Source organism: Bacillus sp. 179-C3.3 HS, assembly GCF_047229225.1.
Classification (GTDB): Bacteria; Bacillota; Bacilli; order Bacillales; family Bacillaceae; genus Bacillus.
The window spans coordinates 1-52,780 of the sequence record NZ_JBFEFT010000026.1; the positions used below are offsets into that span (position 1 = coordinate 1).

At 40.0% G+C, this 52,780-nt stretch carries 65 protein-coding genes and 1 riboswitch; of the genes, 18 read left to right on the forward strand and 47 right to left on the reverse strand.

What is annotated here, in order from left to right; all coding sequences use genetic code 11:
- Positions 1–1,285, forward strand: a 1,285-nt coding sequence (locus AB1K80_RS14555; RefSeq protein ID WP_412857469.1) for a sodium:solute symporter family protein, incomplete at its 5' end; no start/stop codon positions are given.
- A gap of 40 nt (positions 1,286–1,325) precedes the next feature.
- Here the strand turns inward: AB1K80_RS14555 and AB1K80_RS14560 are convergent.
- Positions 1,326–2,711, reverse strand: coding sequence for a S41 family peptidase (locus AB1K80_RS14560; RefSeq protein WP_412857471.1), 1,386 nt, complete (start codon positions 2,709–2,711; stop codon positions 1,326–1,328).
- 149 nt (positions 2,712–2,860) lie between these two features.
- Here AB1K80_RS14560 and AB1K80_RS14565 point away from each other — a divergent pair, with 149 nt between their 5' ends.
- Together AB1K80_RS14565 and AB1K80_RS14570 are read left to right on the forward strand one after the other, a co-directional pair.
- Positions 2,861–3,559, forward strand: a complete 699-nt coding sequence (locus AB1K80_RS14565; RefSeq protein ID WP_412857473.1) for a class I SAM-dependent methyltransferase — start codon at positions 2,861–2,863, stop codon at positions 3,557–3,559.
- A 92-nt stretch (positions 3,560–3,651) separates the two neighbouring features.
- Positions 3,652–3,903, forward strand: coding sequence for a hypothetical protein (locus tag AB1K80_RS14570; protein WP_412857475.1), 252 nt, complete (start codon positions 3,652–3,654; stop codon positions 3,901–3,903).
- Between the two features lie 38 nt (positions 3,904–3,941).
- Here the strand turns inward: AB1K80_RS14570 and AB1K80_RS14575 are convergent, their stop codons facing one another.
- From AB1K80_RS14575 to AB1K80_RS14595, 5 genes are all read right to left on the reverse strand, one after another.
- Positions 3,942–4,763 carry a D-alanyl-D-alanine carboxypeptidase family protein gene (locus AB1K80_RS14575; RefSeq protein WP_412857477.1) on the reverse strand — a complete coding sequence of 274 codons (822 nt, stop codon included), beginning with the start codon at positions 4,761–4,763 and terminating at the stop codon, positions 3,942–3,944.
- Between the two features lie 69 nt (positions 4,764–4,832).
- Positions 4,833–5,528: a purine-nucleoside phosphorylase gene (deoD, locus tag AB1K80_RS14580; RefSeq protein WP_412857479.1), complete on the reverse strand. Its 696-nt coding sequence runs from the start codon at positions 5,526–5,528 to the stop codon at positions 4,833–4,835.
- Positions 5,529–5,645: 117 nt separating this feature from the next.
- On the reverse strand, positions 5,646–5,960 hold the full coding sequence (locus AB1K80_RS14585; protein WP_412857481.1) for a YodL domain-containing protein: 315 nt from the start codon (positions 5,958–5,960) through the stop codon (positions 5,646–5,648).
- A gap of 54 nt (positions 5,961–6,014) precedes the next feature.
- Positions 6,015–6,614, reverse strand: coding sequence for a phosphatase PAP2 family protein (locus AB1K80_RS14590; RefSeq protein ID WP_412857551.1), 600 nt, complete (start codon positions 6,612–6,614; stop codon positions 6,015–6,017).
- Positions 6,615–6,676: 62 nt separating this feature from the next.
- The gene (locus AB1K80_RS14595) at positions 6,677–6,844 is read right to left on the reverse strand and encodes a YozD family protein (protein WP_412857483.1); all 168 of its coding nucleotides are present in this window, start codon (positions 6,842–6,844) and stop codon (positions 6,677–6,679) included.
- A gap of 119 nt (positions 6,845–6,963) precedes the next feature.
- On the opposite strand from AB1K80_RS14595, the gene AB1K80_RS14600 reads away from it, so the two are divergent.
- Positions 6,964–7,098 (forward strand): hypothetical protein, encoded by a 135-nt coding sequence (locus tag AB1K80_RS14600; protein ID WP_412857485.1) that lies wholly within the window; start codon positions 6,964–6,966, stop codon positions 7,096–7,098.
- Here the strand turns inward: AB1K80_RS14600 and AB1K80_RS14605 are convergent.
- From AB1K80_RS14605 to cgeC, 7 genes are all read right to left on the reverse strand, one after another.
- Positions 7,095–7,781 carry a hypothetical protein gene (locus tag AB1K80_RS14605; RefSeq protein ID WP_412857487.1) on the reverse strand — a complete coding sequence of 229 codons (687 nt, stop codon included), beginning with the start codon at positions 7,779–7,781 and terminating at the stop codon, positions 7,095–7,097. The genes AB1K80_RS14600 and AB1K80_RS14605 overlap by 4 nt on opposite strands.
- A gap of 144 nt (positions 7,782–7,925) precedes the next feature.
- A complete protein-coding gene (locus tag AB1K80_RS14610) occupies positions 7,926–8,150 on the reverse strand; it encodes a YozE family protein (RefSeq protein WP_412857489.1) in 225 nt (74 codons plus the stop codon).
- Between the two features lie 79 nt (positions 8,151–8,229).
- Positions 8,230–8,511, reverse strand: a complete 282-nt coding sequence (locus tag AB1K80_RS14615; protein WP_412857491.1) for a YokU family protein — start codon at positions 8,509–8,511, stop codon at positions 8,230–8,232.
- A 2-nt stretch (positions 8,512–8,513) separates the two neighbouring features.
- Positions 8,514–9,914 (reverse strand): lysine 2,3-aminomutase, encoded by a 1,401-nt coding sequence (ablA, locus tag AB1K80_RS14620; protein WP_412857493.1) that lies wholly within the window; start codon positions 9,912–9,914, stop codon positions 8,514–8,516.
- Positions 9,915–10,020: 106 nt separating this feature from the next.
- Complete coding sequence (locus AB1K80_RS14625) at positions 10,021–11,409, reverse strand: sigma-54 interaction domain-containing protein (RefSeq protein WP_412857494.1); 1,389 nt, start codon at positions 11,407–11,409, stop codon at positions 10,021–10,023.
- 144 nt (positions 11,410–11,553) lie between these two features.
- On the reverse strand, positions 11,554–12,843 hold the full coding sequence (locus tag AB1K80_RS14630; protein ID WP_412857553.1) for a glycosyltransferase family A protein: 1,290 nt from the start codon (positions 12,841–12,843) through the stop codon (positions 11,554–11,556).
- Positions 12,844–12,867: 24 nt separating this feature from the next.
- A complete protein-coding gene (gene cgeC / locus AB1K80_RS14635) occupies positions 12,868–13,188 on the reverse strand; it encodes a spore maturation protein CgeC (RefSeq protein ID WP_412857495.1) in 321 nt (106 codons plus the stop codon).
- 205 nt (positions 13,189–13,393) lie between these two features.
- On the opposite strand from cgeC, the gene AB1K80_RS14640 reads away from it, so the two are divergent.
- Both AB1K80_RS14640 and AB1K80_RS14645 read left to right on the forward strand, forming a co-directional pair.
- Positions 13,394–13,795 carry a hypothetical protein gene (locus AB1K80_RS14640; protein ID WP_412857496.1) on the forward strand — a complete coding sequence of 134 codons (402 nt, stop codon included), beginning with the start codon at positions 13,394–13,396 and terminating at the stop codon, positions 13,793–13,795.
- A gap of 15 nt (positions 13,796–13,810) precedes the next feature.
- Positions 13,811–14,776: a DUF3880 domain-containing protein gene (locus tag AB1K80_RS14645; RefSeq protein ID WP_412857498.1), complete on the forward strand. Its 966-nt coding sequence runs from the start codon at positions 13,811–13,813 to the stop codon at positions 14,774–14,776.
- 17 nt (positions 14,777–14,793) lie between these two features.
- Here AB1K80_RS14645 and AB1K80_RS14650 read toward each other — a convergent pair whose 3' ends face one another.
- Complete coding sequence (locus AB1K80_RS14650) at positions 14,794–15,516, reverse strand: cytidylyltransferase domain-containing protein (protein ID WP_412857499.1); 723 nt, start codon at positions 15,514–15,516, stop codon at positions 14,794–14,796.
- A gap of 243 nt (positions 15,517–15,759) precedes the next feature.
- Here AB1K80_RS14650 and AB1K80_RS14655 point away from each other — a divergent pair, with 243 nt between their 5' ends.
- Positions 15,760–16,788: an SDR family NAD(P)-dependent oxidoreductase gene (locus tag AB1K80_RS14655; RefSeq protein WP_412857500.1), complete on the forward strand. Its 1,029-nt coding sequence runs from the start codon at positions 15,760–15,762 to the stop codon at positions 16,786–16,788.
- Between the two features lie 47 nt (positions 16,789–16,835).
- Here AB1K80_RS14655 and msrB read toward each other — a convergent pair whose 3' ends face one another.
- Both msrB and msrA read right to left on the reverse strand, forming a co-directional pair.
- Positions 16,836–17,267: a peptide-methionine (R)-S-oxide reductase MsrB gene (msrB, locus tag AB1K80_RS14660; protein ID WP_412857502.1), complete on the reverse strand. Its 432-nt coding sequence runs from the start codon at positions 17,265–17,267 to the stop codon at positions 16,836–16,838.
- Positions 17,267–17,800, reverse strand: coding sequence for a peptide-methionine (S)-S-oxide reductase MsrA (msrA, locus tag AB1K80_RS14665; protein ID WP_412857503.1), 534 nt, complete (start codon positions 17,798–17,800; stop codon positions 17,267–17,269). The genes msrB and msrA overlap by 1 nt, the downstream gene beginning before the upstream one ends.
- 140 nt (positions 17,801–17,940) lie before the next feature.
- Here msrA and AB1K80_RS14670 point away from each other — a divergent pair, with 140 nt between their 5' ends.
- From AB1K80_RS14670 to AB1K80_RS14680, 3 genes are all read left to right on the forward strand, one after another.
- Positions 17,941–18,378 (forward strand): MarR family transcriptional regulator, encoded by a 438-nt coding sequence (locus AB1K80_RS14670; RefSeq protein WP_412857504.1) that lies wholly within the window; start codon positions 17,941–17,943, stop codon positions 18,376–18,378.
- Between the two features lie 48 nt (positions 18,379–18,426).
- Positions 18,427–18,687, forward strand: a complete 261-nt coding sequence (locus AB1K80_RS14675; protein WP_412857506.1) for a DNA alkylation repair protein — start codon at positions 18,427–18,429, stop codon at positions 18,685–18,687.
- Positions 18,688–18,803: 116 nt separating this feature from the next.
- On the forward strand, positions 18,804–19,466 hold the full coding sequence (locus AB1K80_RS14680) for a DUF4397 domain-containing protein (protein ID WP_412857507.1): 663 nt from the start codon (positions 18,804–18,806) through the stop codon (positions 19,464–19,466).
- Positions 19,467–19,494: 28 nt separating this feature from the next.
- Here AB1K80_RS14680 and ypmT read toward each other — a convergent pair whose 3' ends face one another.
- From ypmT to ilvA, 7 genes are all read right to left on the reverse strand, one after another.
- A complete protein-coding gene (gene ypmT, locus AB1K80_RS14685; RefSeq protein WP_412857508.1) occupies positions 19,495–19,692 on the reverse strand; it encodes a protein YpmT in 198 nt (65 codons plus the stop codon).
- Between the two features lie 24 nt (positions 19,693–19,716).
- Positions 19,717–20,283, reverse strand: a complete 567-nt coding sequence (locus AB1K80_RS14690; RefSeq protein WP_412857509.1) for a YpmS family protein — start codon at positions 20,281–20,283, stop codon at positions 19,717–19,719.
- 11 nt (positions 20,284–20,294) lie between these two features.
- Positions 20,295–21,044 carry an SGNH/GDSL hydrolase family protein gene (locus AB1K80_RS14695; RefSeq protein WP_412857510.1) on the reverse strand — a complete coding sequence of 250 codons (750 nt, stop codon included), beginning with the start codon at positions 21,042–21,044 and terminating at the stop codon, positions 20,295–20,297.
- A gap of 69 nt (positions 21,045–21,113) precedes the next feature.
- Positions 21,114–21,704: an SCO family protein gene (locus AB1K80_RS14700; protein WP_412857511.1), complete on the reverse strand. Its 591-nt coding sequence runs from the start codon at positions 21,702–21,704 to the stop codon at positions 21,114–21,116.
- 23 nt (positions 21,705–21,727) lie between these two features.
- Positions 21,728–22,570, reverse strand: coding sequence for a DegV family protein (locus AB1K80_RS14705; protein ID WP_412857512.1), 843 nt, complete (start codon positions 22,568–22,570; stop codon positions 21,728–21,730).
- 188 nt (positions 22,571–22,758) lie between these two features.
- Positions 22,759–23,010 carry a DUF2535 family protein gene (locus AB1K80_RS14710; RefSeq protein ID WP_412857513.1) on the reverse strand — a complete coding sequence of 84 codons (252 nt, stop codon included), beginning with the start codon at positions 23,008–23,010 and terminating at the stop codon, positions 22,759–22,761.
- A gap of 38 nt (positions 23,011–23,048) precedes the next feature.
- Positions 23,049–24,317 (reverse strand): threonine ammonia-lyase IlvA, encoded by a 1,269-nt coding sequence (gene ilvA / locus AB1K80_RS14715; RefSeq protein WP_412857514.1) that lies wholly within the window; start codon positions 24,315–24,317, stop codon positions 23,049–23,051.
- 183 nt (positions 24,318–24,500) lie between these two features.
- Between ilvA and AB1K80_RS14720 the strand changes: the two genes are divergently transcribed.
- On the forward strand, positions 24,501–25,463 hold the full coding sequence (locus tag AB1K80_RS14720; protein ID WP_412857515.1) for a sigma 54-interacting transcriptional regulator: 963 nt from the start codon (positions 24,501–24,503) through the stop codon (positions 25,461–25,463).
- A gap of 12 nt (positions 25,464–25,475) precedes the next feature.
- A complete protein-coding gene (trhA, locus tag AB1K80_RS14725; RefSeq protein WP_412857516.1) occupies positions 25,476–26,114 on the forward strand; it encodes a PAQR family membrane homeostasis protein TrhA in 639 nt (212 codons plus the stop codon).
- A 34-nt stretch (positions 26,115–26,148) separates the two neighbouring features.
- Here the strand turns inward: trhA and AB1K80_RS14730 are convergent, their stop codons facing one another.
- The 12 genes from AB1K80_RS14730 to AB1K80_RS14785 form a co-directional block, all read right to left on the reverse strand.
- On the reverse strand, positions 26,149–26,772 hold the full coding sequence (locus AB1K80_RS14730) for a lysophospholipid acyltransferase family protein (RefSeq protein ID WP_412857517.1): 624 nt from the start codon (positions 26,770–26,772) through the stop codon (positions 26,149–26,151).
- A 19-nt stretch (positions 26,773–26,791) separates the two neighbouring features.
- A complete protein-coding gene (gene folA / locus AB1K80_RS14735) occupies positions 26,792–27,280 on the reverse strand; it encodes a type 3 dihydrofolate reductase (RefSeq protein WP_412857519.1) in 489 nt (162 codons plus the stop codon).
- Complete coding sequence (locus AB1K80_RS14740) at positions 27,277–28,071, reverse strand: thymidylate synthase (RefSeq protein ID WP_412857520.1); 795 nt, start codon at positions 28,069–28,071, stop codon at positions 27,277–27,279. Before AB1K80_RS14740 ends, folA begins: the two co-directional genes overlap by 4 nt.
- 130 nt (positions 28,072–28,201) lie before the next feature.
- Positions 28,202–28,729: a phosphatidylglycerophosphatase A gene (locus AB1K80_RS14745; protein WP_412857522.1), complete on the reverse strand. Its 528-nt coding sequence runs from the start codon at positions 28,727–28,729 to the stop codon at positions 28,202–28,204.
- 18 nt (positions 28,730–28,747) lie between these two features.
- Positions 28,748–29,365 (reverse strand): YpjP family protein, encoded by a 618-nt coding sequence (locus AB1K80_RS14750; protein WP_412857524.1) that lies wholly within the window; start codon positions 29,363–29,365, stop codon positions 28,748–28,750.
- A gap of 232 nt (positions 29,366–29,597) precedes the next feature.
- Positions 29,598–30,395, reverse strand: coding sequence for a class I SAM-dependent methyltransferase (locus AB1K80_RS14755; protein ID WP_412857525.1), 798 nt, complete (start codon positions 30,393–30,395; stop codon positions 29,598–29,600).
- Positions 30,396–30,455: 60 nt separating this feature from the next.
- On the reverse strand, positions 30,456–30,890 hold the full coding sequence (locus AB1K80_RS14760) for a BrxA/BrxB family bacilliredoxin (protein ID WP_412857526.1): 435 nt from the start codon (positions 30,888–30,890) through the stop codon (positions 30,456–30,458).
- An 81-nt stretch (positions 30,891–30,971) separates the two neighbouring features.
- Positions 30,972–32,648, reverse strand: a complete 1,677-nt coding sequence (gene ilvD / locus AB1K80_RS14765) for a dihydroxy-acid dehydratase (protein ID WP_412857527.1) — start codon at positions 32,646–32,648, stop codon at positions 30,972–30,974.
- Positions 32,649–32,961: 313 nt separating this feature from the next.
- Positions 32,962–34,098 (reverse strand): conserved virulence factor C family protein, encoded by a 1,137-nt coding sequence (locus tag AB1K80_RS14770; RefSeq protein ID WP_412857529.1) that lies wholly within the window; start codon positions 34,096–34,098, stop codon positions 32,962–32,964.
- A gap of 29 nt (positions 34,099–34,127) precedes the next feature.
- The gene (locus tag AB1K80_RS14775; protein WP_412857530.1) at positions 34,128–34,772 is read right to left on the reverse strand and encodes an HD domain-containing protein; all 645 of its coding nucleotides are present in this window, start codon (positions 34,770–34,772) and stop codon (positions 34,128–34,130) included.
- Positions 34,753–35,235 carry a glutathione peroxidase gene (locus AB1K80_RS14780; RefSeq protein WP_412857532.1) on the reverse strand — a complete coding sequence of 161 codons (483 nt, stop codon included), beginning with the start codon at positions 35,233–35,235 and terminating at the stop codon, positions 34,753–34,755. The genes AB1K80_RS14775 and AB1K80_RS14780 overlap by 20 nt, the downstream gene beginning before the upstream one ends.
- Before the next feature lie 72 nt (positions 35,236–35,307).
- Positions 35,308–36,990, reverse strand: coding sequence for a formate--tetrahydrofolate ligase (locus AB1K80_RS14785; RefSeq protein WP_412857533.1), 1,683 nt, complete (start codon positions 36,988–36,990; stop codon positions 35,308–35,310).
- 138 nt (positions 36,991–37,128) lie between these two features.
- Here AB1K80_RS14785 and metA point away from each other — a divergent pair, with 138 nt between their 5' ends.
- Both metA and AB1K80_RS14795 read left to right on the forward strand, forming a co-directional pair.
- Complete coding sequence (gene metA / locus AB1K80_RS14790) at positions 37,129–38,037, forward strand: homoserine O-acetyltransferase MetA (RefSeq protein ID WP_412857534.1); 909 nt, start codon at positions 37,129–37,131, stop codon at positions 38,035–38,037.
- A 219-nt stretch (positions 38,038–38,256) separates the two neighbouring features.
- A complete protein-coding gene (locus AB1K80_RS14795) occupies positions 38,257–39,402 on the forward strand; it encodes a diglucosyl diacylglycerol synthase (RefSeq protein WP_412857535.1) in 1,146 nt (381 codons plus the stop codon).
- Positions 39,403–39,443: 41 nt separating this feature from the next.
- On the opposite strand, the gene AB1K80_RS14800 is transcribed toward AB1K80_RS14795, so the two are convergent.
- A complete protein-coding gene (locus tag AB1K80_RS14800) occupies positions 39,444–40,145 on the reverse strand; it encodes an AIM24 family protein (protein ID WP_412857536.1) in 702 nt (233 codons plus the stop codon).
- A 267-nt stretch (positions 40,146–40,412) separates the two neighbouring features.
- On the opposite strand from AB1K80_RS14800, the gene cspD reads away from it, so the two are divergent.
- Positions 40,413–40,613 (forward strand): cold-shock protein CspD, encoded by a 201-nt coding sequence (gene cspD / locus AB1K80_RS14805; RefSeq protein WP_003215784.1) that lies wholly within the window; start codon positions 40,413–40,415, stop codon positions 40,611–40,613.
- 51 nt (positions 40,614–40,664) lie between these two features.
- Here cspD and AB1K80_RS14810 read toward each other — a convergent pair whose 3' ends face one another.
- The 3 genes from AB1K80_RS14810 to AB1K80_RS14820 form a co-directional block, all read right to left on the reverse strand.
- The gene (locus AB1K80_RS14810; RefSeq protein ID WP_008346368.1) at positions 40,665–40,847 is read right to left on the reverse strand and encodes a hypothetical protein; all 183 of its coding nucleotides are present in this window, start codon (positions 40,845–40,847) and stop codon (positions 40,665–40,667) included.
- A gap of 170 nt (positions 40,848–41,017) precedes the next feature.
- A complete protein-coding gene (locus tag AB1K80_RS14815; protein ID WP_412857537.1) occupies positions 41,018–41,200 on the reverse strand; it encodes a zinc-finger domain-containing protein in 183 nt (60 codons plus the stop codon).
- A gap of 1 nt (position 41,201) precedes the next feature.
- Complete coding sequence (locus AB1K80_RS14820; RefSeq protein ID WP_412857538.1) at positions 41,202–41,873, reverse strand: reverse transcriptase-like protein; 672 nt, start codon at positions 41,871–41,873, stop codon at positions 41,202–41,204.
- A gap of 94 nt (positions 41,874–41,967) precedes the next feature.
- On the opposite strand from AB1K80_RS14820, the gene AB1K80_RS14825 reads away from it, so the two are divergent.
- From AB1K80_RS14825 to AB1K80_RS14835, 3 genes are read left to right on the forward strand one after another with little or no spacing between them, the layout of a single operon-like run.
- Positions 41,968–42,657 (forward strand): queuosine precursor transporter, encoded by a 690-nt coding sequence (locus AB1K80_RS14825; RefSeq protein ID WP_412857540.1) that lies wholly within the window; start codon positions 41,968–41,970, stop codon positions 42,655–42,657.
- A 1-nt stretch (position 42,658) separates the two neighbouring features.
- The gene (locus AB1K80_RS14830; RefSeq protein ID WP_412857541.1) at positions 42,659–43,054 is read left to right on the forward strand and encodes a reverse transcriptase-like protein; all 396 of its coding nucleotides are present in this window, start codon (positions 42,659–42,661) and stop codon (positions 43,052–43,054) included.
- Positions 43,055–43,097: 43 nt separating this feature from the next.
- Positions 43,098–43,223, forward strand: coding sequence for a small, acid-soluble spore protein L (locus tag AB1K80_RS14835; RefSeq protein ID WP_412857543.1), 126 nt, complete (start codon positions 43,098–43,100; stop codon positions 43,221–43,223).
- 56 nt (positions 43,224–43,279) lie between these two features.
- Here AB1K80_RS14835 and AB1K80_RS14840 read toward each other — a convergent pair whose 3' ends face one another.
- From AB1K80_RS14840 to xpt, 8 genes are all read right to left on the reverse strand, one after another.
- A complete protein-coding gene (locus AB1K80_RS14840; RefSeq protein ID WP_412857544.1) occupies positions 43,280–44,167 on the reverse strand; it encodes a 5'-3' exonuclease in 888 nt (295 codons plus the stop codon).
- A gap of 267 nt (positions 44,168–44,434) precedes the next feature.
- A complete protein-coding gene (locus AB1K80_RS14845; protein ID WP_412857545.1) occupies positions 44,435–44,698 on the reverse strand; it encodes a YpbS family protein in 264 nt (87 codons plus the stop codon).
- Positions 44,699–44,738: 40 nt separating this feature from the next.
- A complete protein-coding gene (locus tag AB1K80_RS14850) occupies positions 44,739–48,332 on the reverse strand; it encodes a dynamin family protein (protein WP_412857546.1) in 3,594 nt (1,197 codons plus the stop codon).
- A gap of 131 nt (positions 48,333–48,463) precedes the next feature.
- A complete protein-coding gene (fbpC, locus tag AB1K80_RS14855; RefSeq protein WP_412857547.1) occupies positions 48,464–48,574 on the reverse strand; it encodes a Fur-regulated basic protein FbpC in 111 nt (36 codons plus the stop codon).
- A gap of 61 nt (positions 48,575–48,635) precedes the next feature.
- On the reverse strand, positions 48,636–49,145 hold the full coding sequence (locus AB1K80_RS14860; protein WP_412857554.1) for an isoprenylcysteine carboxyl methyltransferase family protein: 510 nt from the start codon (positions 49,143–49,145) through the stop codon (positions 48,636–48,638).
- Positions 49,145–50,242 carry a type III polyketide synthase gene (locus AB1K80_RS14865; RefSeq protein ID WP_412857549.1) on the reverse strand — a complete coding sequence of 366 codons (1,098 nt, stop codon included), beginning with the start codon at positions 50,240–50,242 and terminating at the stop codon, positions 49,145–49,147. The genes AB1K80_RS14860 and AB1K80_RS14865 overlap by 1 nt, the downstream gene beginning before the upstream one ends.
- A gap of 232 nt (positions 50,243–50,474) precedes the next feature.
- Positions 50,475–51,788: a xanthine permease PbuX gene (pbuX, locus tag AB1K80_RS14870; protein ID WP_412857550.1), complete on the reverse strand. Its 1,314-nt coding sequence runs from the start codon at positions 51,786–51,788 to the stop codon at positions 50,475–50,477.
- Entirely contained in the window at positions 51,785–52,369 is a 585-nt protein-coding gene (xpt, locus tag AB1K80_RS14875; RefSeq protein ID WP_412857555.1) for a xanthine phosphoribosyltransferase, read from the reverse strand. Before xpt ends, pbuX begins: the two co-directional genes overlap by 4 nt.
- A gap of 119 nt (positions 52,370–52,488) precedes the next feature.
- Positions 52,489–52,588: riboswitch (purine riboswitch) on the reverse strand.
- Positions 52,589–52,780 lie beyond the last annotated feature (192 nt).

Here is a 52,780-nt window from a genome sequence, read left to right on the forward strand (position 1 = left end):
AACGAGCACAGCTTACACAGCTGGAAGTATCGCGTTTTTCGCTATCCCCTATTCGGTTCTTGCTTACTTTATTGCGTATTTTTTCTTACCGAAATTATGGACAGTGGCGAAAAATCATAAGTTGACGACACTTGCTGATTATGCGCGTGAACGATTTGACAGTAAGCTATTATCTAGCTTGATTGCCATTGTTGGTGTACTTATGCTGATTCCTTATATTTGCCTTCAGCTAAGCGGAATTCAGGATACGTTAACTGTCGCTGGTACCAACTATATTAACGTGAATGCAGTTGTTATTATTTCATTTATTCTTGTTGCACTATATACGTTTTTTAGTGGTATCAAAGGACCTACATATACAGCCATTATCAAAGATATTCTCGTTTGGGTGATCATGCTCTTTATGGTCGTTTCACTGCCGATGATACACTTCAACGGCTGGACCCCAATGATGGATACATTAGTCAAAGAAGCGCCACAGCTTTTAACGATCCCTGAGAGCGGTCCTAAAGGCATCATGTGGTTTATGACGGCATCAGCTGTTTCCGCACTCGCTTTATTTATGTGGGCACATGCTGCTACTGGTGTCTTTACAGCCAAAAGCGCAGATGCGATCCGCAAAAACAGTATGTTTTTGCCCCTTTACAATATTATCTTAATTTTGGTCATTTTCCTTGGGCTGATTGCCTTTTTAGTTTTACCAGAAGACACAAATCCAAGATTTGCCCTTCTGCATTTAATTCAAACATCATATGGTGGCGTGATGCAGGGACTTGCCTATTCTACAATCGCACTTGCTTCACTCATTCCGTGTTCGATTATGGCCATTGGTGCGTCGAATTTATTTGCGAATAATTTATATCGTGATTTGATCCATCCCAATGTGTCACCTAAACGATTAACGCTCATTACACGTTTGATGGTATTTATCGTCATTGGCCTTGCTCTGTTATTTGGGATGCTGTTCCCAACTGCACTTGTCACACTTCAGTTGATTGGTGTTTCAGGTATGGTACAGATCTTCCCAGCCATTGTAATCAGCTTATTTTGGAAAAAACAATCGAGAGAGGCAACCATTGCAGGGCTCATCGTAGGAATTAGCGTGACCTTTGCCGCGAACATCTCACAAGTCACGTTCGGTTTATATGAAGGTTTTCTCGGATTATTAGCCAACGTAGTGGTCATCTTGATTTTGAATCCGTTCTTCCAAAAGAAGATCACTTCAAATTCTGTCACACATGACCTTTTTCAACGAGACAACGAAACGATTGTAAAAGAAGCGTAAACACAAGAAAAGCAGTCCCCTTCTCAGGGACTGCTTTTCTCTATTTCATGTCTTGTTTTAAGACATCAATGGCTTTTTGCATTTGTGTATCATTTTTCTTTAGCTTTTCTTGTAACTTTGTCATTAGAACCGTTGTGGTATCCCCTGTAAGAATACCATCTGCCTTCAGATCATGATCGATTTGGAAGCTTTTCACAACGGTTTGGAATGCTTGATCATATTCTCCATTTGCTTTTGCTTCATAGCCAAGGGCTTCGAACATCTTTTGCGCCGCTTTGACTTCATCTCCATTATCATTCAATTGATACGTCTTTTTCGCACTTAAATATGGCAATTTCGCATAACTCGGAAGAGATGCTTTCACCTGTGGCTCAATCCCTTTTTTATGAATCCAAGAACCATTTGGCGTTAGCCACTTTGCAATCGTTAATTTGACGCTGGAGCCATCATTATAGCTTTGGGCATTTTGTACAGTTCCTTTACCGAACGTTTTTTCACCAACAATTTGAATCCCTGATGATTGATGAAGTGCGGCTGCCATAATTTCAGCGGCACTGGCTGATCCACCATTGACGAGGACAACTGCTGGTTGATGGAATTTTCGTTCTTTTTCCGCTTTGTACACTTGTTTCTTGCCTTTTTCCTCAACTTGCATAATGACTTTTCCTTTATCAATAAAGGCATTACTCATTTCTATCGCTTCTGTCATAATGCCGCCTGGGTTATCCCTAAGGTCAATCACAAACCCTTTTGCCCCTTTTTTCTCTAGATCACTCATCGCTTTATCTAGCTCTTGGGATGTTGTTTCAGCAAAAGATGTAATTTGGATCTCTCCTATTTTATCTTTTGTCAGCTTCGCATAAACGGTTTCGAGTGGGATGGTGTCTCTTGTGATGGTGACATCAACATTTCCGACCCCTTGCCGATTCAGATGCAGTTTCACATCGGTACCTTTTTTCCCTCTAATGAGAGATACTGCTTTGTTGACTGACATTCCTTTTGTGCTTTTCCCGTCAACCTCTAAAATACGATCATGAGGTTTCAACCCGGCTTTCTCAGCTGGTGCACCTTTTATCGGGGCAACAATTAAGATTTGTCCATCTTTTTCTTCTACTTGCGCGCCAATTCCTTCAAATGATGAGGAAATGGAATTGTTAAACCCTTCTGCTTCCTCTTGATCCATATATGTGGAGTATGGATCATCAAGTGATGCAATCATTCCTTGAATCGCACCATCTACGAGTTTTTGATCATCCGTTTTTTCGTAATACTCGTTCTTTACTTTCGTATAGGCAGCCATGAGTTTGCTAAACTTCTCATCTCCTGTGACGCTGACAGTACTCTGCTTGATGATGACAAACGTAATCGCTGAGGAAAGAGCAGCCGTCACAAGAATGGCTATTGCGAATTTGAATTGTTTTTTCAAAAAAACACCACCTTTATCTTTCATTATTATCAAGGACGATTCTCCATCCGTCAACCAAATGATCAAACTTCTCAATTGAAAAGATAAGCCATTTGGCGCGATCATGCATAATCTTTAGAGAGAAACACGATATGGAAAGAAGGGATTTCATGAATGATTATGTAGAAATGCTCGCCTATTTTGGTGTATCAGGTGCACATCCTGGTGGAATGGAGTTAACAAAAGCCATGATTGAACATGTCAAGCTATCTCCTGATGAACGTATACTAGATGTCGGCTGTGGCACTGGGCAAACAGCTGCCTATTTGGGGAATTTAGGCTTTCAAGTAGACGCGATTGATACACACCCTTTGATGGTTGAAAAGGCAAACCTTCGATTTAAAAAAGAAGAACTTCCATTGACCGCTTTGAGGGCATCCGTTGAAAATCTTCCATTTGCAGATGCTACGTTCTCTCTGCTCATGAGTGAATCTGTCCTAAGCTTCACCCATTTATCAGCCGCTCTATCTGAAATCAAACGGGTTCTCATTCCCGGAAGTAAAGTCCTAGCCAATGAAGCGGTGTTAAAGGCGCCAATCCCAGCAGATCACCTCAATGTCATTAAATCGTTTTATGGGTTTCACTCTCTCTTTTCTGTAGAAGAATGGAAGGAGCAGTTAACAACGGCCGGCTTCCATCACATTCGTATTCTCTCATTTGACGAGCATATGGTACAAGATGAGCCGACAGAAATGGTCTTATCTGAGCAAATCCCCCCTTACCTTTACGATACGCTGCAAACACACTACGATCTCATTCAAGCCAACCGAGAACATCTTAGTCACATTTTATTTGAATGTACTGTGTAAAATGAGCGAATCCCCTACATGTTATGTCCAAACTCTATGATCCCTCTCGCATAAGATAAGAGTGTAAAGAGTATGTCATAAGGAGGGAAAACATGGAGCGCTACTATCAACTTTGTCATCAGCATATAGGGAAAGTAGCTAGAATCACTGATCGCAGTGGCAGGGTGCATGTCGGACGTATTGAGCGCGTGACAAACCGCAAAGTATATATCCGTCCCGTTGGCGGGTCTCGCAGAGGATTTGGGTTTGGGTATTACGGTGGATACTATGGATGGGGCCCGGCGTATGGAATCGGCCTTGGGTTTATTACCGGCTTCGCTCTAGGAGGATTACTCTTTTTCTAAAATGAAAGAAGGCCCCCAATTCACTGGGAGGCCTTTTTTTATATTTTCTTCACTTTGTTCATATATTCTTCCAACGTTAAGTCGTGATCATGCATTGCTTTTGCTGCTTCTTTCCCAACATAGCGTAAATGCCACGGTTCATATGAATATTTCGTTATATCTTCTTTTCCTTTCGGATAACGGATGATAAAACCATATTTATAGGCATTTTTTGCAACCCATTTGCCATCAGGGGTTTCACCGAATTTTTCAGAGATTTCATAACCAGCACTTTTGGATGAAATGTCCATCGCAAGTCCTGTTTGGTGTTCACTTTCCCCTGGTAACGCGACGACTTCTTGGGCTTTTTCTTTGCCTTTTAATTGGACCTCACTATCAAAAATGACTTGTTGGCGGTCATAAGAGCGATAGCCAGACACGGCAGCAAGCTCGAAGTTTTCCTTTTTTGCCTGTTTAAATAACTTCTCAAGGGCTTTTGCTGCTTCTTTCCGAATATAACGCTTTTCAATATCCTCTGAAAACGAGAATTCTACCTTTGGCACCACAAGGTCAGAAGGTTTATAAGTTCCTGGCAATGCATATTCTTTGTTGACAAGTGCTAGCACATTTTCGGGATTTTGAATCGTTTTCAGCCCACTAACAACCTTAATGTCATTGAAATATTCACTCTTTAACGTCAGCTCTTGATTCGATGAATCTGCCGTTTCGTTTGAGTTTTGCTGGGATGATGAGTTGTCTGTCTTGTTTTGTTCGCTTGTTTTGTTTGCATCCGTTGTTTCGTTTTTTTGATCCAGCAATTGGCAGCCTGTTAATGCGGCCGTCAAACCAAGAATCGATGCGATTGAGAGTATTTTCTTCATGACATACCTTCCTTTTTGCTCTACTAAAAAAATAAAGATGTGCTACATCGTAGCACATCCTTAATACTATTATAAAACAGAGTCTAGTGCAATTACGATCATTTCGTCAAAAGTAGTTTGACGCTCTTCAGCAGTTGTTTCTTCACCTGTGAGAACATGATCACTCACTGTCAAAATAGACAATGCTTTTCTGCCAAATTTCGCAGCAAGTGTGTAAAGGGCTGTTGTCTCCATCTCAATGGCAAGAATGCCGTATTGGTCCATCAGCTCAAGTGGCTTTTCATTGTAAAATTGGTCTGCGGTAAACACATTCCCAACACGTACAGCTACATTTTTTTCTTCTGCTGTATCATAGGCTTTCTTTAAAAGACCAAAGTCAGCACAAGGTGCGTAATCAATCGGTCCAAATGCCACACGGTTCATTTGAGAATCAGTGGATGAAGTCTGTGCTAAAATGACATCACGCACATTCACATCTTTCTTGATTGCTCCACACGAACCAACGCGGATTAAGTTCTGAACATCATAGCTTTGAATGAGTTCATTCACATAAATCGAAATAGACGGTACACCCATTCCAGTACCTTGTACAGAAATGCGCTTCCCTTTGTAGGTGCCAGTAAAACCGTACATACCACGTACTTCATTGTAGCACTCTACATCCTCTAAATATGTATCTGCAATGTATTTCGCACGAAGCGGATCCCCTGGTAGCAAGACCGTTTCTGCAATTTGTCCTTTTTCTGCTCCAATATGTACACTCATGTTTTAGCCTCCACTATGTTGATATGTCATTTTTCCTGTTTTATTATAAACGATTAAAACAAAAAAAGAAAATCGCCAGCTGGTTGGAATGAAAAGCTGGCATCCGAAAGGGACTTTTTACCTTATCAACATTCTTTCACTTCGTTTCCAGCCCGTTGGAAAGAGCTGATAATGGCACTTGCCTTTTTTCCTATCATCAATCACGACGATATCTCCAGTCGTCATAAACCGTGCATTATAATCATTAGGGACTGTATCATGTACATTAAATGTCGAGAAAGCCTTTTCGAGTACATCGAGGTGTGTTCGCCCGCCAATTTGTGTCCGATATACAGGCTGGTGCCCATTCGTATCACCAAAACGAGGTGTCTGGTAAATGGTCAAGTGATAGGCTGAAGGTTTCTTTTGAAATAATCTCAACGTCAATTGCATTCAAATCCCTCCCTTTTTATATAAAATTGGCTGGTATCTGTCAAATTCCTCCTTCTATTTTTGTCGAATGATACATATTCTTTCGTCAATCTTTTTAAAAAGAAGAAATAATCCTAGTCCGATCACAAAGCCACCAACCACATCTGTCAAATAATGAACACCAAGATACATCCTGCTCATGCCGATCAATATGACTAGAAGAGCTGTGATGAAGTAGACGGTTTTTTGTCTCTTTTTAAAGGTTGGGACGAGTTCGACGAATAGATAAGCCATAAATGGATAGAGCGTGGCAGCGTTCATCGCATGTCCACTCGGAAAGCTATAAAATGTTTCATCGACAAGATGCTGAAAGGACGGACGTTCTCTAGCAAACCATTCCTTCAATTGATGATTGACTGTGATTTCAATGAGATATAAAAGAAAAAGCAACACCATTGAGTGATAACGCTTATATGTAAATAGCACCACACCAACGATGAGCATGATTGGAACTAGAAGCAGGCTCATGCCAAAGTCGGTCACGATGAACATGACATCATTTAAGATAGGGAGTCTCATTGTCTCGAACCATAAAATGATATGGTTGTCCACTTCTTGAAATATACCGGATGTCATGAGCACAGCCATGGCGCCAAACATGATGAATAGAAACATGATATACACGCTGAAGAATTCCTCCCCCCTAGATTGAGAATCTCTTCAAAGTATAGTGCCTATCAAGCCTCTTCTTCAACTATCATTGCTTTCCTTAGCATATACTCAAAGGTCATATCGGCAAGCTCTAATGTTTCCACTTCCGTTGGTATGTACCCTCTTTTGATCAGCTCCATATAAAAGTATTCTGCAATTTCCTCTGTATCAATCACCACATCTGCTTCTTTCATTGCTTTCCGCCTCCTTTTTTATGATGTATGAACGCCGCCTTATTTTTATTACAGTTTGTCATAATGGCTCATTCCATACATATAAATGCAGTAAACACAAAACAAAGGGGATTGAAGCAATGAAATGGTTAAGCATATTAGATGGACAGGCATTTGATCAGGTGATGGGCCGTATCTTGAGGGGATGGTTTTATGTGATTGCATTTTTCTGTGTGCCTTATTTTTTATTCGTATTAGGACAAGTCTTTTTTTAACCAAAATGCTCTTTTAAACTTTCCAAAACAAAATCCATCATATCCTTATATTCTGGATCTTTGAAAAATTCGTAGAGAATTTGATAATCGTTATAAATATCAAGAAGCTCATCCACAATAGATACAGCAAGGAATTCTAGAGATTCGTCACTTTCTTGTTTTTCTTCTAACTGCAAAAGTGCTGTTTGTACCATATCGTCTTCTATTTCATTTGCATTTGACGTCTCTCCAACATAGTGGACAAAAAGAAGCTGATGAACAAACTGATCAATCTCGTACTTTCTTAAAACAAGTGTTAAATCTTCCTCTTCTGTTTCAAGCCACTCTCCATCTTTTAACCTCGTCAGCTCGTAAATGACATCTTCCCATCCATCCTCAACGTAACGCCAAATTTCCGTTCGATGGCCAACGATCTTAAAAAGTTCTTTTCCGTAATCTTTTACATATACCACATCGCCAATGAGGAACTCATATTCAATGTCCAGCTTTTCAGTATCCACAATCACTCCATCATACTCATCGTAAAGCTGGATTGATGTTTCAAAATAAAGCACCTCATTATGATTGACCTCGTATAGATAGTGCTGGTCAATTTGATGGACTTTTGTAATCGTTCCGACTGTGCCGTACATGACAACGACGACAATATCCCCTACTCTATACTTTGGTGCTTTCGCCTTCATTTTGTCTCCCCCTTGCCCGACTTTCGCTCTTAACGTATCGTATGCCGGTGGAAAGAAATCTGCATGGGCAACAACACCATGCAAATCGCCATTTTATTTCTTCATTAAAAAACCGCCTCTCCCTATTGGGACAAGCGGCAACGTTTAGCTCTTTTTCACTTCTATTTCGTATTGTTCAAATGCCTCATCAAATGTGGCCATCGTACGTAAATAATCTGCGTTTAATTCTAAATATGCACATAACTCATGATAATCAGTAGAAGCTTTCGGAAAGCTATGATCTTCATAAGCCGCATTGGCAAAACGACTGATTTCATCCTTTGGTTTGGGATGTCTATATTTCATTAAATAATGGTAGAACGACTTCACCTATATTTCCCTCCGCGACACTCTATTTTGTTGTTATATTATACAGTAAATTGATCACTTGTATAGGCGGAGGTACAACTTAAGAGGAAAAATCAAAGTAATTTCTCTTTAACAATCGCTCCATCCTCATTAATGTGTCATATGTGATGTTTTCTGGAAGTTTTGTTTGGTCTACCAATATCAATTGATCTTCTATCTCTTTCACCGTTTCATCCTTCTGATACGTCATGCCGCAATGTGTGCAGGAAATAGACGGCGTTTCTCTAATTTCAATTGATTGGGTGCCAGTGATTAACTCCCAATAGACTGTGGTTTGCGCTTCTGTTGCTTTCTTTTCCTCACACCAATCACATGTCAGCACGGTTATTGTTCCTCCTTTACAATCTGATCTTTTTTGAGCTGTGCCTGATATTTCTTTTCTTTTAATTCATCTCGTTTTTCTCGTTTGTTTTTGAGCGTATCATGTTCAGGATTTGTCTCATAGTCTTCTCTGCGTTTCATACGGCTTAAGTTTTCAGGAGTAAACGATCTGGCTTCATCTTGAAATAAAGCGGTCACTCCAATAGCAGGCTCTTCTTTCTTTTCATAGATTTCATTAAAATATGCATCTGCCTGCCCTGCTACGTAATGTTCTGGTTCTGGATAGGAGGTAATGACGCCCTCAAAGTTGCGGAGAACGACTTTCTCAGGACTTTGCGATAATAAATAATTAGGCTGTAACGCAATTTTCCCTCCGCCTTCTGGCGCATCCACAACAAAGCTAGGCACTGCATAACCACTCGTATGGCCTCTTAACCCTTCAATGATCTCAAGCCCTTTCGAAACAGGCGTTCTAAAGTGGCCAATTCCTTCTGATAAATCACACTGATAAATATAATATGGTCTGACGCGAATCTTCACGAGATCATGCATGAGCTTTTTCATGATCGGCACACTGTCGTTTATTCCAGCAAGAATAACAGCTTGATTGCCTACAGGGACACCGGCATTCACAAGGCGCTCACATGCTTCTTTTGCTTCTTTTGTGATTTCGATGCTTGTGTTGAAATGGGTATTCAGCCAAACAGGGTGATACTTCTTCAAGATGTCACATAATTCATCTGTGATTCTTTGTGGAAATACAACCGGGGCACGTGTTCCAATCCGAATAATTTCAACGTGCGGGATGTCACGTAAATGTTTCAAAATGTATTCTAACACTTGATCATTGATTAATAACCCATCACCGCCTGAAATGAGTACATCTCGCACCTCTGGTGTGCTCCGAATATACCCAATCGCTGCGTCTAATTGCTTTTTAGGAACCCCCATCCCAATCTGACCGGAAAAACGTCTTCTCGTACAATAGCGGCAATACATCGAACACTGATTTGTGACAAGAAACAAGACCCGATCTGGATAGCGGTGCGTTAAACCCGGAACAGGTGAATCCTCATCTTCATGAAGCGGATCTTCAAGGTCATATTTTGTTTTATGAAGCTCTTTTGCAATGGGCACAGATTGCATACGGATCGGACATCTTGGATCGTCTGGATTCATCAGTGAGGCATAGTACGGTGTAATGTTGAGTGGAATGGTCTTTGTGGAGATCTTCACCCCTTCTCTTTCCTCTTCGGTTAAATTCACTACTTTTTCTAAATCATCAAGCGTTTTGACGGTATGCGTCAGCTGCCAAATCCAGTCGTTCCATTTTTCTTCAGGTACGTCTTTCCACAGCTCAACGTCCTTCCAATGTCGCGCAGGTTCATACAATTTATGATTCATCTTCATTCCCCCTATCAGCATTCGCTTTATACTATGCAAGTTATGTGCCAACATGGGAAAATGCCCCTCTTGTTTACAAAAGGAGCATTTTGCTTTGAATCTCAGGTTAATCACGTGCCTGTTTTTCGGCATCTTGATATTTTTTTAATTTATACTGTAAGGTTTGCCGAGGCACCTTTAACGCTTGTGCTGTTTGTTTCACATTTCCCCTATGTTCCTCTAATGCTTCTTGAATTAATGTTTGTTCATATAAGGTGACTTGAGTTTTTAAGGATCGCGTCTGTGAGGTGTTCTTTTCTTTTTGGACATGTAAATGTGCCGGAAGATATGCCCGGGTGATCTCTTCCGCTTCCTTTGGCATCATAAGTACCGCATGCTCGATCGTATGTTTTAATTCTCTCACATTCCCGGGCCAGTGATGAGCAAGGAATAATTGCTTCGTTTCTTCAGAAAGGCGTGTGACCGCTTTGGAAAACTGATCGTGGTAGACTGTTATAAAGTGGCGAGATAGTAGCTCTATGTCTTGTTTTCTAGCTCTAAGCGGCGGGATGTGAAAAGAGGATACATGCAGTCGATAAAATAAGTCTTCTCTTAAGATACGCTTTTTCACGGCTTCAAATGGGTCCATATTTAAAGCCGCAATGACCCTAACATCGACTTTTATGGCCTTTACATCACCGATCCGGCGCACAACACCATCTTCTAAAACACGTAATAACTTCGTCTGAAGCGTGATTGGCATTGCTTGCAATTCATCAAGAAACAGCGTACCGCCATCCGCTAATTCAAAAAGACCCTTTCGATCCAGCGCACCTGTATAGCTCCCTTTCACAGAGCCGAACAGTAGACTCTCTAGCAGCGATTCCGGAAGGGCGGCACAGTTTTGCGGAATAAACACCTGATCTTTTCGGTCTGATGCTGAAACAATTGCTTGGACAAGCACTTCTTTTCCAGTTCCAGTTTCTCCGAAGACGACAACAGATGATGGATAGGCTGCTGCTTTTTTTGCTCGATGAAGCATGTCCTTTAATTGAGGGTCATTTGTTATAAAGGAAGAGAAATCATGCATGTCACTCGTCACAGTGATGTCATTCGTCCGTTTTTTTTGTTCTAAGCGACTCGAGAGTGCCGACAGTTTTGACACATCCTTCGCTACTTCAACTGCTCCTATTAACTTTCCTTTTTCGATCATTGGCAATGTCGTGTTGATGGTTTCAATTTTTTCACCGTTTTTGTTCATATAGGTTTGCAAAGAATGATAAACCGGCTTTCCTGTTCTTAACACATGAAGGAATGTACTTGTTTTCTCTGTTAATGATGGGTACACATCAAGAATGTATTTGCCGATCACTTCTTCTTTGTCTAAACAGTCAAACTTCGCTGCATTTTGATTATAAAAACTGGTCACTCCTCGCTCATCGACAACGTGTATCGCTTCATCAATGGCCTCTAAGATCAATTCAAACCAATCTGCTCTTTCGACGATCTTCCCCATCCTCTCTCCTCACTTTCAGCGCCGAAAATTCGGCATGGAATGCCCGATTTTTAGCCGCTCCGTTATGTTCATTTGTCCCCTATGCTTTTCACGTTTCGCTTTTACCAATCGATCTCCTTCTTTTTCACCAAAAAAACACCCCTCTTATGAGGAGTGCTTCCGCCCTGAAGTTTCGTAAAGTGACATATTAAACTCACGAAACGATTCCATATACAGTGGTACAATGGACTTTCCTTCTTGAAATAAAGAAAATTGAGAAGGATATAGTTTGATTGGCTGATGATAAAATGCAAATACCTTTACTAGCTCAGGTGCAATGCGGTAAAAAGTATCATGCACAAATAAATAAACATCTTGCTTCCATTTAAAAAGTCGACGATTTGGTGGACTGAACACTGGAGTTGTTTGAATGATTTTGCCATCTTCAAAGCTCTGAAGCCATTCATTTGAAATGGAATAGATCTCCTTTTGATGAAATTGAAAATATTGCAGATCACGTTTCGAAGCAAACCGTCTTTTTTTCTGATCTTCCATATAATAATATGTTTTACCTTGGTCTGCTGTTATCACAGTATAATTGGGCACCGCGAGCTTATGCTTCTTTTCATATTTCATTGCACATAGCAATGGTACACGAATGGCACGGCGATTTTTTTCATTTACCCATTGTTTATCAATCTCATGAAGATTCCCATGCGCGATTTGAAAATAAGTGTCACCTTCTTCAATCACCGTCCCGTCGATTAATTCATACGGCATACTTGAAAACTGGTGATGAAAGGATTGTGGCGTTTTGTAAGTGGTATCAAGGATATCTGTTATTGGAAAAAACGGTGCAAAGTGATTCAACCTCATCCAAAAAACTGAATCTGCATGATGCCAATGCTTCGGTGCATCATCCCAATAATGTCCGTATTTTTCATAAATAAGTGGGAGTAAACTGCTTCTGTGCATGACCGAACAATGATCTACTTGGAAAGCCGCATGCGCTAACACCTGCTCCGCTTCACGAATGAAAGTCGTTCTCTCAAGCGACTGGCCATCTACATGTATGACTCGCTGTGAGGAATAGACGATATCAATATGAGGTTTTGACTGGAATACTTTCACCATTTTTTCCAAACGATCCTTATGATAAATGGTATCATCGGTTAAATAACAAATGAGCTCACCTGTTATCTGTGATAAAGCTTCATTAATAAGGGTCGCATAACGCACGGTCATCAGTCGTTTTGCAGAGAGAACCATATGCGGATAAAGCTGTATGCGCTCATCTCCTAAATAGGGCTCTATTTTTTTGATGGTTTCTTGTTCTGATCCATCATCCATAATAAAGAGCTCCCAGTTTGGATATGTTTGTTCTACCATACTCCTTAACACACGATCAATGAAATCAGGTTTATTGTAACTTGTTAAAATGACCGATACTTTCATCATATTGATTCCTTTTTTATCAGATTAAAAAGCCCCCCAGCTGACAATGTTTGCATAAGGAACACTTATTCTTAATTGATTTGTTGCATTTTTGAATACTGCTACTGTATCAAATAGTTCGACGACAATCACATTTTGAAGCACATCTCCATTGACCAAATGAACACGTGGTACTGGAATGCCTAGTTCCAACCATGGAAGTAGCAATTCTTTGACTTCTGACACTTTTTCTTCTTCACTCTCTTCTATTAATCGAAGAAGAAGTAAAATCAATATCACTTCAAACATCCCTTCAACTTCTAGCAATTCATCATTCCACCCATTCAATAATTGTTCAAAATCCATTTCTAAATCCCTCATTTCTCTTTTTATCTTTACTAGAGTATGAAGATTGCATCATTTAGCATCAGCATTTGAAAACATTTTAGAAAATGTGTGAAGTCATTAATTCAGAGAAAATCTGTTGATTGTGCATTCTGCTTATACACAAAAAAATGAACGGCATATACATAGTGGTGTGTTTGAATTGATGAAGGAAGGACGTGAAAAAATGAGCGACAAGCGTGCCGAGTTAAGAAAGGAACTAATGAAGCTATTCTTCAAACCGATCACCGATTCTTTAACAGCCAATCTCGAGGAAGGAGGAGTAAAAATGGACGAAAAATTGAACGATTTATTAAGTGAAGTGGCAGCTGATGCATTACCTTCAGATACTGCTACAACGCTCGATGTATCGCAACCAGCTAGATGGATTTTTGCTAGACTTGCACCAGGAACTGTCATTAGCATTGTCACGGACTCAGGAGATTTAATTGGTCCAGTCCAATTTGTTTCATTCGATGCTAAAAATGGTGTTGTATTCGTTACACAAGAAAGCTCAGTGACACCTACAGGCTCCGCAACAACTTTATTAGATGTAGATAAAGTAGAAAGTGTTACGTTTACATCTTAAGGTAAGTGGGAGATCATGAAGCTACTTTATATTAGCTCTGGTTATGGTGGAATCTATCAGACTTTTGATCAATGGATAGAGGATCACTTCATTGATTCACCATACTTTTCATTTTTAAGAATAGAAAGAGATTCTCTACATTGTCACATGCACAAAATCCGGACATTTTCTCCGGATTTTGTTTTCATGATGATCGGGGATCATGTTCCGAGAGATGTCCTTCATCCATTCAAACAAGAAAAAATTCCAGTAGTCCTTTGGATGACAGAAGATCCGTTTTATTCAGACGTGTCAGCGACATGTATTCATGATGCACACATCATTTTAACGATTGACGAAGCGGCACTCCCCTTCTATAAGCAATTGGGAGCTCACCATGCACATTACGTTCCTATTCCAACAAATACACGTGTATTTCATCAGAAGGAGCCAGAATTAGATACGTTTGCCTATGACATCACTCTCATTGGGTATCCCTATCCAAATCGCATCAAGGCGATCGACACACTATTGAATGAGCGAAAATGGCGGATGTTAGTCTCCGGAAAGGAATGGCATCGCTACTTAAATAAATCACGCAGGTCGCACCCAAATCTCACCCTTTCGACCAATTGGCTAACTCCTGCACAAATGGTTGATATCTATCATCAATCAGCCATTGTCCTGAATCCACATCGACCTTTTCAATTTGCCTACAATCGTAACAAAGCGAAGATTCAAAATATGAGTTTGAATAATCGAGCGTTTGACATCGCTGCAAGCGGCAGCTTTCAATTGACAGATCTGAAGCCGCCAGATGCTTTTTCAAGTATCGTTTATTACACTCATGAGGACGCATTAATGGAACAGGTCGAATATTATGTATCAAACGAAGAAAAGAGAAAAGAGATTTCACTGCAAAATTATAGGCAAGTTGTTCTCTGGAATACATTTGACACGCTGCCATATAGACTATATGAAATCGTCAAAAGCGCCCTATAAATGGGGCGCTTTTTCCATTATGTCGCTTCATCGGCCTCTTTCCGTACGAACAATTCTGCTTCCGCTTTATGGCGATCCTCTTCACTTTTAACCACAAGCGAATTTGTCTGATTCATCATATACGCTCCGACAAATCCTTCTAATACAGAATGAATGCATTCCTTCGCGTAATGAACGTGAAAAACATATATCGCGTCATTAAGACGTCCATACGTTTGAAGCGGCTTTTCATTTTGAATGAAAAAATCATGATTATCTTTATACAAAGTCGCCTCATGGCTGTCATGCAGTGTCCACGTTTCATTCGGATTCTCTAATGCTTCTGTAAAAGAGGCAACACAATCATAGTTTCCTTCTACAAGTAGCTGCAAGCATCTCTCAATATCTGATGGCTGTCTAAGAGGAGATGCTGGATGCAGATACAGCACAAGATCAAACGTCTTCCCCTCCCGTTCTAAATAAGCTAGTGCATGCTTCACAGCTAGTAATGAAGGATTTGCCTCCTGTGCATGTGTGCTTGGAAGCTCAATGATATTCGCTCCATAGTGAGACGAGATGATTTGAGTGTTCACATCCTCAGCGGATACGATGATTTCATCTAATTCAACCATTTGAAGGAGCGGATGGATCGTCCAATAAATAAGCGGACGCCCCGCGACTACACGAATATGTTCATCGTGACGATCTTGCCTACTATTAAAAGCTGGAATCACGGCTAAAATTCTCTTTCCCCTATACATGTCTTCTCTTCTCCTCTCGCCATCAACTCTATCAACAAACGATTTGAGCAAATGGCAGTATTGAAGTGTATTTCTCGCATTTGATCTACTTGTTCTTTTATCTCTTTATATTCTATTAAGCAGACAAGCAGTTGGTTATCATCTGTTCACCTAATTTATAGATCAAGTGGTTCTTTTCCTCAAACGTCTTACGCGCTATCACATATGATGCAAAGTAGAGAAATGAGAGTTGGGGGATTAGATATGTCTAAACAGATAGAAATGAGTGTGAAAAGCTTTTTCCGTGACAAAACCATTCTAGTCACAGGCGGTACGGGCTCCATTGGTCGGCAAATCGTCAAAACATTAACGACATGTTCTCCAAAGAAAATCATTGTATTTAGTAAAGATGATAGCAAACAATACATGATGAAAAATGAATATGCCACACACCCAGAGGTAGTATTTGCCCTTGGAGATGTGCGAGATGCAAACCGCGTAAGGCAGCTAGTAAAAGGTGTGGATATCATCTTTCATGCAGCCGCGCTAAAACAAGTACCTACATGCGAAGATAACCCGTTTGAAGCTGTACAAACCAATATTATCGGTGGTCAGCACATCATTGAAGCAGCGCTTGAACATGAAGTGCGACATGTGGTGAATATTTCAACAGACAAAGCTGTTGCTCCTACAAACGCAATGGGGGCAACAAAATTGATTTCAGAAAAACTATTTTTCCAAGCAAACGAAAGCATTTCGAATCAACACACATCGTTTTGCTCTGTACGATTTGGTAACGTTCTTGGATCAAGAGGATCCGTCATTCCAATCATGCTTCAGCAACTGCTCAATGAAAAGCCTTTGACTGTCACAGATACTGCAATGACGCGTTTTTTCATGTCAATTGAAGAAGCTGTGTCACTGACGCTTGAAGCAGCGATTATGATGCAAGGCGGGGAAACGTTTATTCTGAAAATGGAGTCATTGCAACTAGCCGATTTATTGACTGCGTTTCAAGAATACGCTGCACAAATCAATGTCAAAGCACCTGAAATTCTTGTGATTGGAAAAAGACCGGGCGAAAAGCTTCATGAAGAACTAACCTTCCCGTTTGAAGCAGAACATCTATTTGAATATGAGCAGTTTTATGCCATTTTACCGAGACCGCATTTGCATCCAGACTTTCAAAAAGTTCATCTTCCCCATTACACTTCCAACGAAGCGCCTCTCATCACAAAAGCAAAACTATTTCACATCATAGAACAATTGCATCAAACGCATCATAAAAAATAAAAAAACGTCACACGGAAGCATATGCTTTCCATGTGACGCTTTTTATATTAGTCAAATAATGGTTTTAGATCACCGTAGCCCTCTTTTTCAAGATCTTCCTTTGGGATAAACTTCAAAGCGGCAGAGTTAATACAATACCGAAGTCCGTTCGGCCCTGGGCCATCTGGAAAGACATGACCAAGATGAGAATCAGCCGTTTTACTACGAACCTCAGTCCGAACCATTCCATGGCTCGTATCCATCTTCTCTTCTACTTCTTGATCTTCAATCGGTTTGGTAAAACTCGGCCATCCGCAATGGGCATCAAATTTATCTAAAGAAGAAAACAGCGGCTTGCCTGAGATGATATCTACATAAATGCCTTCTTCTTTGTGATCCCAATATTCATTTTGAAATGGCGGCTCCGTCCCATTATTTTGGGTCACTTCGTATTGCATACGATTTAATTCTTTTACCCGCTTCGCTTTCTCATTTTCCATTATTTATCACTCCAGTGAGATTCAATAAATCCTGCTCTGCCTGAACCAACATGATATCGTTCATAGTGCAATTTGTTCTTTTTATAGTAGTGCTGATGGTGTTCTTCTGCTGGATAAAAAGGACCAGCATCTAAAATTTCAGTCACGATTGGCTTTTGAAAAATCCCGCTTTGATTCAGCTTCTCTTTTGATTCTTCTGCAAGCTTACGTTGCTCGTCATGATGAACATAAATGCCCGTACGGTAGGACTCGCCTCTATCACCAAATTGTCCACCATCGTCCGTCGGATCGATTTGCTGCCAGTATAGTTCTAATAGTTTCTCATATGGGAAGACGTCAGGATCAAACGTGATTTGAACCGCTTCTCGATGTCCTGTCGTATTTGTACATACTTCCTCATACGTTGGATTCACAGTATGTCCGCCAGTATACCCTGATTCAACTTTCTTGATTCCCGGCTGTTCGTCAAAAGGTTTAACCATACACCAGAAACAGCCTCCTGCAAATGTGGCTAATTCTTGTTTTTCAGACATATTAGTGCCCCCTTCATTTAAAAAATGGTATCATTATCTTATAACATGACAAAGAATAATGAAAATGATACGACTTATTTTCCGATCATGCGATCAACTGATTCTTCTCGTATCTTAAAATATGATGGGGGTTTTATGGATTGGAACAAAGAAAACAAATGATGTATGAAATGGATACTTTACTGAGAACCGTTTTTAAGCAGATTCGCTATGAAATTAACAACCTGCTCGAAAACGAATTATCTCGGAATGAATTTCTTATATTGAATTTGCTCCGTGAACAAGGGGCTAAAAAAGTAACTGAATTCGCCTCTGTGCTTGGCGTATCAGCCAGCCATATTACAGCTGTCACAGACACGCTTGTTGAAAAAGGCTGGATCACGCGCATTCGTTCAAAAGAGGATCGTCGCATCATTAAAATTCATTTAACGGATAAAGGAAAAGAAATTACTGAGCATTTCGAAAAAAAGAAAACGGACTACTTTATGGAACGTTTTGAATCATTTGATGATGAAGAACTCAAAACGATGATCAAATTATTCAAAAAGCTTGATAAAACCCAAAATGTGCAAGCATAGATTTTAGCGCCAAGGACATGCTACGGATAAAAAGAGGTGGATTGCAGTATGCCAAGCCCTTATCTTTGTCCAAACTGTAAAACAAACAGAACGCGCTTTAATCTCATTGAGCAACTTTCAGAACCTGTCAAGCTTGACCCAGCCACTGGAGACATTATCGAAACGTATGAAAGGGACTCACTTTCTCCTTTTCATATGAGCTATCAAGGTCCTCAAATCAAAGTACAGTGCGGTGTGTGCGGGTTAATTGAGGATGAAAAAACGTTCATTAAACTAGCTGAATATCATCAATATTCTTCCCCTTCTTAACCGAGTAGCCTGACAGAAAACGTCAGGCCTTTTCTATGTTCTTTTGCCTATACAGATCGTCCCGCTGGTGCATACGCTACAAATACAACACTGTGAGAGAAAGTAGGGATATGGATATGCAGCAGCCCTTTGATATAAATGAATTTCCAAGCGTTCGTACCTCTTCTAATTTCCCCCAAAATAACACTTCTCGAAAAGCGATCATCCGGCTATTTCATGCAGCACCTGATTTGAATGAGCTCGCTGTATATGTCAATGGTCATCAAGTGACAGATCAAATGCCTTATGGTCGGCTGACAGCTTATATGGAATGGGAAGAAGGAGTATACGACATAGAGGTTATCCGCTTGACGACGAAAGAAAGAGTACTCTTTTCTCGAATGGTCCTCAAGGAGAACGAAACCTATACATTATGTATGACCGGTGCTCGTACTGGTTTTGCTTTGCTAACAGAGCCGCATTATCGTGTCATCAACTTAAATGAACGAGCAGCTCTTACTTTTGTTCAGCTGTCTCCTGACCTGCCTCCGATTGATGTATACGAACGGGAGCAAAACATTCTCTCAAAAGATCTTGGCTATGTGAATAGCAGTCAAATCCATTATTTCACTCCCAGTAAGTATCATTTTGAATTAAAAGCATCTGGTACTCAAAGTGTACTGCTTGATATCCCAAAGGTGAACTTGCAACAAAATCGTGCCTATATCATTTTCCTTCATGGGTTTGCCAATGGAGAACCTGAATTAATGGCAAAGGTTGCCCTCTCTGGACAAATATAAAAAAGAGTCTTCCAAGTTGGAAAGACTCTTACGATACATCTTCTGTTTTTTCTTGCTTTTGAAATTCAAAAGCAAGAATCATCGTCCCTAAAAATAATGCACAATAGGAAACATTTAGATAAAGCTGATCCATATTATTTGCTTTTAAATCATTGGCAGCATTGAAGCCAAAATAAGCAGCAAATAAAAACGACAGCAAACTAAAATATTGATAGACTTGCTTCATGATTTCACCCCTAACTAGCCATTTCTATTGTTGTGGATGATAATAGGAGAATTCAATGTCATCGTTCTCAAGATCAATTTTGTTTGCTTTGACATACATGCCATTCGTTAGTGGCATTTCCGAAAGGCGAACCTCGATCGTCTTTTGATCTGGTTTCACATGAACGAATTCCGGTAGTTCATAAAATCGCCCCATATAACTCAAAACAAAACTGATCGGAATGCTCAATTGACCGATTGAAAAGTCATCCACTTTCAGTAATACATCACCATTTTCTTCAACAGATGGTGTAAACGATACATTGGCATCGATCGTTGAAGAGAAGGCTTTGATCGCCCCAGTCACTTTCACGTCTTGATCAATTGCAACATGAAAGTCCGGCATATTACTTGATCCTTGATTTTTTAAATAATCATTCACAAAGCTGGTCAGCGATTCTTTTGAGCTAGAAATATCAAAAGAATATTCACTGCTTGCTGCTTTTTTGGAAGCAGATTGATCACCTGGAATCAGCATCAAAATGCCGGCAGCCATAACGATCAGTAGATTCATTGCAAGTAACATAAAAAATAAGCTTTTCCATTTTTTCATATCAGTTCACCCTATTCCTTAGGCAGTCCTTCTTTTTTCAGTTGTGAGAATAAACGATTTGCCATAAGAGAGTACCCCTTTTGGTTTGGGTGGAATTCATCATCTGACAGTATTTTTTCATCGAATTCTTCTTCAAAGAGATCTGTCACATTGATCATATGTGCATTGCCGTCTTTTTTTAATTCTTTCTTGGCGACTTCATTCCAATCTTCCACAACTTGATCAATATCTTTCAGTTCAGACAGACTGAACTTAAATGGATTGTACATACTCACATACATGATCTTGGCATGATCATTGTGCTCTCTCAATTGCGTGAGAATGGTTTTAAACCGCTCCTCAAAAGGACCTTGCTCTTTTTGAAAAGGGGCAAAAGTCAAATTAAGTACGTTTTGTTGGACAACGTGCATTAAATCATTACCACCGATGGTAAAGAAAATATAATCTGCATCTTTTAGCCCATCTTGAACCTTTTTATCTTTTAATCTTTTTAATAAATCTACGGTTCTACTGCCTTTAATGGCATAGTTTTTTAATGTAACAGATTGCACGCCGTCAATCGCTTCCATCTTATCGCGGGTGATGCCTGCATATCCTTTTTTATTCTGGTCTCCGATTCCTTCTGTTAAGGAATCTCCTACCGCTGCAATGGTCATATGTTCTTTTACCTTTTGTGTGTCTTCTAGATTCGCTTCTTTTGCAGAACATGCAGAAAGAACAAGAGCTAGAGACATCACAACCATAATCAAACGAGCCTTCAAACGATGATGTCCCTCCTTTTTCTGATTAAAAAAGTGTATCATGTTTTCGCTCATTTGAACATACTTATGCTAGCTTTGATGAAGTGTTTTAATGTCAGTGATGATTTCATCATATGGTGTATTTTGGACTCCATCATAATTCTTCATCACTTTTCCTTCCTGATTGACAAGGAAGAACAATGATTGATGAATCACTTGGTCTTCATCCTCAGGCTTCTTTACAATCGTTTTAAAGCTTTTCATCGCAAATTTTTCAATCTCAGACTGAGAATAGCCAGTGAGAAAATCCCAATTTTTAAAGGTGAGTGGATATACTTTCGCAAATTCCTTTAGTTTTTTCGGTGAATCCACTTCAGGATCAACACTAAATGAAATGATATGTGCATCCAACTTTTCTTCTTTCAGACGCTTTTGAAGCTCTGTCATATGAGCTGTCATTGGTGGACAAATCGTTTCACAGCTTGTGAATATGAAATCCGCAACCCACACTTTTCCCTTTAAATCATCTAGTGAAACCTTTTGACCATCTTGGTTTTGATACTCAAACGGTTCGATTTGATAATTTAATGCATTTTCGATTTGTCCATTTGAACACGATGCTAAAAGAAGCACGCTTATGATCATAAGCGCACCAAACAAAGCTCCCCTTTTTCTAAACATGGCATGTCCATCCCCTTTTTCAATCAATCAGTATAAAAAGTAAAGCCTATGGCTCCTTTTCCAGTATGACAGGAAATAATTGGTGTTGTGTAGGCGATATCTATGAGGGCATCAGGTGTATGATCAAGTAGCGCCATTTTCAGCTTTTCTGCAAGTTCTAATGCATCTGCATGTGCAATCCCAATGGCTTGAACGGTTTTTCCTTTCACAGCCTGTACATATTGCTTGGTGAGATAGCGAACAAGTGCCGAGTAGCTTCTTACATTCGCTTCTGGCGAATAGATACCGTCTGTTAAGCTAGCGATTGGTTTTATGTGTAGTAATGAACCAATTAGCGCCTTTCCTCTTCCAATCCTTCCACCTTTGACGAGATTTTCTAATGTATCAATGGTGACATATAGCTTTGTCCTTTCGCGAATTGCTTCAATTTCTCTTAATATCTCTTCAAGACTTGCCCCTTTTTTGGCAAGCTCTGCTGCTTTCACGACTTGAAATCCAAGTCCTTGCGAAATAAATTTAGAATCAACGACTGTGATATTTCCATCCACCATTTTAGAAGCGCTTTCAGCAGTTTGAACAGTGCCACTCATTCCACCAGTTAAATGGATGCTCACCACGTCGCTCCCATCTGCTGTCAGTTGTTTATATAATTCAACGAATTGGCCCATGGCAGGTTGAGACGTCTTAGGCAGTTCATCTGCAGCCTCCATTTTTCGAATAAATTCTTCTGGTTGCAAATTCACGCGGTCAACATAATCAACGCCAGAAATGGATATATTGAGCGGGATCACATGAATAGAAAGTTCATCGAGCTTTTCTTGCGGAAGGTCTACCGTTGAATCTGTTACAATTTTAATTTGTTTCAATATCGTCTCATCCTTGCTGTCTTAGTCTTTACATATGATTTTACCTTATTTCATGCATTCTTCAAAATACAAGTCATAACGTTTTTGAAATTGTCACAATTCCCTTACTAAATGAAAAAAAACCTTGCCAAATTGTATGAGTCGCCATTCTGATACGACTCCTTACATACTTTAGCAAGGATTCCATTTCATGCGTTATGCTTTAAGGTAAGCTCTTGATAGATCTTCTCATAAGTGCTCCACTTGACGTTACGTTTCACATCCTCCCTGAAAGAGTATATATCCCTCTTTCCTTTAGATACATAGACTTTTTTCAAGAAAGCATCAAGTCTAAGGGTGAGCATGAAGGAATATGTCTCATCCCCCCTTAGAACTGGAATTTCAGTTACCTTGATCTGAACGCCATCCATCCGTCTAAAACATATTGTTTTGAGCAGCACGAACGATCAATCCTCTTTTCCAATCTATCTGTTAAAAATTAAATAAACAAGTGGAATAAATCTTGATCTTTGTTCACTTCAACATAGTGGAAGCCTTTTTTATTCATACGTTCAATTAACGCCGCATAGTCATCTTTTTCTTTCAATTCGATCCCAACAAGAGCTGGACCTTTGCTTCGATTATTTTTCTTCGTATATTCAAAGCGGGAGATATCATCATTTGGCCCTAATACTTCATCTAAAAACTCGCGTAGTGCGCCTGCTCTTTGAGGGAAATTCACAATAAAGTAATGCTGAAGACCTTCATAAATCATGGACCGTTCTTTAATTTCTTGCATTCTGCCAATGTCATTATTTCCTCCACTGACAATACAGACGACATTTTTGCCTTTGATCTCATCACGATACGCATCTAATGCCGCAATTGGCAGTGCGCCAGCAGGCTCCGCTACGATCGCACATTGATTATAAAGCTCCAAAATGGTCGTACACACTTTTCCTTCTGGTACAAGGCTTATTTTATCAACAACGGACTGAAGGGACGTAAACGTCTGATCACCAATGCGCTGCACCGCTGCCCCATCCACAAACTTGTCAATGGATTCAAGTGTGACAACCTCCCCTTTTTCATTGGAAGCATGTAATGATGCTGCACCAAGAGGTTCAACTGCGATGATCTCGGTTTCTGGGGCAATATTTTTAAAATATGTACCAACACCAGAAAGGAGACCTCCACCACCCACACTTGCAAATAAGAAATGAGGTTCGACTTCGATATCGTTTAATATTTCGACGGCAGTAGTTCCTTGTCCTGCCATCACATCCAAGTCATCAAATGGGTGAATAAATTCACGTTTCTCTTCCTCACCGCATTTTACGGCTTCATGATAAGAATCATCAAAGGTATCTCCGGTTAAGATAATTTCAACGTACTCTTTTCCGAAAAGCTCTACTTGAGATACTTTTTGTCTTGGCGTTGTGGCAGGCATGAAAATTTTCCCGTGAATCCCTAAATGCTTACACGAATATGCAACACCTTGTGCATGATTCCCTGCGCTCGCACAGACAATGCCGTTTTCTAGTTTATCTTTTGGGAGCTGGCTCATCTTATTAAAAGCGCCTCTTAATTTAAAAGAACGTACGACTTGTAGATCCTCTCTTTTTAAGTAGACATTACATTCATATCGTTCTGAAAGTCGCTCATTTTTTTGAAGGGGTGTATGAATGACCACATCCTTCAAATTTTGATGGGCTTTTAAGATGTCTTTCACTTGGATTAACGAGTTTTCTTTGAGCAACGGTTTCATGTACAAGATCCTTTCTCTTTATAACCTTATTTAATTTGTCATTATAACATGAATATTCAAAAAATAAACCAATAGATCACGGATCACTTATCATTTTTTAAGATTTTTTCGTTTTTCTATACAATTGGTTCAATTGGGTGTTATAATAAAACCAATTAGAACCACATAGAAAGGAATCACTTTATGACAACCAGCGCATTTACATCCATCTACGGAGAGCATCAAGCGCTCAATCACGCCATTCATTTAGCAAAACAATTCTCAAAAACACCGTGTCCCGTTTTCATTACTGGGGAAATTGGAACTGGAAAATCACTGTTCGCTCAAGAGATGGCAAAAGCTTATGCGCCTCACATCTCAATGAAACTGATCTACTGTCCTATGATGAATGAAGAAACATTAGAAAACATACTTAGCGAAAAAGCACAACACGTTCTTTATTTTGACGAAATCAGTGCATTAAGTGTTCAAATGCAACATCAAGTCATTCATTTCTTAAAGACGTCACATACAACGAAAGTCATCGCATCTTCGTCATTCTCTTTAGAAGCGCTAAGAATCTCTTCAACTTTTTTACCAGAACTATTTTATCGTCTCAATGTTCTCCATCTATCCATTCCGTCTTTAGCCGATCGAAAAACAGATATTCCAGTCTTAACGGCTGCATTTTTTGAGGAGTTGGGCATTTACGCTGAGATTGATCCGAGCGTGTGGGAAGCGCTCCAGGCGTATTCATTTGATGGACATGTACAAGAGCTTAAAAATATCGTTCATTATGCAGCCGCTATCCTTGAGGGCAATACGATGTTCTTGCATCATTTACCACCTTTTGTTTTATCACCGCCTCACACTGCGCTCAAAGGAAAAAAAGAAGAACACCAACTGACGCTAATGGAAAAACAAGAGTTTGTCTTTTTACTTGAGGCGATTAAAACACTGAATGAAAAAGGCGAAGCAGCCAGCAGACGTATCTTGTCTGAGCTAAGCAAACAAGGTGACATCCCGCTCACCCCGCAGCAAGTAAGAAGCCGCTTAGATGATCTTGAGAAAAAGGCATATGTCACAAAAGGAAAAGGCAGAGCTGGAACAAAGATCACACTTGAAGGCCTGTCATTTCTCAAATCGATTGATATTCCGAATCATTAAAGGAGGACATTTATGTTTACTGTAAAAGAAGAAATTGCAAATGCTGTCACACATGGTATTGGGGTGATTTTATCCATTCCCGCCATTGTATTTCTGGTTTTATTCGCTGTTCAATATGGAACCGTCACAGATATTATCAGCTTTTCAATCTTTGGCGCATCGATGTTGCTTCTCTATTTAAGCTCCACCCTACTGCACAGCATTCAGAACAAAAAAGCGAAAGATGTATTTGAAATCCTCGACCATTCTGCCATTTATGTATTGATCGCTGGTACATATACGCCCTTTTTACTTGGCCCGTTAAAAGGCGCACTAGGTTATACACTTCTGGCGATTGTATGGGCGCTTGCTGCAGGTGGGATTGTTTTTAAAATCTTTTTTGTCAAACGTTTTATCATTGTATCGACCATTGTCTATTTATTAATGGGCTGGATGATTATCGTCGCCATTAAGCCTCTATATATTCAATTAACAGGCGCAGGATTTGGTTTGTTATTGTTAGGTGGGATTTTATATTCTGTTGGGACGATCTTTTATATATGGCGCAAAATTCCCTACCACCATGCCATTTGGCACAGCTTTGTTCTCGGCGGGAGTGCTTCTATGTTCTTTTGTATCCTTTTCTATTGCGTCAACATTCCTGGCGCGTAAAAAAACCAGCACCCATTTTGGGTTGCTGGTTTCTTTATGCACGCTTTTGTTCATAGTCACTGACCATGATCGGTGCTTTAATATAAATGTCTACATTCACAGGACGGAGCCTCTTCACTAATTTTCCTGTTAGCAGGCGATCCGTTCCAATCGTTTCAACCGGAATCAAAGGACAATCGCATGCCTCGGCGAGCACTGTCGCAATGGCTTGATCTTTTTCTGAAAGCAATAAGCTTTGACCAGACATCATTCGTTCTTTGGCTGCTTCTAATAACTGTTCATCTGTCTGTTGCTCGTGAATAACCGCCATTTTATGCAACCATTGCTTTAAAATAGGGTAGCGATAAAGACGCGTCTTAGCAAAAAAAGCAAACGGCTTCTCAAGATGTCCAACTAACAGTGCCGTCGTCACTGTGTTCAGCTCACGCGTTACATATATCACTGGCCCATCTGGCAATTTCTTTTCCTGATGAATCGTCATCACCGATCCCGATTGATCAATACAACCCCGCGTAAATGTTTTCGCATGTTCATGTATGAGATGCATGCGTTTCGTATAGGAAATGCGGGGATCTGTTAATTCATGATCATACAAATGCCTCAAACTTTTTAAAAAGGATACCACAACATAAAACGTTAAAAACCAATAACGAAACAACCGTACTCCTCCTACTCATTTATCCTTCTTTTCTGTCATAGACGACAAACTCATAATTGTAGGGGTTCTTTTCGTCACTTTGGCCTTTTTCACGTGATACAATCGTCCAATCGTTTTCATCGTATGGAGGAAAATAACGATCACCTTCAAATGAATGGTGAATATGCGTAATGTAAAGACGATCCGCGTGCGGCATCATTTCCTCATATAATTTCGAGCCACCGATGATAAACAATTCCTGCTCATTACTCACCAAGGATAAAATGTCCTCAATCGAATGGACAATGTCACATCCTTCCGCTTGAAACGTTGGGCTTGTCGTTAAGACCACGTTCCGGCGATGAGGCAATGCTCGTCCAATGGATTCAAACGTTTTTCTCCCCATGACGATGGTATGTCCACTTGTCACTTTTTTGAAATACGTTAAATCAGCAGGTAAATGCCATGGCATTTGATTATCAAGACCAATGACTCTATCGTTTCCTGTTGCCACAATCATCGAAATCATACACTGACTTCTCCTTTTATATGTGGATGCGGATCATAGTTTTCGAGCACAAAATCATCGAACGTAAAATCAAAAATACTCTTTACATCTCTTGTGATTCGAAGCTGTGGAAGTGCACGTTCCTCACGCTCTAGTTGCATGTTCACCTGCGGCAAATGATTTTGATAAATATGTGCATCTCCTAGCGTATGAATAAACTCTCCCGGCTCAAGATTCGTCACTTTGGCAATCATCATGGTCAGTAAGGCATATGAAGCAATATTAAATGGCACTCCTAAAAAGATATCTGCCGACCTTTGATAAAGCTGGCAAGATAGTTTGCCGTTTGACACATAAAATTGAAACAAGCAATGACACGGCGGTAATGCCATTTGATCGACTTCTCCCGGATTCCATGCACTTACGATCAATCTTCTTGAATTTGGATGATGCTCGATATCATGAATCAGCTGACTGATTTGATCAATCGTCTCACCGTCTCCGCTCTGCCAAGATCTCCACTGCGCTCCATACACACGGCCAAGCTCTCCATTTTCATCTGCCCATTCATTCCAAATGCGGACGCCATTGTCTTGAAGGTATTTGATGTTTGTATCACCTTTTAAAAACCATAGTAACTCATGAATAATCGATTTCAGGTGTAATTTCTTTGTTGTCAATAAAGGAAATCCTTCCTGCAAATCAAATCTCATTTGGTAACCGAACGTACTGATCGTACCTGTTCCTGTTCTGTCACCCTTTTTTTCCCCATGCTGTAATACATGACGACATAACTCTTTATATTGTTTCATTTTTTTCATCCTTTATTTATGTTCTTGTTGTAGTGTACCTTATTTTTGCTCTCGTTGAAATACTCTCATTGAATCTCTCGTGAAATAAAAAAACATGACGGTTTTTCATGAACTGTCATGTTTGTCTTTTTTATCCTTTGTTCACTCTATCCTGCTCTTCGTCCTGAATATCTTGATGAGAGTGTGCAATTCGGCTTGCTGCTGCAGCGGCAAGTGCTGCGACAAGATCGTCTAAGAAAGTGTGCACTTCTCCCGGACGACCTTTATCTAACTCGTGGATAATGCCGAATTTTTCCTTGTCTAGGTAACCGAAGTTGGTCAAACCGATTGATCCATATACGTTTACAATGGAAAGCGGAATAATCTCATCAATTCCATAGAGTGGCTCATCTGTTTCAACTAAGTGCTGTAACGGCTCTGGTAAAAGCTTCTGTTCTGCCAGCTGATCTAGGGCAAGACCTGTCAGGACAGCATGAACAATTTCTCGTTTATTGAGCACTTTTTCAACATTTTCAATTGCTACACTTAGTGGTAGATTTGGATAGTATTTTTCTTGAAGCTTCGTCACAATATGTGCGATGTCCTCAATTTTTACTCCCCGGTCATTTAACATTTGCTTTGTAATCCGAACCATTTCGCTCATCGTATACTTTTTCAATTGGCCTGACATCTCCTTCTAGTGGCTCATCCAGCTTGGCGGGGTGTTTTTATCCCAGTAAATATTACCGAGTTCATGATGCGACTGGAATCCATCTTCTGCTGTATGGTAGTGAAAGTTAAACCAATATCCGCTATGAGGCGGGTGATCTCTTCTAACATGAAACCGGAGCAAATCTTCTCCTGTTTTTTGATTGTAAATATGAAAAATTCTTTCGCCCTTTCCACTTGCGGGTTGGTTGGTTAACACAATCTCTTGGAATTTTTCATCATGTTTGAAATTCGTTAAAAAGTCTGTAATCACTTGTTCAATTTTTGGTTGAATCTCTTCTCTAAACTCGTCTTCAATGACAGGTGTGATTCTTTGACCAAATTTGAGAAAGGACTGGTTTTCTGCGCTTGATAGAACCTCTTGCTTGTACTGCTCATAGGGATCTACCTCTTCTATATCGCCTTCTTGCCCGACGTCCCAACTGGGCGCTTCATCTGATTGATCATAAACAGCCGTATATGATGACTGATCCGATGAAGAAAGTTCAGATGGCTTGTCTGTCATCAAAGCCGATGGAGGAGAGATTAAACCAAATGTCGCAATCGTAAAGAGAGCAACAAGCGTTTTTCTCATCCACATTTTCATGATATCTAATTCCTTCCATAAGTTATCATACTGCTATTCTAGCATATAATGAATTTTCAGTCATTCATTTTGGTTCGTGATAGGACTTTCTTTTTCAAGATAAAACGGTTACAATAGCAGGTACATAAGCTAATATTTGGGAGGAATGGATATGCTTGAAGGTTTTTTCATCATCGCTTCCTTACTTACATTAAGTTATTTTGTCTATATGGAAATCACCGATTAAAAGCCCTTAAATAGGGCTTTTACTTTTGTCTTCAATCGATATATAACCATAATGAAATTGCGCTGTTTTCCGTTTGATCACCTGAAATTGGTAGGCATCTGTTGTAAAACGAGTGCTCTTCCAATGATCTTTTAACACGACTCTCTTCCTTGCCACTCTTAGCGCTTCTCGGATCGCCACCTGATGGTCAAAATCGTGTTCTGCCACATGGCGAAGCGGTGCGATACTCGCAGATTCTTGTATCGTTTCCTCGAACATCGGATCAAAGTATACGACATCAAATGAACGATCGGGGAACTTCTTTAATTGTTCAATACTGTCCCCGCACATAACAGAAATTCGTTTCAATGCATCGTCTGCTTCTACTAAGCCAGTCTCCCATGTGTTTAATCCTTCCTTCACTAACAAGGCAGTCATTGGATTTTTTTCAATTCCAACCACTTCACCTGAAGGCCCGACCACACAGCTTGCGGTAATGGCATCGGAGCCTAAGCCAAGCGTACAGTCTAACATTGAATCTCCCGGCTGTAGTTGTGCCGCTTCGATCAATGGGTCATGTTCACCTCGCAGAATTCGCTTCACCCTGAACATCGCTGAACTTGGATGGAAGAAAAACTTTTCTCCATTTGACTGATACCATTCAAATCGTTCTTTACCTACAACCAAGACATCCCCATGGGTTTTGGCAAGGTTTCGTACAGATTGTTTTCGCCGTTCAATGTACTGTCCTTTTAAATCAGCAGCCAATGCCTGTGCTGTTTGAATGGTTTGCACATTTGGCCTAAAGCTAGTTGTAATGTACATGTCGTCCTCCGTCATCATGAAGAAAAAATGCCCTGATCACAGGGCATTTCAACATGAAAATTAGCAATGTTTTTCAAATGCAGATAAGACATTTTTCATGATCTCTTCCATCTCATGACCTTCAATTTCGTCACGTGGAATAAAATGAACGAGCTCATTCCCTTTTAACAGTGCCATAGAAGGAGAAGATGGTTCTTCACCAGTAAAGTATTCTCTCATCTTAGCCGTTGCTTCTCGGTCTTGGCCAGCAAAAACAGTCACGATGCGATCTGGCGTTTTTTCTGCCTTCATGACAGCTTGAGTGGCAGCAGGACGTGCTAAACCAGCAGCACAGCCACAAACAGAATTGACAACGACAAATGTTGTACCTTCTGCTTCTTGCATCGTTTGTTCTACCTCTTCTTCAGTTGTTAATTCTTGAAATCCCGCACTTGTCAGTTCTTGACGCATCGGTACAACGAGCTGACGCATATATTCCTCATATGCCATTGACATCAAAAAAGCCCCCTCTAAATCCTTATGTGTTGAATAAAGGATACTATAGAGAGAGGCTTTTTTCAAATGTTCGATTCGGGATTAGATTTTCATAATTCCGCCTGTATTCGCTGATGTCACAAGTTTTGAGTATCTAGCAAGATAACCGGTTTTCACTTTCGGCTCAAAGCCTTTCCAATTTGCTTTACGTCTTTCCCACTCTTCTTCAGGGACATCTACACTTAAAATTCGCTGTTCAATATCAACCACCACGTGATCACCATTTTCAACAAAAGCGAGTGGACCACCCTCTGCGGCTTCCGGTGAGACGTGTCCAATCGATAGACCGCGTGATGCACCAGAGAAACGACCATCTGTAATGAGAGCAACCTTAGGTCCTAGACCCATACCAACAATTTGTGAAGTCGGGGCCAGCATTTCAGGCATGCCAGGTCCGCCTTTAGGTCCTTCATAACGAATAATGACCACATGTCCTGCTTCTACTTTTCGGTTAATGATCCCTTCAAGTGCATCTTCTTGAGATTCAAATACGATCGCAGGTCCTTCATGTCGTGTGATTCCGTCTTGTACACCGCCTGTTTTAATAATGGCACCATCCGGCGCAAGGTTACCAAATAGAACGGCTAAGCCTCCTTTTTCAGTGAAAGGCTTATCAATTGGGTAAATGACATTATAATCTTTCACCTCATGACCCGCAATATTCTCACCTAGCGTTTTCGCTGTTACAGTCATCGTATCTAAGTGAAGCGCCCCTTCTTTCTTGGACAATTCATTTAACGCGGCGCTAACCCCACCTGCTTCATGTAAATCTTCAATATAAACATCTGATGCAGGTGCTAGTTTTGATAAATGCGGTACACGTTCTGCTACCTCATTGATTCGCTCCAATGAGTATTCAACACCTGCTTCATTTGCAATCGCCAATGTGTGAAGTACCGTGTTGGTTGAACCACCAAGTGCCATATCTAAAGCGAAGGCATTGTCGATGGCTTTTCCAGTCACAATATCACGTGGTTTAATATCTTTTTCAATGAGTTCCATCAGTTGTTTTGCAGACTTCTTAGCAAATTCTCTACGTTCTGGTGATGTCGCCAAAATCGTCCCGTTCCCAGGAAGAGCGATACCAAGGGCTTCTGCTAAGCAGTTCATGGAGTTTGCTGTAAACATACCAGAGCAAGATCCGCACGTCGGACAGCCAAATTGCTCTAACTCGTTGAGTTCTGCTTCATTGATCTTCCCTGATTGGTATGCACCCACGCCTTCAAATACGGAAGATAAGGAAATTTTTCGACCATCACTTGTTCTCCCAGCTTCCATTGGACCTCCGCTGACGAAGATGGTTGGAATATTGACACGCATCGCTGCCATCATCATGCCCGGTGTGATTTTATCACAGTTCGGAATACAAACCATTCCATCAAACCAGTGTGCAGATACAACGGTTTCTACAGAGTCAGCGATGATTTCACGACTTGGTAGAGAGTATCGCATTCCGATATGTCCCATTGCAATGCCGTCATCTACACCAATTGTATTAAATTCAAACGGTACTCCGCCGGCTTCTCGGATTGCTTCTTTGACAACTTTTCCGAATTCCTGAAGATGGACATGTCCTGGGACAATATCAATATAGGAATTACATACAGCAATAAACGGTTTGCCAAAATCCTCATCTTTTACACCAGCTGCTCTTAGTAAGCTTCGGTGAGGTGCTCTGTCAATTCCCTTTTTAATCATATTACTACGTAGTTCTGCCATCTCTTTAAAAAACCTCCTATACTACAAGTCTCGTTGACTTCATAATTTTCATTTGATTTTATTTTACAAATTTTCTGTTTATTTAGCCACCTAATGAAAGAAGGATGACTATCTTTTTTTGCTGAATCAACTGTTCAGCAAAGATCGCGTCATAAAATCTGACCTCCAATATTGTATATTGGTATTACTATATAGAGTTTTTTCGCATATTTCAACAATATTCAAAATAATTTTTCTAAAAAAATTTTTCTGTCTATCAAACACGTTGTTAAAAAACAAGCTGCACTTTACTGGCAGCTTGTCTGGTTTTTTCTTATTCTGAAGCGCTTTTTCTGCTCTCTGTCATTTGCTTCCACACAGAGCCCTTCGCTTCTTCCCCTAGTTCAATTCGTTCTATTGCCATTTTCACTTGAAGACTGACCTCGAATTCAGGATCTTTTTCGGCCTCTTTTAATGCTTCAAGCGCCGTTTCGTCACCTTCTTCGTATAGAAACATTGCCGCACGCCAGCGAACAAGTTTACTCGGGTCCTTTAAAGAAGCCATCATCGCTTCCATTGCTTGAGGATCTCCAAGATCCGAAATACAGTCTCCAGCTGTGCGCCGAACAGTGACGGTCTTGTCTTGAAGTCCTTTGTACAAAAGGGGCAAAATGACAGGATCTTCAATCATCCCAGCGTTAACAACAGCTTGTCTTCGAATAGAGGTTTTCGGATCATCCATCGCTTTCATTAAAACAGGCAAATCCTTCTTCTCAGGGTGCATTTGCTCTAAATGGGCAAAACGTTTTTTCCAATCTTCCTCCTCAAGCATCTCTTCTGTCACTTCATATGCTTGGCGCTGCACTTGTTGATCGATCACTTCTTGCCCTTTTTTGACTGCATCCGTTAAACGACCTAATCGGTCATCATCGTAAGCCGCTTGAAGCTCTTCTGTGACCTCCTGACCGATTTCTGCAAATTCTCCAAAGCGCACACCTTGTTCTTTCCAAACTCTTTCAAAGACAACGTTATCTGAACTGCTTCTCAATTTTAAAATTGCTGCCTGAAAGCGATCAGGCATGCCAAATCGCTCTTCTTTATCACCATCAGTCAACTTAACCTGCATCGGGATGCCATTAAACATTTGGACAAACACTTTGACTTCCCCAAATGTGTCACTTTCTGATTGGGATTCCTCCTGAAGACCTTCCGCTTCTTGTCCAAAAGCTTCTCTCACCTGTTGTAAAATTCCTTGCCAGTCGTACTTGGCATTTCGCTCAACCGCTAGGAAGTCCGCCACATGATAGACTCCTTTTACGCCTTCAATATTTAAAATGCGTCGGATCATCTCAGGCGCTTCATCTTTTTGGTCTATTTTATAATTGTTGCTTTTCCCGCCAGCAAGTGCTTCTGTCAAAATGACCTTCATTGTATTAGGACTTGGCGTTGGTTCTATTGCTGTAATTTTCATCTAACATCCTCCTTACACACGTAAAGACCCTACTCATCTGTAAGGCCGCATTCTTTTTTCCACATCGTGATAAACGTACACATGAACGCGTGGCGCTCTATCGCGAGCTGTCTACCGGTATGTGTATTCATCATCTCTTTCAATTTGAGCAGTTTCTCTTCCATATGTTTTAGTACGGCGTGCTGAAGTGGATCTTTTGTATCATGACGCTCACTTTTCGCCCCTGCATAGGTAAAGGCTCTTGCAATTCCAATGGCTCCTATCGCATCGAGCCGATCTGCATCTTGGACGACTGCCCCCTCTAATGTGATGGGTTTATGTTGTACATGCCGATGACGAAAAGACATGGTTGAAACAATATCCATGATATACCGAATATCTCGTTGGTCCACTTCCCATAAGGAGAGCTGCTGCTCAAGCTGTTCTGTTGAAATTTTCCATTCATTGGACAGTTTTTCATCTATCAGGTCATGTACGATGGCCGCCATTTCAATAACAAACAGAGCGCCACCTTCATCCTTTGCGATATTCACTGCTAGTCGGTGCACCCGATCAATATGTGCTGCATCGTGCCCTGTTGGTTCGAACGTCAGTCTGTTAGAAACAAAGGAGGCAGCTGCCTCCAATTGTTTTTGTTGCTTGATCGTGTACATCTTATTTGTCCAATAAAGCAATGATAGAGCTTTCTAATTCTTTAGGGGGTGTTTTTGGAGAAAATCGTTCAGTGACTTCCCCATTTTGATCAACGATAAATTTTGTGAAATTCCATTTGACTGTTTTCGTGCCAAGAACGCCTTTTGCATGACTTGTTAAGTACTTGAAAAGAGGGTGTGCATGATCACCATTCACATCGACTTTCGCAAACATAGGGAACGTCACACCGTAATTCAATGAACAAAATTCTTGAATCGCTTCTTCCCCTTCTGGCTCTTGGTTCATGAATTGGTTACATGGAAATCCTAAAATCTCAAGGCCTTTTTCGTGATACTGATCGTACAACTCTTGTAATTGCTTAAATTGTGGTGTTAACCCACATTTACTAGCTGTGTTGACAATGATCATCACTTTTCCTTTATAATCTGCCATTGACTTTTCTTGGCCGTTAATTGTCTTGACCTGTATGTCATAAATGGACATCTTTTAGCCTCCTTGGATTCACTTTTCCCTATCGTACCATGCTTTTTTTAGAAAATCGCGATATATGCTTTTTTAAAACAGTCCCGTCACACTGCCATCTTCCAATATATCCATATCAAGTGCCGCAGGCTTTTTAGGCAGGCCTGGCATCGTCAGAATACTTCCAGTCAACGCGACAATAAATCCAGCACCAACAGATGGTTTCAGTTCACGTATCGTAATCGTGAAACCTTTTGGTCTTCCGATGAGAGCAGGGTCATCCGAAAGGGAATATTGCGTTTTTGCCATACAAACAGGAAGATGTGACCAACCGTTTTTCTCAATGTCTGCTAACTGTTTTCTAGCTTTTGTTGTGAGATTCACACCGTCTGCTCCATACACCCCTTTTGCCACTTTAGATAACTTTTCTTCAATCGAATCATGTTCTTCATACAAATAAGAAAAGTTATTTTCATTCTGTTCGATGAGTGTTGTGAGTTCCTCTGCAAGTGCTGTCCCGCCAGCGCCTCCTTCTTCCCACACATTCACTGCTTTGACTGGATGCGTATGTGTTTGGCACCAATCTTCTATCGCTTGAATTTCTTCTTTTGTATCTGTGACGAAACGATTCACAGCCACGATGTATGGAAGACCAAATGCTTGTACAGTTTCAATATGTTTTTCTAGATTATGTATACCTTCTAATACGGCTGTCACATTTTCTTCTTGGAGCTCTTGTTTCTTGACTCCGCCATGCATCTTTAATGCTCTTACAGTTGCCACAATCACAACAGCGCTAGGTTTAAATTTTCCTGCTCTTGTTTTAATATGTAGGAATTTTTCCGCGCCAAGGTCTGCTCCAAATCCTGCTTCTGTCACGACATAATCAGCTAATTTTGCTGCCATTTTTGTCGCAATTAAACTATTGCAGCCATGTGCAATATTCGCAAACGGACCACCATGGACTAAAGCAGGTGTGCCTTCAATCGTTTGAACAAGATTCGGCTTGAGCGCATCTTTTAATAGTAAAGTTAAAACACCCTCATACCCGAGGTCTCCAACTGTTACAGGATTTTTCTCATGATTGTATGCAACAACAATAGAAGAAAGTCGTTTTTTGAGATCTGTTAAATCTTCTGCTAAACAAAGGATCGCCATGATTTCAGAAGCGACGGTGATATCAAATCCATCTTCTCTAGGGTATCCATTTAATTGACCGCCAAGTCCTACCACTACTTGTCTTAACGCACGGTCATTTAAATCAAGTACGCGTTTCCACACAATCCGGCGCGCATCAATACCAAGCTCATTACCATGATGAATATGGTTATCAATAAAAGCAGCTAAGGCGTTATGGGCAGATGTGATCGCATGAAAATCTCCTGTGAAGTGAAGATTAATTTCTTCCATTGGGAGAACTTGTGAATATCCTCCTCCTGCTGCGCCGCCTTTCACGCCCATTGTTGGACCTAATGATGGCTCTCTCATCGCAATCATGGCCTTTTTCCCGATTTTTTCGAACGCTTGACCTAAACCAACGGTGACGGTTGATTTACCTTCTCCTGCTGGAGTGGGATTAATTGACGTCACAAGAATGACGTTTCCATCTTTTTGTTCTTTTAAACGATCAAAAATATTTAAAGATATTTTCGCTTTTGTGAAACCATAGCATTCTAATTCTTCGTCATTTAATTGTAACTTTGCTGCGATTTCTTGGATGGGTCTTAATTTTGCCTTTTGGGCGATGTCAATATCTGATAAATGTTTTTTAACCATGTAGAAAAGCCTCCTTTTTGGACAGTAACAGGTGTGTTTTTGTTCTATTTTTTCATTGTAACATAATTGAAACATTGAAATATCACCAAAAAGTTCCTATAATGAAATGAAATTAGCTTTGGTTCAGGGGGTGGCGAGTTGCCTATAAACATTCCAATTCATCTACCGGCAAAACAAATACTAGAGAGCGAAAACATTTTCGTCATGGATGAGACAAGGGCATTCAAGCAAGATATCCGTCCTTTGAATATCGTGATCTTAAATTTAATGCCTAAAAAAATACAAACTGAAACGCAGCTGCTTCGAATGCTCGGAAATTCTCCTTTACAAGTGTACTTTACGTTTTTGATTCCAAGTACACATACACCGAAGAATACGTCGAAAGAGCATCTAAATGAATTTTATACGACCTTTGAATCGATCCGCCATAAAAAATTTGATGGAATGATCATTACCGGCGCACCAATTGAGCATTTACCTTTTGAAGAGGTATCGTATTGGAAAGAGTTGCAGAATATACTGGACTGGAGTAAAACCAATGTGACTTCTACCCTTCATATATGCTGGGGGGCACAAGCTGGTCTATATCATCATTATGGCATTGAAAAAATCAAACTTTCAGAGAAAAAATTTGGCGTCTTTGAGCATGTTGTCAAAGAGAAAAAAGAAAGATTAGTAAGAGGTTTCGATGAAGTATACTATGTCCCACATTCTAGACATACAGATATTAATACAGAACAATTAAAAAACACACCAAATCTAAAAATATTGAGTATATCTGAAGAAGCTGGTGTTTGTTTAATTGTTTCAGATGATGATAAGCAAGTATTTTTAACTGGACACCCTGAGTACGATACAGACACATTGAAGCAGGAATATGAAAGAGATTTATTGAAGCATGAAACAGTCAAAAAACCCGTCCACTATTTTATAGAAGAAGATGACACATTAGTGCCTGTGAATCGCTGGAAAGCCCATGCCACATTACTCTTTATGAATTGGCTAAATTATTATGTTTATCAGGAAACACCTTACGTATGGGAATAAAATAGACTAGAGTCTGATGCGAAATATTTAAAATGTGTTAAAATACAAATGGTTCAGCTTTCCATGCCGAAATGAGTCTGTTGGTTTTTTAAAATTAGTTTAATTCTTTCGTAACGAGTGATATGATCTATATGTTTATATGTTATCTTTGTAGACGTAAGAGATTCGTAGATTCGTACGAAGTTTTGTTGTTGTTGATTACATTTGAGGTGAATATTCTTGAATACCAATAAAAAAATATTAATCTTGACCGCAAATTATGGAAATGGACATATGCAGGTAGCTAAAACACTGTATGATGAATGTAAATCCCAAGGATTTGAACATGTAATCGTCTCTAATTTGTATCAAGAATCCAATCCCATTGTGTCAGAAGTGACTCAATATTTATATTTAAAGAGCTTCTCCATTGGGAAACAATTTTATCGCTTGTTTTATTACGGTGTAGATAAAATTTACAATAAACGAAAATTTAACATTTATTTAAAAATGGGAAATAAGCGTCTGGATGAATTAATTCAATTACACAACCCAGACATCATCATTATTACATTCCCAATGATTGTCGTCCCAGAATACCGCAATAAAACGGGGAAAGTGATTCCGACATTTAATGTCATGACAGATTTCTGCCTTCATAAAATCTGGGTACATGAAAACATTGACCGTTACTATGTTGCAACCGATTATGTAAAAGAAAAGCTAGTAGAAATCGGCACACATCCAAGCGATGTCAAAGTAACAGGCATTCCAATTAGACCACAATTTGAAGCAGACGTGCCAACGTCGAAGATTTATAAAAAATATGGATTGTCATCAAACAAAAAAGTCCTTCTAATTATGGCTGGTGCACACGGTGTATTAAAAAATGTGAAGGAACTATGTGAAGCGTTACTTCTTGACAGTGAAGTGCAAATTGTTGTTGTTTGTGGAAAAAATGCCGCACTCAAACAATCGCTTGCCGAGCTAGAACGAACTCATCCCGATCAATTAAAGGCGCTTGGATATGTGGAACAAATTGATGAATTGTTCAGAGTAACAGATTGTATGATTACAAAACCAGGCGGTATCACATTAACAGAAGCAACAGCGATTGGTGTACCGGTGATTCTTTATAAACCTGTGCCTGGGCAAGAGAAAGAAAATGCTCTTTTCTTTGAAAAGAAAGGTGCTGCAATCGTTATAAACAAACACGAGGATATATTAGAATCCGTGACACAATTAATGCAGGACGAAGAAAAGCTAGAAACCATGAAACAAAACATCAAAAAGCTACATTTCAAACAATCTTCTCAAACCATTTTGGAAGATATCATCGAACAATCAGATCTCATTACAAATAATAAAGCTTTTGCCCATGCATAATGTGAAAAGGAGCCCGTCATTGACGGACTCCTTTTTTTACTTTATCCTTGATTGCCACTTGTTGTGTAAATTTCTTCATACGGCTGAACAACGACAAAACCGCTGCCACTAAACTTCATTTGAATGGATTCCCCGCTCCCCCTACCAATAAACGTTTTAAAGGACACATCTGTGACAAATTCGGTTTTTAAGTCCCCTGACCACGCAACTGTTGCATTCGGATCTGTATAGACTGAGTCACCTGGTGTGACAATCAACGTTAATGGCTCGTAATGACTGGTGATCGCAATAAGCCCAGGCCCTTCAAGTTTCACATTAAACAATCCACCAGCAAGCATGCCAGAAATCTTTTTCATCAATTGAATATCCCACCTGACAGTTGGTTCAAATGCCAGTAAATCATTTCCATTCACAAAAATAGATTCCCCTTTTTGCAAACGAAGAATGGATATTTTTTTCCCTTGATCTGCCACATATAATTTCCCGTTACCAGTTGCTTTCATAAGAGAGGTTCCTTCACCTGATAACATTTTTTTGAACATTTTCGATACGCCATGTTCAAAAACCCCTTCTCGTTCAAACTTTATATTGCCTCGGTACGAAACCATAGAACCTGTTTTTGCCCAGATTCGATCTGTTACATTAATTTCTAACAGTCTTGATGTTTCAAGCTCAAAGACCCCTTCCCCTTTGTCTTCCTGCTGGGTGTTCTCAACAAATTCATTCATGGTATAACGATTCATCCTCCGCACCTCTTTCTATGTATTTTTTTAATATACGGTCAAGGTACACACTAGGTTTCATAAAATATGGATGTGATCAATCACATACCTTTCATTAAAAGACAAAAAAATCAAATATTCTGCTCAAAATTTGGCTCCTCTGCTTGACGCTTTACTTTTGATAGTGTATAGTGGAACCATCATTTAACATCTGTTAAGGCGTTAGGTGATGAAAATTTTTTTTAGTATGCCTAAAGGTATGCTACAGTACTAGGAGGAAAAAGCAATATGCAAAACGGTAAAGTAAAATGGTTTAACAATGAAAAAGGTTTCGGCTTCATCGAAGTTGAAGGCGGAGACGATGTATTCGTTCACTTCACAGCTATCGAAGGTGACGGCTACAAATCATTAGAAGAAGGACAAGAAGTTTCTTTTGAAATTGTTGAAGGTAATCGTGGACCTCAAGCTGCAAACGTAACTAAAATTTAATTAACGAATTGAATGATGAAATGACAAAATAAAGAGAGGCATATGCCTCTCTTATTTGATTTTAAGCTGAATCTCAATCGCTAAAATATTTTGTTTTAATCTTTGTTCAATTTCAGAGATATCTTTTTCGAGAAAAGGTCTTCCCTTCTTGGCGACATCCACTAGTTGTTCTAAATCACTGTACACTTCTTGAAATGTGCGATGCAATACCGTTTCAAAATCTTTATTATCCATGCCGGTCTTCCCCATTTCCTCTAATTTCCGTTAATTAGTTAATAAGTAACTAAATTAAAACTTTCTATAGTTATATCGGCTCATTTTTAGGAATATGTTCTTTTTTCACACATTCGTTCTGTTTTTTTTAAAGAGCAGATATTTATTGAAGGAAAAACCGGTCGGCTTATTTATTTTTTTAGGAGGACATTTCCGTATTCTTTGATTTTCTCACCCACGGTACATTGTTGGATGCAAAAAGAATGCGCTTGTTTCTTCCCTAGTTCTTTTCGAAAATGTTTCTTAATAAAGCAATCAGAACAATACGTATCTTGAAGATCCGTTAATTCTTTTACTGCTGTTTTTTTATCCACATTATTCAGCTCCGTCTGCTTCTAATTTCAACTTACTTTCGATTGGGACGTTTGCAAGGATTTTCCTTGCTAGCTGATCCGCTTCTGTATTTTGTTTACGATTGATGACTTCGTAAGTTGGCGTCAGTTTTAGCTCTTTTAAGCTAGCTTCTATTCGATCAAGCCACTTGCTATGGACATCATCATAACAAGGCCACTCCCCGTTTAGCTGATTCATCACAACAAGTGAGTCTCCTCTAATCGTCACAGAATTTCTGCTCGCCCCTATGTCTTTTAACGCTTTAACTGCTTCATATAATGCTGCATACTCAGCTTCATTGTTGGTGCTCCCTTGAAAAGATTGATTTTTTCTTAATCGGTAGGCATCTTCTCCAAGCGTATAATATACGACGATCCCAAGCCCTGAAGCACCAGTTTCCTTGTGAAAACTTGCATCAAAATAGACCTGAAGTTGATCTGGCTCCAGTTGAAGTTCTACTTTGAGCTTTTCTAGTTCTTTTATCGACCACATGGCCCCTTTTTCATCTTCAAATGATAGGAGAGATTGTGGTTCTTTTTGATCGATATATTTTGCTAAACGTAAGGCCTCTTTGAGCTCCATCCACTCTTCCTGGAAAAAAGCAATCGCCCCAATTGATTTCACTTTCATTGTATAATGTGCTCTTAGTTTCATTGCTCACATCGCCTTCCCGTGCTTTTAAGGTCAAGATTCGTTATGCTATAATCAAAACGTTACATTTTCAAATATGAAAGGAAGTTTATATCACTTGTTTAATGAAGGTATATGGATCTTATTTGCGATCATTAATTTTATCATTGTTCTTTTATTTTATAAAGGATTTGGCAAGATGGGCCTTTTCGTTTGGATTGGCTTTGCAACGGTTGCTGCAAACTTACAAGTTGTGAAAACGGTTGAGTTGTTTGGTTTAACCGCAACTCTTGGAAACATTTTATACGGGAGTGTTTTTTTCGCCACAGATGTGTTGAATGAAAAGTATGGACAAGCACAAGCACGCAAGGCAGTTTGGATTGGCTTTGCCACCCTATTAACCTTAACGATTGTGATGCAAGAGGCTTTGCTTTTCCAGCCTGCGTCGTCTGATATCTCACAATCCTCATTAGAAACGATCTTTGGCTTTATGCCGCGGTTAGCACTTGGAAGCATCGCTGCTTATATCATCAGTCAAATGTTAGATGTTTATGTATATTCGTATATACGCCGGTTATTTCCTTCTGATGGTGCGCTTTGGCTACGTAATGCAGGAAGTACGATGATTAGTCAACTACTTGATACACTGATCTTTACCACGATTGCATTTTTAGGCACGTATCCATTCCATGTGTGGATTGAAATTTTCATCACAACATATGTGATCAAATTCATCGTCGCAGCCATGGCTACACCATATGCGTATGCAGCGAAGAAAATTGTTCCGATGGATGAAAGGGGGAAATAAATTGCTTGCTGAAATTTACATTGATGGTGCTAGTGCAGGGAATCCTGGTCCTTCAGGTATTGGTATTTTTATGAAATATGAGGGCAAAGCAGAATCTTTCTCGATCCCTATCGGTTCAATGAGTAATCATGAGGCAGAATTTTATGCTTTGATTGAAGGGATGAAAATGTGTTTGAAAGCAGGGTTACGCACCGTCTCTTTTCGAACAGATTCGCAGGTAGTAGATCGTGCTGCGAATGCAGGCTTTGCGAAAAATCCGGCATTCAAGCATTACATTGAAGAGATGAAACAACTTCAAGCACAGTTTGATTTATTTTTTATTAAATGGATACCAAGTAAGGAAAACGTAGTAGCCGATCAGCTCGCCAGAAAAGCGATTCACCTTTCACAAGGATGAATCGCTTTTCTTTTGGTTATGCTATATGTTGAGGTGATACTAATTGGATAAAGTGAATAAAGGTCGTGTCACAAATGGGACAACGCCTCAAGGTGATAAGCAAACAAAAGATAATCAACCGCTGTCTCAACTTGAGGAGAAGGCGAAAAAAAGCAATACAAAATCGTAATATGTGTCACTATAAGAGAGCTAACATATATGTTTTAGCTCTCTGACGTTTAACAATTAACCAATCTCTACTTCGCTTAAACGATGCACCATTTGTTCAATTCCTTTGATCTGATGGAAACGTAACATGGCTGTTGCTCGCTCTGGATTGATATTCAATTTCGTCTGATCGATTGGACAGTCGAGCGGGACATCACATTTGATTTCTGCTAAAATGCGGGAAAGCTTAAGGTCCTCTAACCCTGCTTGCATTTTCTTTTGCTGTGCAGGCGTTAATTCATGCACATGTTCTAATAGTCGTTCAATGGTGTCATAGGTTTGAATAAATTTCAGTGCGGTTTTTTCGCCAATTCCTTTTACACCCGGATAATTATCGCTTGAATCTCCCATTAAAGCCTTCATATCAACGAGTGCTTTTGGAGAGATCCCCATTTCTTCTTCGAAGATTTCTTTTGTATAATGCTTATAATGTCCGATGCCTTTTTGCATCAGTGCCACTGTCACGCGTTCATCAAGAATTTGTAGTAAATCCTTATCCCCCGTTAAGATGGTCACATTTGCTTCTTGTTGATAGTGTGTGGCAAGTGTTCCTATACAATCATCTGCTTCAAAGCCCTTTAAACCAACGCTCAAAATACCGAGTTCTTCTGTGACTTCTTTTGCAAGATCAAATTGCGGTAACAGTTCTACTGGTGGCTCGCCTCGATTTGCCTTGTAATCTTGAAACAATTCATTTCGATACGTTTGACTCCCCATGTCCCAACAGCAAACAATATGAGTGGGCTGAAAGGTTTGAACAGCGGTCAACAAATGCTTCAAATAGCCGTTCACTCCATTTGTCGGAACACCGTGATCATTTATCATAAAATTGCGATGAACAGCTGTTGCATAAAACGAACGGAAGAGAAGCGCCATTCCATCTACAAGTAGTACGTGTCTATTCATGTTCTTAATCTCCCTCTTTTAAAACAATACCCCTATTCTATCACAGAACCGAAAAAAAGAGGCCTCCTTCTTTTGACAGAAGAAGGCGCAGCCTTTTTTACTTTTGACCATATTGCATTTTTTTCGATTCTATTTCTGCATAAGATGGCATGTCTTTTTGTTTTGGTACAGTTTCTTCCTTCTGATTGGTGTTTTCCTTCTTTTTCACGATATCCCTCCCCTTTCTTCATCTATTGATTAAGATGACCAAAGAAAGGGGAATTACTCTTACTTCTGTTTACGCTCCACATATTCCTTCACCATGTCAACAGTTACATGCTTACGTATTGGAACTATCCCACCTCGTGCAAGTTCATTCATTTGCGCCGTAATGCGATTGATTTGATCTGTTGTAAAAGGCTCGTTTTGACCACATTTCGTTACAGCCTCATCAATCGCTTGCTCTCGTTTTTGTTCAAGTGCGAGAAAGGATTGGATATGGGCATGCTGTTTTTGTGAATGTGCGGAAATCTCTTCGTGTACGCTCGTCATATTGATCAACTGCTTTCTTTTTTATATAGTTTATCATGAATCAGGTGCTTTTCAACTGTGTTTTCCATTGCTCCGTTTGTTCGTACACTTGCTCGATGATTGCCTGTTCATTCGCGTCTGTTGTTAAACTTTTAACAAATGTATGCTTTTGATCGTTTAGTTGGTCTAGCGTTTCTGTCTCATATTGATCACGATACACATTGACCATCTGCTCATATCTCGCAAGCAACTCTTCTTCTTCCCTTTCCGCCCACTTAGTGGTGATGTGAAGAAGGACATCACGAATCGCTTCAATCAATGCAGCCTTTCCGTTTTGTTCAAAAAAGGCTTTTGCTGATTTCTGTTTCTTTAAGAACGGCTCAAATAAGGCAAGCTCCGTCTCTACTTCGATTTGTTTCAACTCTGCGCTTTTTTCTTCTTGTGGTGACAATCGGATAGAAAAGTAAGGATCATCGGCACAGGCGGTCTGTATACCTTTTCGCCACTCTTCTTGAAAATACTTTTTAATAAAAGATTCCATTCGAATATCGAGTGCCTTGATTTCCTGTACAAATTCAAATTCATAATCCTTCATCGCCTGTTGAAGCGCCTTTTTCAACTGTTCTTGAAAATTCCCTTGTGATAATCCAGGATAAAAGGCTAGCTTTAACAAATCATTGGCAAAGAGTGATAGTCGCTGAACGATGTGATACAGCTGTTCTTGCAAATCTTTTTTCACACTGTCTACGACAAATTGAGACTGTTTCATCACGTTCACTTTGTCGAAAAGTGCGGCATATGACTGTTCTATCTTCTTCTTTTCCTTTTGTTTCTCATCTTCTGATTGGTGAAGCGTTGCATGCAATGTCTGAACCGTTTCACACAGGGACTGGGCTTCAAAATATAGGAGTTCAATGGCATCCTTCGTTAATTCTTCATCAATAAAATGGTCCAATTGTTTTCTTAGCTGGCTAAATTGATTAAAAGGAGTTGTGTGTTTTCCTTCTATCTCTTCTTTGCTCGATACATGATGGACATTCGGATGTCGAATGCCTTCTTTTGTCAGTTCTGTTTGCACATAGTGAAAGACCGTCTCAAGTTCCGTTTCATCCTTTGCCAAATCAGCGGCATTGATGATGAAATACATTTTATCCATACTAAACGAGTCTTTCACAAGGCCTAACTTGCGTAAAAATGACCGATCTGCTTTTGAGAATGAATGCTGATAATACGTTAAATAAAGCAGCGCATCTGCATCCTTCATATACTGAAACGCAATCTCCGTATGCCGCTTATTCATACTGCTTGCACCCGGTGTATCAACAATTGTCAGTCCTTTATCTGTGAGTGGGGTGCTTAAATAGACAGTCACTTCCTTTACGACACATGAAATCGACTCTTCCGCCACAAACGGCTTTAATTCATCAAGAAGTACATACAATGGGCGTTGCTGGTCAATATACTCGTTAAATCGATCATGCGCGTGAAGAAAGTGCTCGACAATGATACGATCGTCTTGTTCAAGCTGCTTTTTTTTCAGCACTCTTTCTAGTTTGTCGCCAAAGGCGCTTCCCTTTTCCTCTGTTACGGAAAACCCAAGAATCTGATCAAGTTCTTCAAGCATTTCCTGTTCCGTTTTGAAGACAACTTTCACCGTTTCATTCGGGTGTTCGTTGGTCGGTTTTGTGAGTTTGTTAATCGTTGCTGTTGTGGGTGTCGGGGATGATGGCAATACCTTTTTGCCCACAAGTGCATTTGCAAAGGAAGATTTCCCTGAACTAAAAGCACCGAATAATGCTAGTGTAAACTCTCTTGCCTGTAAACGTTCTGTTCGTTTTTCAAACGATTCCCTTTGAGATCGAAGTGCGTCTAAAGGCTTCAGAATACGGGCTAAGTTTTCAAATCGGACAATCGACTGCGCGGTTGTTACATGCTGCGAATGGCGCACTTTTTCTTCAACTGGCTGTTCCCTTTTTTGCCTCTGCTCCGTTACATCTGTTAACAGGCTTTTTTTCAGAAGCTGATCATGCTGGATCCATTGTTTTTTCGCATGAAACCAATTCCCTTCAATCGGCTCTTCTGTCCCGTTATTCCATATGTGCCATATCTCTTGAATATCTTGCGTGATGTGTTGTTGTCTTTCGATTTCATTTTCTAGCGTTTCGAGTTCTCGCTTCGCCTGCTCCCATTTGCTCTGTTTTTCCGGTTGATGAAGTGTAAGCTTGTGTTCAAGGAGTTCGGTCATTTGTTTGATCATCTGCATGGTTTGTTGCTTTGCGTTTCTTTTCAGTGCTTCACCTGCATCCTTTGCATATTGAAGGACGTATTCGTTTGAGAAAGTTGCACCAGGATGAATGACGCTTTCGAGCAAAGATTCTTGAATCGGCGTCTCAAATGCCATCACTGTTTGTAACAATTCTTCACCAAGTTGATGATCTTTGACTTCTTTTTTTAGTCGATCCGCAATGTGCCAATCTACTTCCGCTTTCATTCTTGCTTTTACATCTGTTACGAAATCACTCGCCCGCTTCTCTTTTTCTTGCTGGGTCTTCTGTTTAGAGAAAAGCATCCCCACTTTAAAGCCCGGTGCTTTCGATTCGATATAGTCACTTGCAAGTTCTCTCATCTTAAATGGTGTCAAATTCGCATTTTTTAAAATACTCTCCACGTCAGCCGTTACTTGTTCTTCTAGCTGTTTTGCGCCATTTTCAGCGTAGCGATAATGGGCTTCGAGTTCTTTGACTTCTTTTGTTTTCTTTTGAAGTTGTGTATGAAGATCCTCTTCTTGAAGCTCTTCTTTTAATGATTCGGTATGTTCCTTTAGTACATGGACAATTTTTTGCTCTGTATAGGCACGAAGTGAGGCTTTAGGTAAGGTTTGTAATTCTTTTAGTTTTTGAATCAATCGATTCATTTCGTTTTTTGGATGCGCTTCCTCTGTCACAGATGTGAAGTAAAGATGATCTTCCTCAATGCCTTCTTTCATGAGCATCTCGACAACTTGCATTTTGTAATCCTCAAATGTCGTCTCGTGTTCATCGTGTCGATCGACTTGATTGACAATGAAATATAGATTCGGAATTTGATCTTTAATTGAACGAATAAACCGAATATTTTCTTCCGAATGAACATGGTTATAATGAACAACATAAAAAAGTGCATCTGCTTGATGAAGAATGGACGCAGCCGATAAAAAGTGGGCATGATCGGTTGAATCAATTCCCGGTGTATCAATCAAGGCGACTTTTTCTTCCAGCCCCTGATAATCACCGCTCATTTCCACCATTTCAATTTGTTCTCCATCTTTACAAAAGCGCTGTACAGCTTCTTTATCATATGCGCCGCTCATTTTGGCAAAACGACCGTCAGATGTGTGAAGCTTGACTTCATGTACACCCTTTCTAACAACGACCAAGTTTGCACTCGTTGGTATCGGGCTCGTTGGGAGAATATGATCATGCAATAAATAGTTGACGAGTGATGACTTGCCAGCAGAATAGTGTCCTGTAAAGGCGATATACACTTCTTCTTCTGCGTCCTTTTTCATAATGGATGCAAGTTTTGCTGCTCGCTCAGCGTCTTGCCTTTGAAGGAGACGTTGATATAGAGCACCTGTCGTTTGAACAAGTGAATCTCGGATAGACAAATCTTTCATGAAGATTAACCCCTTTGTTTTTAGAAAAATCAGTTATGTACATGATTCCATTTTACACAAAATAAAGATATATTTCTTCTGATCTGAAGAAATAAAAAAATCTGCTCCTACTCAGTCACAATCGACTGAATTTAGGAAGCAGATTTTTTTGAAACACCTTTTAATACAAAACCAATCAATAGACTGTAAACACAGACTGTACCGATTAAAAAAACCATTGTCATCTTATCACCGTCCACCATTCATTAATGAGAATGTTTATCATTAATGAAAGTGTAACACAATTGATAATGATTTTCAATATTAATTTAGTAAATGCTGTTGAAGCGCTTTTTCTTCCGCTTGAATGCGGACAACCATCATCCATCCGTTTAAACACGTAAATAAAATGGCTGTGATATACGCTTGAAACAAAAGAGGAATGAAGAGGAGTTCGATTGCAACGACAAGATAGTTCGGATGTTTCAACCAACGATACGGCCCTTTTTTCACGATCAACGCATTTGGCACAACTAAAATTTTCGTATTCCAATACGTCCCGAGTGAGTACAATGCCCAATATCGTACAATTTGGGTAAGCCCGAGTAGAAGGAGCAATAGAAGAAAGAAACGAGACGGCTCACGCTGTAAAAGCCAAGTCTCTAAGGTGAGAAATAAAAAGAACGCTGCATGCATCGCAACCATATAAGGATAATGCCCCGCCCCAAATTCAATTGCCCCTAACGCTTTGACTCTTTTCTCATTTCTTTTTGCAACAAGCACTTCAATAAGCCGCTGACAGACAAAGAGACCAATCATGAACCAGAAAATCATCATGATATTTCCTCCCATTTCATCAGTAACAGCTCAGATGAAAAGCCTGGTCCTAGAGCGCCGCATAGCCCGATTGCTCCATCGTCCATTGTCTCATGTTCAAGAAAATGTTTGATGACATACAATACCGTTGCAGAAGACATATTTCCATGATGCTTCAGGATTTCTTTTGATGACATGAGCTGTTGCTCCTGTAAAGATAGACTGTCGATATACGCATCAATCACCTTTTTTCCTCCTGGATGGGCGAGGAACACAGATAGATTGTCCTTTGAATGCCCTTGCTGTTCTAGGAATTGTTCCACTTGTCCCTTCAACCAGCCTGATATCATCGTTGGAATGTCTCGTGAGAAGATCACTTGAAAACCATTATTTGTAAACGCCCACCCCATCACATCTTCGGAGTTCTTCATTGTGACAGACTGGGTACCTATCACTTTAGGCACTGTTTTGAATTGCGTATTATGTAATGTAGCTCGGTCTCCTGTTAACAAAACAGCCGCAGTCCCATCTCCAAACAGTGAGGTGCCTATTAAATTACTCTTTGATTGATCTTGCGGCTGAAAGGTTAAGCTACATAGCTCACTAGCCACGACTAGCACCTTTGCTTCAGGATATGCTCTAATATATTCAAACGCTCGTGACAATCCTGCCGCTCCGCCCCCGCAGCCAAGCCCCCAAATTGGCACTCTTTTTGTATAAGGTGAAAATGGGAGAACATTCATCAGCTTGGCATCAATACTTGGTGTTGATAATCCAGTGCTTGAAATGAAAAACAAGGCATCGATCTCATCATACGGAATAGGGCTTTTTAGGAATGTCGTATCATGAAGACAGTGGGTAATCGCTTCTTTTGCATGTGCCAATGTCTTTTCTAAATAAATATGATTTTTCTCTTCAAATGAGTGGTATTGTTGATACCACTGAATAGGCTTTACAAACTGTCTGCTCTGAACTTCTCCATTATTAAACGCTCTCAGGAGCCTATCAATATCTTTAAACGACCGTTTAAATTGAGATCTTGCAAACTCAGCAGCTGTTTGCTGATCTACATCATGATCTGGCAGACTGGTTCCAACTGACAGAATATATGCCATCTGATTCACCTCTTTTCGTTAACTTCCCCCATTTAAAAAAGGATATACATGCCAAATCGTCACAAATCAGTCAAAACATTTTCCTTCGTCTAACTTTTTGTCTTGACGCTAATTGAGAAATATTGGATAATATAGGTGAAAACATGATGTAGTTTTCCTCCTTCACAGGTTCGTTCCAAGCCAAGCGAACCTGCTTTTTTTGTATAAAAAAACACCTCTTGTCAAGAGGTGTTTACATGACCGATTGTTTTACTTCTTCCCTATGCTGCTCTTCTTTTTTAAATGGGATCATGTGATAAATAATATGAAGTAAAATGGCTGTAAAACTGCCTGCCACAATCCCGTTACTCGTCAATAACTTGATCGATTCTGGCAACTGTTCAAACATTTGCGGGACAACGGTAACGCCTAATCCGATCCCAACCGAACAAGCAACGATAAGCAGGTTTTCTTGTTTTGAAAAATCGACACGCGTGAGCATTTTAATTCCATAAGCGATGACCATTCCAAACATCGCTACCATTGCGCCACCAAGCACTGACTTAGGAATAATCGTCGTAAATGCAGCAATTTTAGGGAATAAGCCAAATAGCATCAATAATCCCCCTGTCACCACGATGACCTGATTTTTCTTTACGCCTGTTAACTGAATCAGCCCTACATTTTGTGAATACGCGGTGTACGGAAATGCGTTGAAAATACCGCCTAACAACACAGCAATCCCCTCTGCACGGTAGCCCTTTGCTAAATCTTTTTCCTTTAATGAACGATTTGTCAAATCTCCTAGCGCAAAATAAACGCCTGTTGATTCTACTAAAGAGACAATGGCCACTAAAGTCATGGTCATGATGGGTGCAAATTCGAAGGTAGGCATACCAAAATAAAATGGTTCAATCATTCGAAAGATTTGGGCGTTCGCCACTTCTGTCGTTTCGACTTTCCCTAAGATGGATGCGACTGCTGTACCTAATAAAATGCCAATTAAAATCGCAATGGCTTTCATAAACCCTCTAGTGAATCGATAAAGCAGGACAATGATCAATAAAACAAGAAAAGCTAAACCTAGGTTTTCAAAAGAACCATAATCAGCACTACCTTCTCCGCCTGCCATATTGTTCATTGCAACTGGAATAAGGGTAATGCCGATAATGGTAACGACTGAACCCGTCACAACAGGTGGAAAAAACTTGACTAGCTTTCCAAAGAAAAAGGAAAGGACAATCACAATGCATCCTGAAGCAATAATACTCCCATATATTGATGAGACTCCGTATTTAGAACCGATCGCAATCATCGGAGAGACAGCTGTAAATGTGCAACCAAGCACAACCGGTAATCCGATCCCAAAATAGCGATTTTTCCATACTTGTAGCAGTGTTGCAACACCACACATGAAAATATCTGCGGAGATTAAGTACGTTAATTGTGCGGGTGTTAGCCCAAGTGCATCTCCAACAATGAGCGGGACAAGCACTGCACCTGCATACATCGCCAGCACATGCTGGATACCAAGTGAAAGTGTTTTGGCTTTTTTCGCAGTACTCATGATTGTCCCTCCCGAACAAACGTGACTTTTCCTTCCTCTAGTGATTCAATACGTGCAAGAGATTCGACGCGATACCCTAATTCCGTCAGCACTTTCCTTCCAGGCTGGAATGACTTTTCAATGACAATTCCAAACCCAGCGACCTTTGCCTTCGCCTGCTTCGCAATCGTTGCTAGTCCTTTTGCAGCTTCACCGTTCGCTAGGAAGTCGTCAATGATGAGGACACAATCATTTTCACCAAGATATGTATTTGAAACGGCAATGGTACTTTCGACTTTTTTGGTAAATGAGTACACATTAGCTGTCAGCAAGTGATCCGTTAATGTCAGAGATTGGCGTTTTCGGGCAAACACAACAGGGACTTGTAAAGCAAGACCTGCCATCACAGCAGGCGCTATCCCTGAAGATTCAATCGTGATGATTTTCGTAATCCCATCATGCTTAAATAGTCTAGCAAACTCTTGACCGACCTCTTGCATGAGGACTGGATCAATTTGATGATTTAAAAAAGCATCGACCTTTAACACTTCATTGGATAGCACAATTCCTTCGTTCTCAATTTTTTGACGCAACAATTCCATCATGACTTCCTCCTAGCCCATTGGCAAATATACGTTTTTTTACATAAAAAAAGCATTGCTGTCCATTCAGGAGCAAGCAATGCGAAAACGATCCACAGATCTTCAGCTCAAAGACAAGCTGTTTCATTTTGCTCACTCATAGTCGGACGGTATCGGTGTCCGGTAGAAACTTGCGTGCCATCATCACGCGATTATATGAGTGCTTCATAGTGTACAAATTATAACAAGATTTCTGACGCTTGGAAAGCACTTTTCTATAAAAATACCGAACTTAAATAATAAATTAGACTGAAATGTTCGTTTTTAGAAAATTCACATATAAAAAAGCCCCCTTCTCGGGACTGACCCCCGTTTTTGAGACAGGGATCAAAAACACCTTTATACAGCCAACTGCCGATAGTTTATCGGTGA

Excerpts from the sequence above, each read along its gene's own strand:
- AB1K80_RS14565 (WP_412857473.1), top strand. The coding sequence starts at position 2,861 with ATGAATGATTATGTAGAAATGCTCGCCTATTTTGGTGTATCAGGTGCA.
- AB1K80_RS14570 (WP_412857475.1), top strand. The coding sequence starts at position 3,652 with ATGGAGCGCTACTATCAACTTTGTCATCAGCATATAGGGAAAGTAGCT.
- AB1K80_RS14575 (WP_412857477.1), bottom strand. The coding sequence starts at position 4,763 with ATGAAGAAAATACTCTCAATCGCATCGATTCTTGGTTTGACGGCCGCA.
- deoD (WP_412857479.1), bottom strand. The coding sequence starts at position 5,528 with ATGAGTGTACATATTGGAGCAGAAAAAGGACAAATTGCAGAAACGGTC.
- AB1K80_RS14585 (WP_412857481.1), bottom strand. The coding sequence starts at position 5,960 with ATGCAATTGACGTTGAGATTATTTCAAAAGAAACCTTCAGCCTATCAC.
- AB1K80_RS14590 (WP_412857551.1), bottom strand. The coding sequence starts at position 6,614 with ATGTTTCTATTCATCATGTTTGGCGCCATGGCTGTGCTCATGACATCC.
- AB1K80_RS14595 (WP_412857483.1), bottom strand. The coding sequence starts at position 6,844 with ATGAAAGAAGCAGATGTGGTGATTGATACAGAGGAAATTGCAGAATAC.
- AB1K80_RS14600 (WP_412857485.1), top strand. The coding sequence starts at position 6,964 with ATGAAATGGTTAAGCATATTAGATGGACAGGCATTTGATCAGGTGATG.
- AB1K80_RS14605 (WP_412857487.1), bottom strand. The coding sequence starts at position 7,781 with ATGAAGGCGAAAGCACCAAAGTATAGAGTAGGGGATATTGTCGTCGTT.
- ablA (WP_412857493.1), bottom strand. The coding sequence starts at position 9,914 with ATGAATCATAAATTGTATGAACCTGCGCGACATTGGAAGGACGTTGAG.
- AB1K80_RS14625 (WP_412857494.1), bottom strand. The coding sequence starts at position 11,409 with ATGGGGAAGATCGTCGAAAGAGCAGATTGGTTTGAATTGATCTTAGAG.
- AB1K80_RS14630 (WP_412857553.1), bottom strand. The coding sequence starts at position 12,843 with ATGAAAGTATCGGTCATTTTAACAAGTTACAATAAACCTGATTTCATT.
- cgeC (WP_412857495.1), bottom strand. The coding sequence starts at position 13,188 with ATGGATTTTGAACAATTATTGAATGGGTGGAATGATGAATTGCTAGAA.
- AB1K80_RS14640 (WP_412857496.1), top strand. The coding sequence starts at position 13,394 with ATGAGCGACAAGCGTGCCGAGTTAAGAAAGGAACTAATGAAGCTATTC.
- AB1K80_RS14645 (WP_412857498.1), top strand. The coding sequence starts at position 13,811 with ATGAAGCTACTTTATATTAGCTCTGGTTATGGTGGAATCTATCAGACT.
- AB1K80_RS14650 (WP_412857499.1), bottom strand. The coding sequence starts at position 15,516 with ATGTATAGGGGAAAGAGAATTTTAGCCGTGATTCCAGCTTTTAATAGT.
- AB1K80_RS14655 (WP_412857500.1), top strand. The coding sequence starts at position 15,760 with ATGTCTAAACAGATAGAAATGAGTGTGAAAAGCTTTTTCCGTGACAAA.
- msrB (WP_412857502.1), bottom strand. The coding sequence starts at position 17,267 with ATGGAAAATGAGAAAGCGAAGCGGGTAAAAGAATTAAATCGTATGCAA.
- msrA (WP_412857503.1), bottom strand. The coding sequence starts at position 17,800 with ATGTCTGAAAAACAAGAATTAGCCACATTTGCAGGAGGCTGTTTCTGG.
- AB1K80_RS14675 (WP_412857506.1), top strand. The coding sequence starts at position 18,427 with ATGCCAAGCCCTTATCTTTGTCCAAACTGTAAAACAAACAGAACGCGC.
- AB1K80_RS14680 (WP_412857507.1), top strand. The coding sequence starts at position 18,804 with ATGCAGCAGCCCTTTGATATAAATGAATTTCCAAGCGTTCGTACCTCT.
- ypmT (WP_412857508.1), bottom strand. The coding sequence starts at position 19,692 with ATGAAGCAAGTCTATCAATATTTTAGTTTGCTGTCGTTTTTATTTGCT.
- AB1K80_RS14690 (WP_412857509.1), bottom strand. The coding sequence starts at position 20,283 with ATGAAAAAATGGAAAAGCTTATTTTTTATGTTACTTGCAATGAATCTA.
- AB1K80_RS14700 (WP_412857511.1), bottom strand. The coding sequence starts at position 21,704 with ATGTTTAGAAAAAGGGGAGCTTTGTTTGGTGCGCTTATGATCATAAGC.
- ilvA (WP_412857514.1), bottom strand. The coding sequence starts at position 24,317 with ATGAAACCGTTGCTCAAAGAAAACTCGTTAATCCAAGTGAAAGACATC.
- AB1K80_RS14720 (WP_412857515.1), top strand. The coding sequence starts at position 24,501 with ATGACAACCAGCGCATTTACATCCATCTACGGAGAGCATCAAGCGCTC.
- trhA (WP_412857516.1), top strand. The coding sequence starts at position 25,476 with ATGTTTACTGTAAAAGAAGAAATTGCAAATGCTGTCACACATGGTATT.
- folA (WP_412857519.1), bottom strand. The coding sequence starts at position 27,280 with ATGATTTCGATGATTGTGGCAACAGGAAACGATAGAGTCATTGGTCTT.
- AB1K80_RS14740 (WP_412857520.1), bottom strand. The coding sequence starts at position 28,071 with ATGAAACAATATAAAGAGTTATGTCGTCATGTATTACAGCATGGGGAA.
- AB1K80_RS14750 (WP_412857524.1), bottom strand. The coding sequence starts at position 29,365 with ATGAAAATGTGGATGAGAAAAACGCTTGTTGCTCTCTTTACGATTGCG.
- AB1K80_RS14755 (WP_412857525.1), bottom strand. The coding sequence starts at position 30,395 with ATGTACATTACAACTAGCTTTAGGCCAAATGTGCAAACCATTCAAACA.
- AB1K80_RS14760 (WP_412857526.1), bottom strand. The coding sequence starts at position 30,890 with ATGTCAATGGCATATGAGGAATATATGCGTCAGCTCGTTGTACCGATG.
- ilvD (WP_412857527.1), bottom strand. The coding sequence starts at position 32,648 with ATGGCAGAACTACGTAGTAATATGATTAAAAAGGGAATTGACAGAGCA.
- AB1K80_RS14770 (WP_412857529.1), bottom strand. The coding sequence starts at position 34,098 with ATGAAAATTACAGCAATAGAACCAACGCCAAGTCCTAATACAATGAAG.
- AB1K80_RS14780 (WP_412857532.1), bottom strand. The coding sequence starts at position 35,235 with ATGTCCATTTATGACATACAGGTCAAGACAATTAACGGCCAAGAAAAG.
- AB1K80_RS14785 (WP_412857533.1), bottom strand. The coding sequence starts at position 36,990 with ATGGTTAAAAAACATTTATCAGATATTGACATCGCCCAAAAGGCAAAA.
- AB1K80_RS14800 (WP_412857536.1), bottom strand. The coding sequence starts at position 40,145 with ATGAATCGTTATACCATGAATGAATTTGTTGAGAACACCCAGCAGGAA.
- cspD (WP_003215784.1), top strand. The coding sequence starts at position 40,413 with ATGCAAAACGGTAAAGTAAAATGGTTTAACAATGAAAAAGGTTTCGGC.
- AB1K80_RS14810 (WP_008346368.1), bottom strand. The coding sequence starts at position 40,847 with ATGGATAATAAAGATTTTGAAACGGTATTGCATCGCACATTTCAAGAA.
- AB1K80_RS14820 (WP_412857538.1), bottom strand. The coding sequence starts at position 41,873 with ATGAAACTAAGAGCACATTATACAATGAAAGTGAAATCAATTGGGGCG.
- AB1K80_RS14840 (WP_412857544.1), bottom strand. The coding sequence starts at position 44,167 with ATGAATAGACACGTACTACTTGTAGATGGAATGGCGCTTCTCTTCCGT.
- AB1K80_RS14845 (WP_412857545.1), bottom strand. The coding sequence starts at position 44,698 with ATGACGAGCGTACACGAAGAGATTTCCGCACATTCACAAAAACAGCAT.
- AB1K80_RS14850 (WP_412857546.1), bottom strand. The coding sequence starts at position 48,332 with ATGAAAGATTTGTCTATCCGAGATTCACTTGTTCAAACGACAGGTGCT.
- fbpC (WP_412857547.1), bottom strand. The coding sequence starts at position 48,574 with ATGGTGGACGGTGATAAGATGACAATGGTTTTTTTAATCGGTACAGTC.
- AB1K80_RS14860 (WP_412857554.1), bottom strand. The coding sequence starts at position 49,145 with ATGATTTTCTGGTTCATGATTGGTCTCTTTGTCTGTCAGCGGCTTATT.
- AB1K80_RS14865 (WP_412857549.1), bottom strand. The coding sequence starts at position 50,242 with ATGGCATATATTCTGTCAGTTGGAACCAGTCTGCCAGATCATGATGTA.
- pbuX (WP_412857550.1), bottom strand. The coding sequence starts at position 51,788 with ATGAGTACTGCGAAAAAAGCCAAAACACTTTCACTTGGTATCCAGCAT.
- xpt (WP_412857555.1), bottom strand. The coding sequence starts at position 52,369 with ATGGAATTGTTGCGTCAAAAAATTGAGAACGAAGGAATTGTGCTATCC.